General features: G+C 49.5%; 50 protein-coding genes and 1 tRNA gene (1 of these 51 running past the window's edge). 27 read left to right on the top strand and 24 right to left on the bottom strand.

Annotation, left to right across the window (positions count from 1 at the left end; genetic code table 11):
* On the top strand, positions 1–1,558 hold the 3' portion of the coding sequence (locus tag ACO0LF_RS28355) for a PAS domain S-box protein (protein WP_423020241.1). The gene continues 1,193 nt to the left of window position 1, outside the view; the window shows 1,558 of its 2,751 coding nt (coding positions 1,194–2,751); its start codon lies off the left edge, out of view; its stop codon occupies positions 1,556–1,558.
* 116 nt (positions 1,559–1,674) lie between these two features.
* On the opposite strand, the gene ACO0LF_RS28350 is transcribed toward ACO0LF_RS28355, so the two are convergent.
* Both ACO0LF_RS28350 and ACO0LF_RS28345 read right to left on the bottom strand, forming a co-directional pair.
* The gene (locus ACO0LF_RS28350) at positions 1,675–2,433 is read right to left on the bottom strand and encodes a spondin domain-containing protein (RefSeq protein ID WP_423020239.1); all 759 of its coding nucleotides are present in this window, start codon (positions 2,431–2,433) and stop codon (positions 1,675–1,677) included.
* A gap of 10 nt (positions 2,434–2,443) precedes the next feature.
* A complete protein-coding gene (locus tag ACO0LF_RS28345) occupies positions 2,444–3,214 on the bottom strand; it encodes a spondin domain-containing protein (RefSeq protein ID WP_423020237.1) in 771 nt (256 codons plus the stop codon).
* Positions 3,215–3,482: 268 nt separating this feature from the next.
* Here ACO0LF_RS28345 and ACO0LF_RS28340 point away from each other — a divergent pair, with 268 nt between their 5' ends.
* From ACO0LF_RS28340 to ACO0LF_RS28305, 8 genes are all read left to right on the top strand, one after another.
* Positions 3,483–4,055 (top strand): RNA polymerase sigma factor, encoded by a 573-nt coding sequence (locus tag ACO0LF_RS28340; RefSeq protein WP_423020235.1) that lies wholly within the window; start codon positions 3,483–3,485, stop codon positions 4,053–4,055.
* Positions 4,056–4,071: 16 nt separating this feature from the next.
* Entirely contained in the window at positions 4,072–4,416 is a 345-nt protein-coding gene (locus ACO0LF_RS28335) for a hypothetical protein (RefSeq protein WP_423020233.1), read from the top strand.
* 1 nt (position 4,417) lies between these two features.
* Positions 4,418–4,723, top strand: coding sequence for a 4Fe-4S dicluster domain-containing protein (locus ACO0LF_RS28330; protein ID WP_423020231.1), 306 nt, complete (start codon positions 4,418–4,420; stop codon positions 4,721–4,723).
* A gap of 96 nt (positions 4,724–4,819) precedes the next feature.
* Positions 4,820–5,299 carry a GNAT family N-acetyltransferase gene (locus ACO0LF_RS28325; RefSeq protein WP_423020229.1) on the top strand — a complete coding sequence of 160 codons (480 nt, stop codon included), beginning with the start codon at positions 4,820–4,822 and terminating at the stop codon, positions 5,297–5,299.
* Between the two features lie 3 nt (positions 5,300–5,302).
* The gene (locus ACO0LF_RS28320; RefSeq protein WP_423020227.1) at positions 5,303–6,277 is read left to right on the top strand and encodes an AraC family transcriptional regulator; all 975 of its coding nucleotides are present in this window, start codon (positions 5,303–5,305) and stop codon (positions 6,275–6,277) included.
* A gap of 88 nt (positions 6,278–6,365) precedes the next feature.
* A complete protein-coding gene (locus tag ACO0LF_RS28315; RefSeq protein ID WP_423020225.1) occupies positions 6,366–6,983 on the top strand; it encodes an alpha/beta hydrolase family protein in 618 nt (205 codons plus the stop codon).
* A 210-nt stretch (positions 6,984–7,193) separates the two neighbouring features.
* Positions 7,194–7,472, top strand: a complete 279-nt coding sequence (locus ACO0LF_RS28310) for a hypothetical protein (protein ID WP_423020223.1) — start codon at positions 7,194–7,196, stop codon at positions 7,470–7,472.
* A 52-nt stretch (positions 7,473–7,524) separates the two neighbouring features.
* Positions 7,525–7,953: a hypothetical protein gene (locus ACO0LF_RS28305; protein ID WP_423020221.1), complete on the top strand. Its 429-nt coding sequence runs from the start codon at positions 7,525–7,527 to the stop codon at positions 7,951–7,953.
* Positions 7,954–8,044: 91 nt separating this feature from the next.
* Here ACO0LF_RS28305 and ACO0LF_RS28300 read toward each other — a convergent pair whose 3' ends face one another.
* Entirely contained in the window at positions 8,045–8,989 is a 945-nt protein-coding gene (locus ACO0LF_RS28300) for an amino acid ABC transporter substrate-binding protein (RefSeq protein ID WP_423020219.1), read from the bottom strand.
* A gap of 144 nt (positions 8,990–9,133) precedes the next feature.
* On the opposite strand from ACO0LF_RS28300, the gene ACO0LF_RS28295 reads away from it, so the two are divergent.
* From ACO0LF_RS28295 to ACO0LF_RS28280, 4 genes are all read left to right on the top strand, one after another.
* Positions 9,134–9,778: a helix-turn-helix transcriptional regulator gene (locus ACO0LF_RS28295; RefSeq protein ID WP_423020217.1), complete on the top strand. Its 645-nt coding sequence runs from the start codon at positions 9,134–9,136 to the stop codon at positions 9,776–9,778.
* Entirely contained in the window at positions 9,775–10,740 is a 966-nt protein-coding gene (locus ACO0LF_RS28290) for a threo-3-hydroxy-L-aspartate ammonia-lyase (RefSeq protein WP_423020215.1), read from the top strand. Before ACO0LF_RS28295 ends, ACO0LF_RS28290 begins: the two co-directional genes overlap by 4 nt.
* 19 nt (positions 10,741–10,759) lie before the next feature.
* Complete coding sequence (locus ACO0LF_RS28285) at positions 10,760–11,272, top strand: NADAR family protein (RefSeq protein WP_423020213.1); 513 nt, start codon at positions 10,760–10,762, stop codon at positions 11,270–11,272.
* A gap of 446 nt (positions 11,273–11,718) precedes the next feature.
* The gene (locus ACO0LF_RS28280) at positions 11,719–13,695 is read left to right on the top strand and encodes a PAS domain S-box protein (protein ID WP_423020211.1); all 1,977 of its coding nucleotides are present in this window, start codon (positions 11,719–11,721) and stop codon (positions 13,693–13,695) included.
* Positions 13,696–13,787: 92 nt separating this feature from the next.
* Here the strand turns inward: ACO0LF_RS28280 and ACO0LF_RS28275 are convergent, their stop codons facing one another.
* On the bottom strand, positions 13,788–13,967 hold the full coding sequence (locus ACO0LF_RS28275) for a hypothetical protein (RefSeq protein ID WP_423020209.1): 180 nt from the start codon (positions 13,965–13,967) through the stop codon (positions 13,788–13,790).
* 823 nt (positions 13,968–14,790) lie between these two features.
* On the opposite strand from ACO0LF_RS28275, the gene ACO0LF_RS28270 reads away from it, so the two are divergent.
* From ACO0LF_RS28270 to ACO0LF_RS28260, 3 genes are all read left to right on the top strand, one after another.
* Entirely contained in the window at positions 14,791–15,207 is a 417-nt protein-coding gene (locus ACO0LF_RS28270) for a BON domain-containing protein (protein ID WP_423020207.1), read from the top strand.
* A 42-nt stretch (positions 15,208–15,249) separates the two neighbouring features.
* On the top strand, positions 15,250–15,768 hold the full coding sequence (locus ACO0LF_RS28265; RefSeq protein ID WP_423020205.1) for a hypothetical protein: 519 nt from the start codon (positions 15,250–15,252) through the stop codon (positions 15,766–15,768).
* A gap of 125 nt (positions 15,769–15,893) precedes the next feature.
* Entirely contained in the window at positions 15,894–17,999 is a 2,106-nt protein-coding gene (locus tag ACO0LF_RS28260; protein WP_423020203.1) for a catalase, read from the top strand.
* A gap of 82 nt (positions 18,000–18,081) precedes the next feature.
* Here ACO0LF_RS28260 and ACO0LF_RS28255 read toward each other — a convergent pair whose 3' ends face one another.
* Both ACO0LF_RS28255 and ACO0LF_RS28250 read right to left on the bottom strand, forming a co-directional pair.
* Complete coding sequence (locus ACO0LF_RS28255) at positions 18,082–19,329, bottom strand: alpha/beta hydrolase family esterase (RefSeq protein ID WP_423020201.1); 1,248 nt, start codon at positions 19,327–19,329, stop codon at positions 18,082–18,084.
* A gap of 75 nt (positions 19,330–19,404) precedes the next feature.
* Positions 19,405–19,818, bottom strand: a complete 414-nt coding sequence (locus tag ACO0LF_RS28250; protein ID WP_423020199.1) for a CopG family transcriptional regulator — start codon at positions 19,816–19,818, stop codon at positions 19,405–19,407.
* Between the two features lie 322 nt (positions 19,819–20,140).
* On the opposite strand from ACO0LF_RS28250, the gene ACO0LF_RS28245 reads away from it, so the two are divergent.
* The 4 genes from ACO0LF_RS28245 (at position 20,141) to ACO0LF_RS28230 (ending at position 25,312) form a co-directional block, all read left to right on the top strand.
* The gene (locus ACO0LF_RS28245; RefSeq protein ID WP_423020265.1) at positions 20,141–20,620 is read left to right on the top strand and encodes a hemerythrin domain-containing protein; all 480 of its coding nucleotides are present in this window, start codon (positions 20,141–20,143) and stop codon (positions 20,618–20,620) included.
* A gap of 194 nt (positions 20,621–20,814) precedes the next feature.
* Entirely contained in the window at positions 20,815–21,948 is a 1,134-nt protein-coding gene (locus ACO0LF_RS28240) for a mechanosensitive ion channel family protein (RefSeq protein ID WP_423020197.1), read from the top strand.
* Between the two features lie 273 nt (positions 21,949–22,221).
* The gene (locus ACO0LF_RS28235; protein ID WP_423020195.1) at positions 22,222–24,597 is read left to right on the top strand and encodes an ATP-binding protein; all 2,376 of its coding nucleotides are present in this window, start codon (positions 22,222–22,224) and stop codon (positions 24,595–24,597) included.
* Between the two features lie 295 nt (positions 24,598–24,892).
* Complete coding sequence (locus tag ACO0LF_RS28230) at positions 24,893–25,312, top strand: response regulator (protein ID WP_423020193.1); 420 nt, start codon at positions 24,893–24,895, stop codon at positions 25,310–25,312.
* Between the two features lie 97 nt (positions 25,313–25,409).
* Here ACO0LF_RS28230 and ACO0LF_RS28225 read toward each other — a convergent pair whose 3' ends face one another.
* Entirely contained in the window at positions 25,410–27,017 is a 1,608-nt protein-coding gene (locus ACO0LF_RS28225; protein WP_423020191.1) for a response regulator, read from the bottom strand.
* A 317-nt stretch (positions 27,018–27,334) separates the two neighbouring features.
* Here ACO0LF_RS28225 and ACO0LF_RS28220 point away from each other — a divergent pair, with 317 nt between their 5' ends.
* A complete protein-coding gene (locus ACO0LF_RS28220) occupies positions 27,335–33,616 on the top strand; it encodes a HAMP domain-containing protein (protein ID WP_423020189.1) in 6,282 nt (2,093 codons plus the stop codon).
* A 12-nt stretch (positions 33,617–33,628) separates the two neighbouring features.
* The gene (locus ACO0LF_RS28215; protein WP_423020187.1) at positions 33,629–34,465 is read left to right on the top strand and encodes a CheR family methyltransferase; all 837 of its coding nucleotides are present in this window, start codon (positions 33,629–33,631) and stop codon (positions 34,463–34,465) included.
* Between the two features lie 136 nt (positions 34,466–34,601).
* On the opposite strand, the gene ACO0LF_RS28210 is transcribed toward ACO0LF_RS28215, so the two are convergent.
* The 10 genes from ACO0LF_RS28210 to ACO0LF_RS28165 all read right to left on the bottom strand — a co-directional run bounded on the left by ACO0LF_RS28210 (position 34,602) and on the right by ACO0LF_RS28165 (position 44,271).
* A complete protein-coding gene (locus tag ACO0LF_RS28210; RefSeq protein ID WP_423020185.1) occupies positions 34,602–35,729 on the bottom strand; it encodes a DNA topoisomerase IB in 1,128 nt (375 codons plus the stop codon).
* A 355-nt stretch (positions 35,730–36,084) separates the two neighbouring features.
* Positions 36,085–36,282 (bottom strand): hypothetical protein, encoded by a 198-nt coding sequence (locus ACO0LF_RS28205; protein ID WP_423020183.1) that lies wholly within the window; start codon positions 36,280–36,282, stop codon positions 36,085–36,087.
* Positions 36,283–36,603: 321 nt separating this feature from the next.
* On the bottom strand, positions 36,604–38,310 hold the full coding sequence (locus ACO0LF_RS28200) for a cation:proton antiporter (protein ID WP_423020181.1): 1,707 nt from the start codon (positions 38,308–38,310) through the stop codon (positions 36,604–36,606).
* 385 nt (positions 38,311–38,695) lie between these two features.
* On the bottom strand, positions 38,696–39,169 hold the full coding sequence (locus ACO0LF_RS28195; protein ID WP_423020179.1) for a DUF2716 domain-containing protein: 474 nt from the start codon (positions 39,167–39,169) through the stop codon (positions 38,696–38,698).
* A gap of 250 nt (positions 39,170–39,419) precedes the next feature.
* Positions 39,420–39,944 carry a hypothetical protein gene (locus ACO0LF_RS28190; RefSeq protein WP_423020177.1) on the bottom strand — a complete coding sequence of 175 codons (525 nt, stop codon included), beginning with the start codon at positions 39,942–39,944 and terminating at the stop codon, positions 39,420–39,422.
* 111 nt (positions 39,945–40,055) lie between these two features.
* On the bottom strand, positions 40,056–40,586 hold the full coding sequence (locus tag ACO0LF_RS28185; RefSeq protein ID WP_423020175.1) for a hypothetical protein: 531 nt from the start codon (positions 40,584–40,586) through the stop codon (positions 40,056–40,058).
* Positions 40,587–40,764: 178 nt separating this feature from the next.
* Entirely contained in the window at positions 40,765–41,430 is a 666-nt protein-coding gene (locus ACO0LF_RS28180) for a hypothetical protein (RefSeq protein WP_423020173.1), read from the bottom strand.
* Positions 41,431–41,543: 113 nt separating this feature from the next.
* Positions 41,544–41,633 (bottom strand) — tRNA-Ser (locus tag ACO0LF_RS28175).
* A 108-nt stretch (positions 41,634–41,741) separates the two neighbouring features.
* Positions 41,742–42,206, bottom strand: coding sequence for a rhodanese-like domain-containing protein (locus ACO0LF_RS28170; protein WP_423020171.1), 465 nt, complete (start codon positions 42,204–42,206; stop codon positions 41,742–41,744).
* A 256-nt stretch (positions 42,207–42,462) separates the two neighbouring features.
* Positions 42,463–44,271, bottom strand: a complete 1,809-nt coding sequence (locus ACO0LF_RS28165; RefSeq protein ID WP_423020169.1) for a putative bifunctional diguanylate cyclase/phosphodiesterase — start codon at positions 44,269–44,271, stop codon at positions 42,463–42,465.
* A gap of 618 nt (positions 44,272–44,889) precedes the next feature.
* Between ACO0LF_RS28165 and glnA the strand changes: the two genes are divergently transcribed.
* The 4 genes from glnA to ntrC all read left to right on the top strand — a co-directional run bounded on the left by glnA (position 44,890) and on the right by ntrC (position 49,684).
* Positions 44,890–46,305: a type I glutamate--ammonia ligase gene (gene glnA, locus ACO0LF_RS28160; protein ID WP_110258329.1), complete on the top strand. Its 1,416-nt coding sequence runs from the start codon at positions 44,890–44,892 to the stop codon at positions 46,303–46,305.
* A 150-nt stretch (positions 46,306–46,455) separates the two neighbouring features.
* Complete coding sequence (locus ACO0LF_RS28155; protein WP_423020167.1) at positions 46,456–46,932, top strand: DUF4124 domain-containing protein; 477 nt, start codon at positions 46,456–46,458, stop codon at positions 46,930–46,932.
* Between the two features lie 86 nt (positions 46,933–47,018).
* Positions 47,019–48,092 carry a nitrogen regulation protein NR(II) gene (glnL, locus tag ACO0LF_RS28150; RefSeq protein ID WP_423020165.1) on the top strand — a complete coding sequence of 358 codons (1,074 nt, stop codon included), beginning with the start codon at positions 47,019–47,021 and terminating at the stop codon, positions 48,090–48,092.
* A 77-nt stretch (positions 48,093–48,169) separates the two neighbouring features.
* Positions 48,170–49,684, top strand: a complete 1,515-nt coding sequence (gene ntrC / locus ACO0LF_RS28145; protein ID WP_423020163.1) for a nitrogen regulation protein NR(I) — start codon at positions 48,170–48,172, stop codon at positions 49,682–49,684.
* A 56-nt stretch (positions 49,685–49,740) separates the two neighbouring features.
* On the opposite strand, the gene ACO0LF_RS28140 is transcribed toward ntrC, so the two are convergent.
* The 5 genes from ACO0LF_RS28140 to ACO0LF_RS28120 form a co-directional block, all read right to left on the bottom strand.
* Entirely contained in the window at positions 49,741–50,265 is a 525-nt protein-coding gene (locus ACO0LF_RS28140; RefSeq protein WP_423020161.1) for a phosphatidylglycerophosphatase A, read from the bottom strand.
* Positions 50,262–51,230 carry a thiamine-phosphate kinase gene (gene thiL / locus ACO0LF_RS28135; RefSeq protein ID WP_423020159.1) on the bottom strand — a complete coding sequence of 323 codons (969 nt, stop codon included), beginning with the start codon at positions 51,228–51,230 and terminating at the stop codon, positions 50,262–50,264. Before thiL ends, ACO0LF_RS28140 begins: the two co-directional genes overlap by 4 nt.
* A 70-nt stretch (positions 51,231–51,300) precedes the next feature.
* Positions 51,301–52,488 carry an FAD-dependent oxidoreductase gene (locus tag ACO0LF_RS28130; RefSeq protein WP_423020157.1) on the bottom strand — a complete coding sequence of 396 codons (1,188 nt, stop codon included), beginning with the start codon at positions 52,486–52,488 and terminating at the stop codon, positions 51,301–51,303.
* Between the two features lie 7 nt (positions 52,489–52,495).
* On the bottom strand, positions 52,496–52,660 hold the full coding sequence (locus ACO0LF_RS28125; RefSeq protein ID WP_423020155.1) for a rubredoxin: 165 nt from the start codon (positions 52,658–52,660) through the stop codon (positions 52,496–52,498).
* A 34-nt stretch (positions 52,661–52,694) separates the two neighbouring features.
* A complete protein-coding gene (locus tag ACO0LF_RS28120) occupies positions 52,695–53,174 on the bottom strand; it encodes a rubrerythrin family protein (protein WP_423020153.1) in 480 nt (159 codons plus the stop codon).
* A 280-nt stretch (positions 53,175–53,454) separates the two neighbouring features.
* Between ACO0LF_RS28120 and ACO0LF_RS28115 the strand changes: the two genes are divergently transcribed.
* On the top strand, positions 53,455–55,764 hold the full coding sequence (locus ACO0LF_RS28115; protein WP_423020151.1) for an NADP-dependent malic enzyme: 2,310 nt from the start codon (positions 53,455–53,457) through the stop codon (positions 55,762–55,764).
* Between the two features lie 65 nt (positions 55,765–55,829).
* Here ACO0LF_RS28115 and ACO0LF_RS28110 read toward each other — a convergent pair whose 3' ends face one another.
* Complete coding sequence (locus ACO0LF_RS28110; protein ID WP_423020149.1) at positions 55,830–56,735, bottom strand: 5'-nucleotidase; 906 nt, start codon at positions 56,733–56,735, stop codon at positions 55,830–55,832.
* Positions 56,736–56,786: 51 nt separating this feature from the next.
* On the bottom strand, positions 56,787–57,440 hold the full coding sequence (gene alkB, locus ACO0LF_RS28105; protein ID WP_423020147.1) for a DNA oxidative demethylase AlkB: 654 nt from the start codon (positions 57,438–57,440) through the stop codon (positions 56,787–56,789).
* Positions 57,441–57,671: the final 231 nt, after the last annotated feature.

Here is a 57,671-nt window from a genome sequence, read left to right as displayed (position 1 = left end):
TATTTCAGGTTATACCCGCGAAGAAGCCATAGGTCGCACTTCGAATGATATACAGCTATGGCATGAACCTGCGCAGCGTGATGAGTTGATCAGCCAGATACGCCAGCAAGGCGAAGTTCGCAATATGCAAATTGCATTCCGTCATAAGCAGGGTCATATCGCCCAATGTCGTGTGTCAGGATCACAGTTCGAAGCGGGCGGAGAAGCCTATCTGCTTCTGTCTTCGCATAATATAGATCAGGAGCTCAGCGCCGAGGCAGCACGCCTGCAAGTTGAGTCTTTATTGCGTGAAAATGAGCAGAAATATTCCACCTTGTTCCAATTATCGCCTATCCCACTGGGTCTGGTCGATGTACTGACTGATTGCATAGTCGAAGTCAATGATATCTGGCTCAAGGAATTCGACTACCAAAGAGAAGACATCATAGGCCGCACCACCATGGATATGGGCTTTGTCGCACAGGCGCAAGAGCGGGAAAAATTCAATGCAGATCTGGGGCGCGATAAAAAAGTCGATCAACTGGAAGTGCGTATCAAAAACCAGTTGCAGGAAGAAATGATCTTCCTCTTGTCGGCGCGTTTGATACGCATGCATGACAAGTCCATGTGCATATTCTCTTTATTGAATGTGACCAGGCAGGTGCAGATAGAGCAGGAAATTCGTGAAATGACGGCCCAACTGGAAGAGCGCGTCAGGCTGCGTACCCTGAATTTACAGCAAGCCAACGCAGAACTGGCTGCTGCCATGGAATCTTTGCGGCATACCCAGGATGAGTTGGTGCGCTCCGAAAAAATGGCTGCCCTGGGTTCTCTGGTTGCCGGTGTTGCCCATGAACTCAATACACCCATAGGCAATAGCGTTACCGTCGCCAGTACTTTGCAGGATAAAACGAATGAAATGCTACACGATGTCAGTGAAGGTAAGCTGAAACGCTCGACGCTGACCAATTACCTTGAAAATGCAGCGACTGGAACAGCCTTGCTGATGCGCACCCTGGGCATGGCGCGGGAACTGATACGCAGTTTCAAACAAGTGGCAGTTGATCAATCGAGTAGCCACAGACGGCAATTTGATTTGCAGATGGCGCTGGAAGAACTGATCGTGACTCTCACGCCCATGTACAAAAAAACGGCGCATACCCTGGTGACTGCGCTGGAGCCTGGCATCATGATGGATAGCTACCCAGGCCCACTTGGACAAATTATCACCAACTTCATGACCAATGCGCTGACGCACGCTTTTGAACATAGAGAGCATGGTGAAATGCGTTTGAGCACCTGTCTGGTGGGAGATGACAAGGTGCAAATCGTATTTGCCGACAATGGCATAGGCATGAGTGAACAAATCCAAAAACGGGTTTTTGATCCTTTTTTTACAACCAAGCTAGGGCAGGGTGGGTCGGGGCTGGGCATGAATATCGCGTATAACCTGGTGACAGGTGTGCTGGGTGGCGAGATACAGTTGCTGAGCAAGCCTGATGAAGGGGCAATATATACCATGACCTTGCCTTTGATTGCACCGCAATTGCGGATTGAGCAAGAGAAAAGGGAAGGGTAGTTGCGCCTTGCTTTTTTAATGCAGATAAGCTGGATCAGGCTTAAGCATCTCCGAGATCAAAAAACAGAAAATGACCTGCACTCATGCAAGCGCAGGCCATCTCAAAAAACAGTTTTTTATTGCGTACGTTTGATCGTCAATGTGGCGACGGGATTATCCCAGCGATGCATTTGCGTGAGTGCGGAAGTTGGCAAGCCATCATCCTTGCTGACTATACCTGGATGTATATGCACGACATTGATGACATCGTCGCGCACAGGATTAAATGCTTCCCGCTTGCCGCCAGAATTTGCAGTCGCAGGACCTGGTACTGTGTCAGCACTTTCTGTATTGCGCTCAGTACCTGCATCATATGCCAGCAATCTGAGCGTGGTACTGCCACCTGCAGCCAGTTGAGCCAGCGACTGGGCATTGACGCCAGTAAAACCGTCATTCGTATTGCCCATCATGCTTGCCAGTGACAAGCGTAAATTGGGCAAACTGGCTACCGGTACTGTCAGGTAGACGGTGGATTTATTTCCCGCCCCCGGCAATAGAGGGCCACCAGTACCGACTGCAGATGCAAATACAGATTTGGAGCTGCTGGCAAGCGCTACCAGGGGTGCAGTCTCTCCCCCTTCTGCCAGCCTTTCCAATTCCACGCTGGCGGATTCGCCGAGATTGAATAATTTAAAACCATCATCGTGGGCCACTGCAACCAGCGGCGTCAAAGGCTGGCCTGCAGTCAAATTCACCAGTGTCACCTCAAAGACTGCCGGTGTACTAATGGTGACGACCTCTGCTGGTGGTTTGCTATCGTGGCCACCGCAAGCGCTCAGCAAAGCGGTGGCAGCCAGCGAAATCAAGCTCGCTTTAAAGCCTAAGGAGTTGCGCATATGCTTCTCCTTATTTGACTGTGAGAACAACACGTGCCACCGGGTTCAACCAGCGATACACAGTATTGTCGAGGGCGCTGGGGCCACCATTGGCGCTACCGACAATACCACGGTGTATATGCACAAATCCTTCTTTGGTGGCATTGGTGAAACCTGTCGCATTTGGATTGATGTCTGCCGACAGCTTGCCTGTAGCGTCATTTAAAAATGCAGGGAAAATCATACCTGGCTGATTAATGCCACCGGCTGCTGCTTTCTTTTCATCATTGGCCTCAGTACCAGCGTCATAGGCAGTGACATTGTAAGTGTAGGTGCCTGGGGCAGTCGGAATATCAATGGCGTTCAGCGCCAGGAAGCCATCATTGGTAGGTACCAGCATGGCTAGCAGCGTGAGCTGGGAGTTGGCAGTGCCTGCGCCACCGGTAAAAGTGCCAGTCGTTGCACTGCCGCCTGGCTTTAAAGGGCCCTTGGCTGGATCGACCACCTTGACCGTACCTGCAGGCAGCAAGGCTTGCATGCCTGTTGTGTCACCTGCTTCGGCAATGCTTTGCAATTCCACGCTGGCGGCGGTGCCATCAGTGAATGCCTTGAAGTTTGCAGGATGTGCAGCGACCAACATAGGGGTGAACCAGGTTCCTCGTGTTAAATTAGTCACGGTCACCGTCAAATCTGCAGCAAAAATGGCAGGTGAAGCAGCTAAAACTGTGGAGGCAAGGAGGATTTTCTTAAAAAGAGAAGTATGGCTTTTGGGTGTCGATGCGCGATCGTTAGGGATGTACATATTGTCGTTTTCCTCGGTCTGGATTGGTTGAAATACATGCACTTGTTATGCAAGCTGCCACCTTCAGTCGTGGTAACGAGTACTTCCTTACAAAGATTTTTAAATTAAATTTCAGCCTTGTGTTGCTCAAATAAGTATTTTGAAATGGCATGTAAATAGTGAGATGATCAATTCTTTACTCCGGCATGAGGGCAAACCGGAGACATAGAAATTAAATGTTTTATGCAGATACCTACAATATTTCCGGTGATAGTACGTCTACACCGGTATGGACACGACACATAACCCAGATGAGCTGATGGCGGATCAGGATAATCACATCACCGAAACGGTCAGGCGCGAACGCGGGCGGCTGGGTAGTTTCATACGCAAACGCGTTGCCGATGCCAGCGAGGCGGAAGATATTCTGCAAGATGTGTTTTATGAGCTGGTGGAAGCTTATCGCTTGCCCGAGCCCATAGAACAGGTTGGTGCCTGGTTGTTCAGGGTGGCGCGCAATCGCATCATAGACCGCTTTCGCAAGAAAAAAGAAGTCGCTTTGCCGGATCTGGAAGAGGGGAGCGATGATGAAGCCTGGCTGGATCAGATTTTGCGCTCGGCCGATGGCGGGCCAGAGGCCGCTTATGCACGCAATCTCATGCTGGCCGAGTTGTATGAAGCTTTGGATGAATTACCTGAAGAGCAGCGTGATGCTTTCATAGGCCATGAAATAGAAGGGCTGAGCTTCAAGGAAATGTCCGCTGCAACTGGACTGGGTGTGAATACTCTGTTGGCGCGCAAACGATATGCAGTCTTGCACCTGCGGGTACGCTTGCAAGACTTATTGGAAGAATTTAATTGAAACTGGAGAAATTAATATGTGGAAGCTATTTAAAGTATTAAAAGTCATGACACTGATTATTGTTGGTGTCAGTGCCTTGGGCTGGGTCGTGATGATGCTATGGAACTGGCTCATGCCCGCCTTGTTTGTTGGTGCGCGCAACATAGACTTCTTGCAGGCACTTGGTTTGCTGGTGCTAAGTAAAATCCTGTTTGGTGGCATGCGTGGCCATGGTGGCTGGCACAAACACGGCGGTTTGCATGATCATCATCGCCGCTGGGAAAAGCTGACGCCGGAAGAGCGCGAGAAATTTCGCCACGGTATGTTTGGCCGCAGAAAACATAGGGATGAAGGGCGCGGCCACAATCACGAGCGAGTCTGAGATGCCAGCACATAAAGAAGTCAGTTGCAAACAGGAAGCAGGCATCATTGTCCCGATAGTGAACTTGAGTAAATGCGAAGGCAAGGCAGACTGCGTTCCTGTTTGCCCCGAGCATGTCTTTGAAGTTCGCCGTATTGCCGATACTGATTATCAGCAACTGGCCTGGCTGGCCAAACTCAAACAGCGTGTGCATGGCATGCAGGTTGCCTACACGCCCAATGCCGATGCTTGCCGCGCCTGTGGTCTCTGTGTATCCGCCTGTCCTGAAAAGGCGATCAGCTTGGAGCGCTCAGCGCAAAAAAAATAGTGGAGGAAATCGTACTTTTGCTTTTCTTGTCTGTAGTATGTTTTAAAATAGTCATTGCTAGGCATTTCGTTTTTAATATCCCGAATAGAGAAATCAATGACTATTTTGTTGCGTGTAGCTGAGCATAATGATCTTGACGCCATCGTGCAATTACGTATGCGCTTGTTTGATAAGCTTGTCGACTTCAACAAGGGCAAGGGCGTGGATGATGCATTGATGCAGGCAAGCCGGAATTATTTTGACGATGCATTTCAACATGGAAATTGCAAAACCTGGGTAGCGGAAGAGCAGGGGCAGATCGTTGCTTGCGGCTCGCTGGTCGTATTCGTGCGCCCACCTTATCCTGGCAATACGGCAGGCAAGGATGCCTATCTGCTTAATATGTATACCCTGGCAGAGTATCGCAAACTAGGCCTGGCCAGAAAAATTGTACGCCTGGCGATGCAGTACGCCCATGAGCAGGGATATGGCAAGGTTTGGCTGCATGCTACAGAGGATGGCCAGCCGCTATATGCATCAGAGGGATTCCTGGGTAGCAGTGATTACATGGAGTGGGAAGTCAAAGCCGGAGTGTAAAGCGTGAACGATCAAGTAAAGGCAGCGCAGCCACAAAGCCTGGCGCAACACCAGTCACATTCCCAGTCACACTACCAGGCGCGCATGCACAGAGTGCTGGAGCATATAGACCGCCATCTTGACCAACAACTGGATCTGGAGGTGCTGGCCGCAGTCGCGCATTTTTCTCCTTTTCATTTTCACCGCCTGTTTGCTGCCTGGATGGGCGAGCGCCTGGGTGATTATGTGCGCCGTCGTCGCCTGGAAGTTGCTGCTTTCCGTCTGTTTGCCCAGGCTGGCACGCCTGTGCTGGAAATTGCCTTGTCAGTCGGTTTTGGTTCGGCTGAAGCTTTTACCCGTGCTTTCAAGGACAAGTTTGCCTACACACCGGCGGCCTGGCGGCAACATCAGCTCCAACTGCACCGTGCAAATAGCAAGATTAATCAAGTCTTGAGCAAGAACGATCAATTGCAATCTTACGCCTCCTTCCATAATGGCATCTCTACCAATTTGAAAGAGGTGAGCAGCATGGATGTCAAATTAATACACAGGGCCGCAGTCAATATAGCCTACCTGCGGCACATAGGGCCTTACGGCGCGCCAGTAGGTCAATTCTGGGCGGACACTGTCGTACCATGGATGGCCATGCACAATCTGTTTGGCAAAGCGCGTTATGGCATCAGCCATGATGACCCCAGCATTACCGAGCCAGCACTGTGCCGTTACGATGCCGCGGTTGAATTGCAGGCAAATGCTGGTGCCGCTGGCAATGCCTTGCAAACCACGATACCAGTTGGTGACTATGCGGCCCTCAGTTTCGAAGGGACCAATGCCGAGATAGGGGATGCCTGGGCCGCCATCTTGCGCGACTGGCTGCCTTCCAGTGGCTATCAACTCGATGCCCGTCCATGCTTTGAATACTATCCGGTCGACGCTTCTTTTGATCCTGATACCGGCATCTTTGATTGCGATATCTGTATTCCTGTTGTACCCCTCTAAACTAATCCTTGCTGTTTTATAGGCAGGCGCTGACATCTTCAGCGTCATTGCCCGCTTGCGTCCATCATTTATAGAAAGCTGGTTTTTCATGATTTCATTTGCCCGCAATGTCATTGTCTCTTTGAGTTTGTTCGCCCTGGCAAACTGTGCTGCATCTGCTGAGTTTGCTGAAACAGCACCCAGGCCTCATCCGGTTGGAATGCAGACGCTACAATATGAAGATAGCAGCCGCCTGGATTGGACAGCCAGCAAACCACGTCCGCTGGCAACAACAATCTGGTATCCGGCGCAAGCGGGGGTAATAGAAAAAAACTGGGATGTGGCCATCTTCAAGGCAGGCCGCAATGCCATGGGGGCTGCCTTGTCTGCAGCACCGCAAAAACTGCCGCTGATTTTACTCTCCCATGGGACAGGTGGTTCAGCTGCTTCCATGGCCTGGCTGGCAGAGAGCCTGGCGGCGCATGGCTATATCGTGGCAGCAGTCAATCATCATGGTAACACCGGTTATGAAGACAAGACCCGCCTGGAGGGTTTTGTGGTCTGGTGGGACAGACCCAGGGATATCTCCATCCTGATAGACAAGCTGCTGGCCGATCCTGTCTTTGGCAACAGGATAGATGCGCAGCGTATTGCCGTAGCCGGGTTTTCCATTGGTGGTTATACAGCATTGGCCAGTGTAGGGGGCCGTATCAGTTATACGCAATAGCAAGAGTTTTGCGCAAAAAATGCCAGCAATCCAAATTGTAAATTACCACCAGAAGCCAAGTTCAGCGCGGCAGAATTACAAACCCTGCTCAAAGAAAACCAGCGCATCAAGGACGCCATCGCTGTATCTGACGCTTCGTATAGCGACGCGCGCATACGTGCTGCGTATTCCATTGCTCCTGTCATGGGCAGGGTAGTAACAAAAGACAGCATGGCCAACATCAAGGTGCCAGTACGTATCATCGTCGGTGCCGACGATGATCAGGCCATACCTGAGTTCAATGCCCAGGTATACGCTGCAAATATCGCTAACAGCACGATGCAGATACTGCCAGCAGTCACCCACTATAGCTTTCTGGCAGAGTGCACGATGATGGGTAAAATTGTCGCACGCCAGGTGTGCGTTGACCCCGCTGGAGTAGACCGTTCTGTCATCCACCAGCAAGTAGCGGCAGATGCGCTGAAATTCTTTGATGACAAACTGCACTGATTCATGTTCAATGAGAAGACATTTATCTTCTCATTGATAGCAATACCAAGGTATGTCAGCCAAATTTTATTTCAGTTTTGCAGATCATTGGCGTGCTGCGCCGCTGGCGTACTGGGTGCATTTGCCGGTTGCAGATCAGCCCGGTGACTGGCAAGCGCCATTGCCGCCCTGCATACCCCATAAAGGCTATGCCTATCTGCATGTAGAGTTTGAGAAGCATGAGTTAATCTTCAGTTCACCGGCACAGCTGGCTCACTTCATTGAGGCGTTGTCGAAAACTGCCTTGCCTACCACCTTACACTTGTCTTCATTGAGGGGCGCGCCAGTGGGGCCGAATGGACATTGGCTGAGTCGTTTGCCAGCCAGCTTGAAGGCACCACGCAAGCGCGCCAAGCTGGTGATCGCCATGCGGGCGGTGCAAACGGTGGTCGTGAATGCTGAGCTGCCACATCAGTTTGCATGGGAAAAACACTTGATGTAATGGGTCTGGCATTTGCCTTGTTCAGACAAATGCCAGACTTTTGGCGCATGCATGGTCGCATGCAAAAAGTCCAGAACTTACTTCTTAGAACTTACTTTTTTTTAATCAGATTTTTCTGCGCGTCTGGCACCTCGGCATACACTGCCGGATCACCTGAATCCGTTGGCTTGGTAAAGGCAACTTGCAATTGTGGAGAAACCGGAAAACGCAGGTTGATACCCTTGGGTGCTATCGTACTGGTAAACCATTTCGCATAAATGCCATTGATTTCACCCGATGTATAGATCGTGCTGATCGTTGCATCCACCAGTTTTTTGAAGGCGACATCATCACGGCGCAACATGATGCCATAGGGCTCCAGTGACAAAGGCTCTCTACTCATTTCATAATCGGCAGGGTTTTTTGCGCCGGCTGCCAAGCTGGCCATCAGTATGTCATCCAGGGCAAAGGCGGTAGCACGGCCGGTGTCCAGCATTAAAAATGCCTCTGCATGGTCAGCGGCAGCGACGATATTGAGGCCCAGGTTTTGTTCGCCATTCATGATCGTCAATTGCTTGATATTGGCTGTACCTGCTGTGGAGACTACGGTTTTCCCGCGCAAATCTGCCAGGCTATGGATGCCAGATGATTTTTTATACATCAAACGGCCAGCTGCCAAAAACATGGTAGGTGCAAAAGCCACTTGTTTTTGACGCTCCAGATTATTCGTCGTCGAGCCACATTCCAGGTCTATCGTGCCATTCGCCATCAAAGGCAGCCTGCTGGCCGAAGTGACCGGGTTGAATTCAGTTTTCAGATTCGCCAGACCCAGATGCTTTTGCACCGCACTGACGATTTTTTTGCACAGTTCTACAGAGTAACCCTGATAAAGCTGTTTATCGTCGATGAAAGAAAAGGGCACAGATGAATCACGTACCCCTAGCGTAATCACGCCACTCTCCTTGATTTTCTTTAAAGTACCTGTCAATTCTTCTGCCTGCGCATTGCTCATGATAAAGCCGCCTAGCAGCCATGCTGTTGCTACAAATAATTTCACGTCATCTCCTTGGAGTGTTCTAGTGTTTAAAAATTTCAAAAATTGTCGAAACCTAAAAATGATGCAGGTTTTTGAAAAAGAGCGCCATTCTAACCATAAATGTCAATTGTTGACAACTTGTTGTAATCTGACATAATGTCAGTCATGAAGATCACTGAAAATCAATTACTGTTGCGAGAAGGCAAAAAAATCGTTGATGCGCTAGGGAAGACTTTCTTTCCCCTAGTGGAGGTCGTGCTGCACGATCTCACCGTGGATGAACATCATGTGGTTGCCATTTCTAATAATTTGTCTGGCCGCAGCATAGGTGCCTGTACGACTGAAATCGGCCTGGCGCGTATTAGCGACCCTAGTTTCCCTGAGGTTTTGCAAAGCTATCCGAATCAGTTTCCAGATGGCCGTCCTGCCAAGAGCACCTCGATAGGCATCAAGAATAGTGAAGGTGAATATGTCATGGCGATTTGCCTCAATATCGATGTCTCTTTGCTGAGTGCAGCGGCATCAAGCCTGCAGCAACTGGTACAAACCGAATCGCCACCGGTGGACATCAAGGAAAATCTGGTGTCGCCCAGCCTGGATGTCATACGCAGCACCCTGGAGCACTATGCTACCAGCCTCAATACCACCCCACGCATGATGACCCCGGCGCACAGGCGTGCCGCCATACAGCAATTGTCACAGGCAGGATTAATGGATTTAAAGAATGCCCAGAGCATCGTCGCTAATACCCTGGGCATAGCCCGCTCCACGGTGTACACCTATCTGCCGCAGAAGGGGAGTGCCACATGAGCCAGTTACCTATCAGTTTTGAAGATATCGCCGCCGCCCATGGTCGCATCTCTGCCGTTGCACAACGTACGCCGGTACTGACTTCACGCATGGCGAATGTATTGACAGGTGCACAGGTTTTTTTTAAATGCGAAAACTTCCAGCGCTCAGGTTCCTTCAAGTTCCGTGGTGCCTACAATGCCTTGCTGCAGTTCACTGCCGAGCAACGTCAGCGCGGTGTCGTCACTTTTTCTTCTGGTAACCATGCGCAAGGCATTGCCCTGTCAGCCTCTTTGCTGAATATGCCTTCCGTGGTTGTCATGCCGCATGACGCGCCTGCTGTCAAAATATCTGCAACCCGCGCCTATGGGGCAGAAGTCATTCTGTATGACCGCTACAAGGAAGACCGCGCCGCCATAGGCCGAAAACTGAGCGAAGAACGTGGCCTGACCTTCATCCCGCCTTTTGATCACCCTCATGTCATGGCAGGGCAGGGGACGCTGGCCAAGGAAATGATAGAAGAAGTCGGTAATCTTGATGTTTTGCTGGTGCCACTGGGCGGTGGTGGCCTGCTATCCGGTTGCGTCACTGCTACCAAGGCCATGCAGCCAAATTGCCGCGTGTATGGCGTAGAACCTCAGGCAGGTAATGACGGACAGCAAAGCTTGCGCTCTGGCGAAATCGTGCATATTGCCACGCCCGACACCATCGCCGATGGCGCGCAATCCCAGTATCTCGGTGTGCAACCATTTGCTGTCATCAAAGACAAGGTGGACGATATTCTTGCCGTCGAAGACGAGCAATTGATAGATGCTATGAAATTCTATGCCAACCGCATGAAACTGGTCGTAGAACCTACTGCCTGCCTGAGTGCGGCAGCATTGTTTAGCGGTCAGCTTAATTTGCAGGGCAAAAAGGTCGGTGTTGTTATCTCTGGTGGCAATGTCGACCTGGCGCGCTTTGCCTCACTGATCAGTATGTAATAATCAACGGTATCAATTCATGGCAAAAATAATATTCTTCTTTGATCGCGATGATCAGTATTATGAGCTATCAAATTTTGCTGGATTTGGTTTCGAACTGGACGGGCAGCATTGGCGCACGATGGAGCATTATTTCCAGGCAAAGAAATTTGAGGGCACGCCTCATTTCGAAAAGATTCTGAATTGCGGTTCGCCCAAACAAGCCAAAGATCTTGGGCAAAACCGAGAAATCCCCATACGCAGAGACTGGGACGAAGTCAAAGAATCCATCATGCTCGCTGGCTTGCGCGCAAAGTTTGAAAATCAGGAATTGAAACAATTACTGCTGGGCACAGGCAAGAAGCGCCTGGTAGAAAATTCTCCTTACGACAGCTACTGGGGTATAGGCCCCAACGGCAAGGGCAAGAATCGCCTCGGGCATTTGCTGATGCAGGTAAGGGATGAGATGCTTTTTAAACCCCATGATTTACAGACTAATTGCTTGCAAGAATACCATGATAGTCTTTTATGGTTAGACGCCCGCACACTTTAAAGCAATGGAATTTATCAGCGTAATATACAAGGATATTTGAAATATCGTCCTTACTTGTAACTACAAATCATCCGCACCCGTGTTTGGATATTTTGCCGCCTGTCCCAGCATTTATTGTGATTGATGGCAGGCTGGCAGCGAATAGTTGGTTTGACTCTCCTTGGCGCAAACGCGAGAATCGCTCAAGCTGATTATTCCTTGGAGGCGGGGTATGAAACCCTGTAATCAAACGAACATCTGCTATTTTCAGCCCCTTACCGCACAACTGATCTCTTCCCACAAGCTTATAGTGGTATTAATCATAAATTAGAATATTATGCGGATGCCAATGCCACAATCCTGTATCCTCTGGTTTAGCGCTTCATGGACTTACTCTGTCTTATCCGCCATAGGCAGATGCGGTTGATGCGCTAGCCTGCCAAGTTGTGTGACCGTGGAAATAGCCGATGTCCAGCCGAAATTTACCTGATGATAAAAAACTGATTGAGCTCCAGCGTTTCCAGTTGCTGGTCGACGCCATTACCGACTATGCGATCTATATGCTGGACATTGACGGTCAGGTGGTAAGCTGGAACGCCGGTGCGCAGAAATTCAAAGGCTACACCGCTGACGAAATCATAGGCCAGCATTTTTCCCGCTTCCATACGCCTGAAGACCAGGGGAATGGGCTTCCTCGGCTTTCGCTACAGATCGCTGAGACTGAAGGACGCTACGAGACTGAAGGCTGGCGTGTGCGCAAAGACGGCTCTTATTTTTGGGCGAGCGTCATTATAGATGCCATTCGGGAAAATGATCGATTGCTGGGTTTCGCAAAAATTACCCGTGACATCACGGATCGCAAGAAAGCGGAAGAAGCCTTACGTCTGAGCGAGCAGCAATTTCGTTTGCTGGTGCAGGGTGTAACCGATTATGCGATCTATATGCTGGACAAAGATGGCCGTGTCAGCAACTGGAATGCTGGTGCCCAGCGCATCAAGGGATATCGGCAGGAAGAGGTTGTTGGTACGCATTTTTCCCGCTTCTATACAGACGAGGATCAACTGAGCGGAGTACCGCAACGGGCACTCTTGACGGCCAGGACCGAGGGCCGTTTTGAGCAGGAGGGCTGGCGTGTCAGGAAGGATGGAAGTAAATTCCGGGCTCACGTCGTGATCGACCCTATTTACAATGCCTTCAATGAATTCGTTGGTTATGCCAAGGTTACCAAGGATATTACCGAAAAACATGAAGCTGCTATTGCTTTGAAAAAGACCGAACAGGCATTGCAGCAGGCGCAGAAGATGGAAACGATAGGGAAGTTGACTGGTGGCATAGCCCATGATTTCAATAACCTGTTGCAAATCATTTCAGGCAATCTTCAACTATTATCTGCCGAGATCGCCGGTAACCCACATGCAGAAAGACGTGTCACCAATGCGCTGGCTGGTGTCCGGCGAGGTGCCAAACTGGCCAGTTATTTATTATCTTTTGGAAGACGCCAGGCACTCGATCCCAAAGTCGTGAACATCGGTCGTTTTGTGATTGATATGGAAGATATGTTGCAGCGCAGCCTGGGTGAGACTATAGAAGTCGACACTATTCTGGCAGATAATTTGTGGAATACCTTTGTTGATGTTGCGCAAGTTGAAAATGCCCTGCTTAATCTCGCTGTCAACGCACGCGATGCCATGGAGTCAGTTGGTAAGCTCACCATAGAAATTGCTAACGCTGTTCTGGATGTTGATTATGCGAGCACGCATGTGGAGGTCACTTCTGGCGAATATGTGATGCTGGCAGTGTCAGATAATGGTTCAGGCATGTCGCCGGAAGTCGTGGCCCAGGCATTTGAGCCCTTTTTCTCGACCAAACCAGAAGGTAAGGGGACGGGATTGGGCCTATCCATGGTGTATGGCTTCGTCAAGCAGTCAGGTGGCCATGTGAATATTTATAGTGAACTTGGCTATGGTACTACCGTTAAACTGTATCTTCCCCGTTCGACAGAGCAGGAAGAGCGTTTGACGATGCAGAAGGCAGAAAAAATTATTGGCGGGACTGAGACTATTCTGGTTGCAGAAGACGATGAGCAAGTTCGTACTACTGCAATTGAGATACTGACGGGCTTGGGGTATACGGTTTTACATGCCGCGGATGCAGAGAGTGCACTGGCTATTATTGAAGGCGGTGCCAAAATTGATGTGCTGTTTACGGATGTTGTCATGCCTGGGGCTATGCGTAGCCCTGAACTGGCACGCAAGGCACGTGAGTATTTGCCAGACATCGCTGTATTATTTACATCAGGCTATACGCAAAATGCCATCGTGCATGGAGGGCGGCTTGATAAAGGCGTGGAATTGCTCGGTAAGCCATATAGCCGTGAAGCACTGGCGCGTAAGGTCAGGGCTGTGATTGCACATGGCAAGCGGCATAAAACAACAACGCCCTGATACGCCAATACATCACCATCTAATGCCGCCTTCCTTAACGGGACACTTCGGGCCTGCGGCATTACATAAAACATATCGTCATCGTATTTATGCTATGAGGATGGGCTGGTCAGCGCAAGATCGATTTTTCGCAAAAATTGATCTTTGGCGGCACTTATTTCTATATCTGACATAGACGGCAGGCGACTGATCAATTTATCGAGCTCATCTTTAAAATCTGCACTTGAACTATGGCTAAGATGCTTGGCATCTTCCGTGATTTTTTTGGCCATGAACGTTTCCTCTATCAAGACATGTTGGATGTTGCCTGCCATTCCATTTAACTGGAAAAATACATAGTTCGTAAATGTCGGCTGCGTTCTTCCATTTTCTTCAGATGCAACTGCTGTTTAGCAGGAGGTAAATGCCTGGATTTCGTAGCGCGGCTAGTGTCTGTCGCCGTAGTATTGGGCGCAACTAGCTGTTCATTAAGCACAGAAAGGTTTTGATTTTTTGTGGAAAAATGGAAACCGAAAAAACTTCTCATGATGATTCCCCTGTATTAGATACTGTAATAGATAGATAGTCTGTGCAATTTGCCTACCGCGTTAGCATCAACAACCCTCAGGATTGATAACAGCCACACTGCGATGGAGCAGCCATGATAATGAAAATCCTGCCTATTAAATACCGGACAATAGCGAGCTGATTTGTAGGATAAGTCTTACTTTTTAAGACTTGCGCAAAACCGCCACAGTTGCCTTGCAGCTCCTGGCCTTACTATAGGACAGTATGGTCTTCATAGTTAGCGCCTTGCTGAGCCAATTTTACCTAAGTCCTATTTTTATCGACGTCTCATCTACGATTGATTTCACCCTGAATTTCACCCTCATTCAGCATGTTCAGACCGGAAACATTTCCGTACATCCAGAAACAATGTGTTAAGCAATTACTCATCAATACCTATCTAGCTTTGATGCGACATCATTTGCTTTGGTGACCGTCTGCAGGCGCACTTCTGGTTCTGGTCAGGTGTGAGCTAGCGCACAGATGGAATGGATTAATTTTCTTAATCTATCGCTACTTGTCCATCACGGACTCAATCAGGAGAAATGAATGGGACGAATCTTAAACCAGTTAGGTATAGCCTCACTGTTGTGCTCTGCCGCATTGCCAGGTACAGGCTTTGCTGCGGATCCAGCTCCTCCTGTTATTACAGAGGGTAAAACTGCGTCGAACGTAGACAATACCGCGATCAATAAGCGTGACAACTATGCTGGAAATAAAACGCCAGAAGATCAATTCAATAGCGCAGCAGATCGCAATCTGCTGGCTGAAGTCAGGCGCGCAGTGGTACACGATAAATCGCTGTCTGTAATGGCACATAACATCAAGATTATGGTGGATGCGGGAAACCTTACCTTGCGTGGTCCAGTAAAAACTGCAGATGAAAAATTGAAAGTCGAAAAAATTGTCCAGGCAGTTAAAGGTGTCAAGTCCATCAATAATTCACTGGATGTCAAAACCAATTAATGCATGCAATTACATGCAATTCAATTCTCTAAAGGAGTGCATATGAAAACCGCAATCTACTGTATCGCAACAAATCGTATTCAAGCAGAAAACATCGTTGATAATCTGAAACTGGCAGGGTTTCCTAGTGGCGATATCTCTGTCCTGTTTCCTGACCAGACTGGTACCCGTGATTTTGCACACGAGCAAAATACCAAATTGCCTGAGGGCGCTGCGACGGGGGGAGTTGCTGGCATGGGACTGGGCGCAATACTGGGTTGGCTGACAGGCATAGGCACGCTGGCAATCCCTGGCGTTGGTCCCTTCATTGCTGCCGGGCCTATCATGGCAGCATTGAGTGGCGCTGCATTGGTGGGGGCAGCTGGCGGGATTATAGGCGCTTTGGTGGGATTGGGCATTCCTGAATATGAAGCGAAATTGTATGACGGAAAAATCCGTGGCGGCAACATCCTGATCTCTGTTCATACCGACAATTCTGATCAAGCTGGTTCGGCAAAAGACATTTACAAAAAAGCTGGTGCTGAAGATATCAATTCAACGGCTGAAGCCAGCGTGTCTTAGCATATACCAGCAAAAAATACTGAGATCGAAAATACTGAAATCATGAAGACGGATTGCTCACTTGCCTGGAGTAATCCGTTTTTATTTTTATCGTGCGCAGATGAACCTTTTGTAGATTGCCTATCATGCCAAAAACCATAGCGACATCATCCAAAACAAAAAACAAAGAGACAGAAAAACCTGTTCAGACCTCCATAGGCACGGGAGGCGAACTGCACCAGCTTGCTGGAAAGACACATCCAGAATTGACGACCAATCAAGGTGTTGTCATCGCAGATGATCAGAATTCTCTGAAGGTGGGCGGCAGAGGGCCGACCTTGCTAGAAGATTTCATCTTGAGAGAGAAAATTACGCATTTTGATCATGAGCGTATTCCTGAGCGTATTGTCCATGCCCGTGGAACTGCTGCGCATGGGTATTTTGAATTGACCCTTACCCTGGAGAAATTTACTACAGCCAAAATCCTGACTGAAGTAGGAAAGCAAACACCAGTGTTTACCAGGATTTCTACCGTTGCTGGCGGCTCAGGTTCTGTGGATACCCCCAGGGATGTGCGCGGCTTTGCAGTCAAATTTTATACATCCGAGGGCAACTGGGATTTGGTAGGTAATAACGTACCGGTCTTTTTCATTCAGGACGCCATTAAATTTCCTGATCTTATTCATGCGGCAAAAATGGAACCTGATCGCGGTTTTCCGCAAGCGGCGACGGCGCACGATACGTTTTGGGATTTTATTTCGCTGACGCCAGAAGCCATGCACATGGTGATGTGGATCATGTCGGACCGTACACTGCCAAGATCATTACGCATGATAGAAGGTTTCGGTGTGCACAGCTTCCGTCTGATTAATAAGGATGGTGAGTCGACTTTTGTGAAGTTTCACTGGCGTCCCAAAGCAGGGCTGCAATCCACCATTTGGGATGAGACAGTCAAAATTGCCGGTGCGGACCCAGATTTTCACAGGCGCGATTTTTTTGAAGCTATCACCACTGGCGATTTCCCGGAATGGGAATTGGCTGTGCAATTATTTACGCAAGAAGAGGCAGATGCATTTCCCTTCGATCATCTTGATGCCACCAAGCTTATCCCTGAAGAACTGGTGCCGCTGACCGTCATAGGTCGCATGGTACTGGACCGTTGGCCAGATAATTTTTTTGCCGAGACTGAGCAAGTGGCATTTTGCCCATCACATATTGTTCCTGGCATAGATTTCTCGAATGACCCGCTGCTGCAGGGGCGTCTGTTTTCTTATCTGGATACCCAACTGTCCAGGCTGGGTTCTGCCAATTTTCATCAGATTCCTGTCAATGCGCCCAAGTGCCCGTTTGCCAATCATCAGCGTGATGGTCATATGCAAATGGCGCGCCCTACAGGCAGGGTAGCTTACGAGCCAAATTCCCTGGCAAAAGAGGCGCCACGTGAACAGCCTGCGACTGGTTTCAACAGCATGGCCGAGCCTGTTGCCGGTAATAAAGGCAGGATACGCCCGGAAAGTTTTGCCGATCATTATAGCCAGGCGCGCCAATTCTATGCCAGCCAGAACGAGACTGAGCAAGCGCATATCGTCGCGGCGCTGGTCTTTGAGCTGTCAAAAGTTGAGCATCCGCATATACGTCTGGCCATGGTCGGTCATATGCTGCATATCAATGAAGAGCTGGCAAAACGTGTTGCCGATGGCCTGGGCATCAAGGACTTGCCAGCGGCACCGGCTATTCACATTGAGATACAGGATTTGCCTGCATCACCTGCCCTGGGCTTGATAGACAAGATGAAAGACACCCTGGCAGGCCGCGTCGTTGGGATTCTCATTGCAGATGGTTCAGATGCCAAAGCGCTAGAAAAGCTCAAAGCGGCTATTACTGCTGCAGAGGCCAAATGCAAAATCATTGCTCCTCGCATCAATGGCGTACACCTGTCCGACGGAAAAGAAGCCGCTGTAGATGGGCAACTGGCAGGCAACCCTTCCGTGTTATTTGATGCAATTGTTCTTGTCCTCTCTACTGGGTCGGCAAAAAAACTTACACGGGATATGGCAGCTAAAGGCTTTGTCAGCGATGCATACAGCCATTTGAAAGCGATTGCCTATGATGCAGGTGGCGACATATTGTTAACTGCGGCAGGCATAGATAAAGATGCTGCCGTCATATCGACGGATAAATTGAAAGACTTCATCGCCGCCGCAAAGACACGTCTATGGGCTCGCGAGGAATTTGTGCGTCCACCACTATAAAGGTGTAGTACTGTTGAATGAGGCCTTATGCATTCCTATGCATAAGGCTTTTTCAGTTCAATTTCAGCTACATTATTTAGTTTTACACCTGCTTGGTACTTACTTGCGATAAAAAGAAACGCAGCATCTCGCGGCTGGCATCTGGCCCTGAGGCATCAGTGAAACTGCCTTGACTGTTGCCGCCGGACCAGGCATGACCGGCACCATGGATTACCCATTGTTCGGCAGGGACTGGCTGGTGGGCAGTTGATTGAGATGCGACAGCTTCAGCGTAGCGTGTACGTGTATAGCGACGACCAAGCTTGCCGCTGCCGTCTTCTTTTTGCGCTGTTAAGGCTCGTGACTGGCTACTGAGCAGATAACGTTCCATGATGCGGTCGGCATTTTTGCTATTAACCGTATGATCCTGGTCTCCGTGGAAGACGATGATGGGTACGGCGCTACCAGTAGATGATTTTCTACTTTGTTTTGCTACACCACGCATAGCCGCCAGTGCAGACGGTAAATCGCTTGCTGCACCAAATGGCAAACCAGAATGTATGCCAACTGCGGCATAGAGATCAGGATAAGCATCTGCCATGATGGCGGCCATCGCACCACCGGCAGACATCCCCGCAATGAAGACGCGGCGATCGTCTATATGATAGTCAGCCATGACTTTACGGGTAATACCGGCAATCAGGGCGGGTTCACCCTGGTCGCGCTTTTGGTCGATTGCCTGGAACCAGTTCCAGCATTTTGAACTGTTGGCCCCCTGGTCCTGGCAAGGGTAGACAACCATGCATTGCTGTTGTTCAGCGATCAGATTCATTCCTGTACCAGTGGCAAAATCATCCGGCCCCTGTGTGCAGCCGTGCAGCATGACGATCAATGGCAGTGTCTGTCCCGTATAGCCAGAAGGAATGTATAGCTTATAAGCGCGCTTGCCATGTGCATTGGCATAGCTGCCGTTGATGAAGCGAGCTGCATCGTTTTTATCTGTTGGCTTTGCCTGGGGCGTGTGCGCGTCAATGATATCTGCGGCATGCCGGGCATCAGCTTGCGGCTGGCTATCGCGCTTATTTTCCGGGCGAGGGTTAATATCATGCAGTGCCTGTTCTCGTGGCTGCTCATATAGTTCCGCATCTTCAGTTGCGGCATGAGTGCTTGTCTTTGCCATCCCAGGCAGGTGTTTGTTCAGGGTGCGTTGTATCAATTCTGTGACGTCAGTCAGTTTTTTTAATTGCTCTGGCTGCAGGTTGCCCTGGACTGGCACAGCAAAGGCCTTGCTATCGCGCCAGGATTTAATTGCCATGCGCATGCGCGCCAGCAGGTCTTGATTAAAATTCATAATGTGCTTTCGATGTGATGCATATGCTACATATTTTGCCTATGGTGCATAGGCTTGTCGGACTGTTCTGCTTTTTCAATGAATCCGGCCAGCCAGTGCTGCTTTTACTGCATTGCTGGCCTGGAATGCTCCTAAGACAGAAATAGATTCGATACTGGCCAGCGCTAATTCTGGGCTGACATCAGCAGCTATGCTGGCCAGGCCCAATACTTGTATTTGCAGGCGCTGCCCGGCATCCCGCACAGCTTCAAGATCAGCACGGGTGTAATGCTGCAAGCCCAATACCAGGCTCTTGCGTATAACGGTCTGGCGTATGACTTCAGCATGCGTCAGCAACTGATTGCGTATGGCAGTGCGTATCAGGTCGGTACGGTTTGAATAAAAGCCTTCCTGTACCAGCAGGTCTACCTGGCCAAGGTCGATCAGGCCAAGATTGATGGTGATTTTTTCTGTATCGCTGGCTTTGGCGCGTATGTCGGTGACAGTCATTGCTTTCCTTTAATTTACAAATACCATCCATATGGATGGTTTAGAGATGTTTAATGGAGTATATCGATGATGCTTTTAAAGTAAAGCATTGATTTGTATCAAAACTTCCCTGCTGTTTGTCCTACATCGCTTCAGGGTACAGGCTTACCAGTATTTAGCTGCTCAAGTTTTAAGATGGCCCTACCTGCACTTTCAGTCATGTGATGCTGTACAGGCAGGCAGTTTATTACTCATCTTTCATCAATGTCTTAAAGGAACTACCATGCGCACAGCCACATCTACAAAAGCCAAGCCTGCAAAAATTTCTGCTGTTTCTGCTGTTATGGGCGGGAAGCTCAAAGGAGCTAAAGTGCCAGACGCTGTCACCCTGTTGAAACAAGACCATAAAAATGTTAAGGCACTTTTCAGTAAGTTTGAAAGCCTGGGCGACGCTGCTTTAGTCAGCAAGAAGAAAATCGCCCACCAGATTTGCCTGGAACTGACCAAGCACACTATTGCCGAGGAAGAGATTTTTTATACCGCCATGCGCAAAGCTGGTGAAGACACCAAGGATATGCTGGATGAAGCCACCGTTGAACATGCCGCTGCCAAGGATTTGATTGCCCAGATCTTGAAGATGGAACCAGATGAAGATCTCTATGATGCAAAAGTCAAGGTCTTATCTGAACAAATTGAGCATCATGTCAAGGAAGAAGAAGGGGAGATGTTTCCCAAGGCAAAAAAAGCAAAACTCGATCTGGTCGCCCTGGGTGTAGCGATACAGGAACGTAAAGATGAAATCAGCCTGCCTTCCCTGCAATGAGACGTGCAATAAAGAAGAATGACAGGAAAGACGAGCACCTCAGGCTGGAAAGCGCATTTCCGGCCTGACAGCGCAAAGTATTCGTTGGCGATTTGATTCCGCCGCAAGCTTGTCACCAACATACAAATACTCAGCCTCAGGTTTATCCATGCAAAGTCATCAGCATGGGGTAAGCCAACCAAGACCTGGAAACAATGATGGATTTTCAATTGCTTATTCATAGTCACTTTCTTGATATTCCACTCCTTAGCTGGATCACTGCTTGCGGTGTCGCTGTGGTGGCTTACTTCGTCATGCATGCCTTTATTGGCCTCTTCAAGCGCAGACTGGCGGCGGACAGTGACCTGGGGGCAGCCCATGTCGCCAAATTGATACCTCAAATTCTGGGTAGCACCAGCAACATCACCCTGATCATCACCTCGGTTTTGATAGGTGTTGCGGTGCTGGACTTGCCAGCGCGCTGGAGTGAGCGCGTCAACCATTTATGGTTCCTGGCATTTGGTTTGCAATTAGCCTTATGGATCAACAAAACCATCAAGGTCTTGAGCAAGCGTTACTTTACAGCCGTGGCTACTGACGGTGCGCCAGTCAGCCGGGTGTCGCACACCATCATCGTCTGGGCTTTGCAATTTGTATTATGGGTAGTTTTTGCCCTGGCGATGCTGTCGAATGTGGGTATCAATGTATCGGCTTTCATTGCCAGTCTTGGCATAGGGGGCATTGCCATAGCACTGGCGGTGCAGAATGTTTTGGGTGATTTGTTTGCCTCGCTGGCGATTGCCGTCGACAAACCTTTTGAAGTTGGTGATGCGATCAATATCAACGGCATTTCAGGCACAGTAGAACATGTGGGCTTGAAGACCACTCGCCTGCGCGCTGACAGCGGTGAGCAGATCGTGATTGCCAATGCTGACTTGTTGAAAAACACCATACGCAACTTCAAGCGTATGAAAGACAGGCGGGTGCAATTACTGGTCAAGGTCGCGTCGGATACGCCGCCTGATGTCCTGGAACAGGTGCCGCCCATGTTAAGAAGCATCGTTGAAGAGCAAGCGGACGTACGTTTCGATCGCGCCCATCTGAAATTATTTGATCGCGATTCGATAGAGTTTGAAGTGATTTATTATGTGCTTAAGCCAGAATACGGCCTGTACATGGACACACAGCAGGCCGTGAATCTGAAGATCATGAGAGAACTGCTGGCCAGAGATATTTCATTTTCCGACCCTATACAGAAAATAAAATACCTCGATATAGCCGGAGTAGAAGCCAGGGAAGCGCGCAGACCGCAGCAAACCGGCCAGGTAAAGCTGTCGCGGCAGTTTTGATCGACGCCGCCTCTTTGATGGCTGTCGTGAGTATTGCAGAGACTTCCGGCTCCCCATACATCTCAATTTTTGATCGCCTGCGCGGCATTTCATGAAAGCTTCATTGATCAGCTATCCTATCCCCATGCTTGTTGCCAATACTGCAAAATGGCGTTAACCTTATCATTTAGAACAAGTTAAATGCTTGCAGCCAATTACTCATGTCCAAAGATGCGCATCTTATCTGCTAAGGTTAGCGCTACAATGTTGCTGCTTACCCACTCAGGACCGAGTATGCCCCCGATACAGAATGACAATGCAGATGCTTTTGAATCTCCTGTAACCCCCCATCCCGAATGGGCGTTCATAGGGCGCGGCACGCCCATGCGTGATGCCGTCAGGAGTTTCGACTGGTCTACAACTGCGCTTGGCCCCATCCATGCCTGGCCGCCAGCCTTGAAGGCTGTTGTCGGTATCGTCATGAATTCTGTGCACCCCATGTTTCTCTGGTGGGGACCAACACTGACACAGATATACAACGATGCCTATGTTCCCAGCTTTGGTGCCGGAAAACACCCAGCGGCTCTAGGGCAGAATGGCGCTGACTGCTGGCAGGAAATCTGGCCTATCATCTGGCCGCAGATAGCCCATGTCATGAATGGTGGTGCAGCCAACTGGTATGAAGACAATCTGGTTCCCATCTGGCGTAATTCACGGGTAGAAGACGTCTACTGGACTTATACCTATACACCTGTTTATGGTGACGATGACCGCATTGCCGGCACACTGGTCGTCTGTACTGAAACCACCTCGCGTATCCTGGCAGAGCGCAGGCAAGGTATTCTCACCTTATTGACAGAGCAATTGATGTTTTGTAAAAGCCGCGAGGAAATTTATCAAACGGTAAAGACAGTTGCTGCGGAAAATACGGCAGATATTGTAGCCGTGGCCGTCAATCATGAAGATGCGGCCGGACTGAGCAAGGATACCCATTTCAGCATGCATGCGGTAGAACTGCATTTTCACCACGATTGCTCGCTGACATTTGAATTGTCGCAGCGCCTGCCGTTCGACGAAGCCTATCGCCTGTTTCTACATGAATTTACTGCGGTAGTCTGTCGTGCACTCAGTCATCTCGAAAGTGTGCTGGCGCGTGATTTCGCCGCGGCTGAAAGAGATCGCCTGTTATCCGACGCCCCCGTTGGCGCTGCAATCTTGCTAGGTGAAGACCTGGTATTTCAGTTGGCCAATCCTATCTATTGCCACATCATTGGCCGCCAGGAAGAGCAGGTAGTGGGCCATGCTTTTGACGAGGTCTTCCCGGAATTACTGGATTCTCCGGTACGTGCTAAATTCAGGGAGGTATACAGTGAGGGTATCCCCTTTGTTTCTGAAGAAACAAAGGTGCGTCTCAGTCTGCATGGTGGCGATCCTGAAGACCGCTACTATATTTATAATCTGGCACCGATACGGCGCGTAGACGGCCAGGTAAGTGGCTTGATGGCGATAGGGATTGATATCACGACGCAGGTGCTGGCACGCACCGAGATTGAAAGGCTGAATGATAATTTGAACGTCACCTCTCGTGCAAAAGATGAATTCCTGGCGATGCTGGGTCACGAGCTGCGCAATCCGCTGGCACCGATAGTGACTGCGCTGGAGTTGATGAAGATGCGCAACCCTAACCCTACGATCAGCAAGGAGCAGGCCGTTATCCAGCGCCAGGTTGATCATCTGGTGCGCCTGGTTGATGACCTCATGGATGTCTCAAGGATAACCAGCGGCAAGGTGCAGCTCAGAATAGTCGCCAGCAACTTGCGGGATGTGATGAACAAGGCGCTGGAGATGGCCAGTCATTTGCTGGAAAAGAAAAAACACCATCTGACACTGGATGTCGCCCCGATCACCTGGGTAGGTGACCCTGCACGCTTGGCGCAAGTCGTTGCTAACCTGCTCACCAATGCCGCAAAATATACGCCCGATGGTGGTGAAATTTCATTAGTGACTTATCACAAGGACGATGAAGTCAAGATATGTGTCAGTGATAATGGTGTCGGCATTTCGAGCAGCCTGATGCCAAATATCTTTGACCTGTTTGTACAAGGGGGCAGAAGCGCAGACAGATCCGACGGCGGTCTGGGCATAGGCCTAGCACTGGTCCGCAATCTGGTGCAATTGCATCATGGCAGCGTGCGTGCCGAAAGCCCGGGTGAAGGCATGGGAAGCAGTTTTACCATTAGCTTGCCACATAAACTGGCCTTGGCAGCAACGGAAGAGCGAGAGAGCCAGGCTCATACACCCTCCAGCACCAGGGCTCGCATTCTTGTCGTCGATGATAATCGCGATGCTGCCGATTCCCTGTTTGAATTATTGTCGGCCATGGGGCATGAGGTCAGGGCCGTATATGATCCTATCCAGGCATTGAATGAGGTACAAGGCCTGATGCCGGAGTTTGCCATTCTAGATATAGGCTTGCCAGGGATGGATGGATATGAACTGGCCAAAGCCATACGTGACTTGCCGGGCGGTGAAGAGATCCGGCTCATCGCACTGACTGGCTATGGGCAGCAACACGACAAGGAGCGTAGTCACAATGCTGGTTTTAATGCCCATATGATCAAGCCTATAGAGCTTGGGTATCTTGAGAAGCTGATTGCCGGAACTGCATAAAGCACAGTTGAATGCGTGTAGGTATAGTCTTACCTTATTTTGGGATTGCGCTGCTAGGCATTGATTTGTTTTACGGATAGGATGATTGCTATGTACATCGCCAGTTTTAAGAATAGATAAAATTAGAAAAATAAACACTATAAAATTTCTTGCCGAACAAGCTGAAAATGACTGCATTATTTCGACATCTTGAAATAATCAGACATAGTTCACACCGAATAATGACAGACATATTGTTCTGACTTAGATACATAAGTGATGTACTGGCGGAACGGTATAGACTAGATAGATAATAATGATAAATCCAACTTCTGAAAATGACCACGGAACCTCGCCCGTTAATGAACCTGGCAGCACTGTCGATACGGGTTTGCATATTCTCGTGGTCGAAGACAATCAGGATTTACTCGAAATGCTCTGCGAAATGCTGGACTTGATCGGTCATCATCCGACTCCAGCTGGAACTGGTGAAAAAGCGCTGGAATTGCTGCAGCAAAGACGTTTTGATGTACTACTGACAGATATCAATTTACCCAAGATGTCAGGCATCGCGCTTGGCAAGCAAGCAGTAGAAGATGCACCGGACATGCATATTGTTTTTTCATCCGGTCATGGAGCACATATCCAGACCTATGTGAATTTTCCCTGCCATATGCTGACCAAACCTTTTGAGTTAAGCCAGATTCAACAAATCCTGGATGGGTTTGCCAAATAAATCTAAGAATCCTGAGAATCAGTGATAGCTTCTTGCCTGTCTAGCCGACTGTGAGCGTCGAGCTCATCGCGGCCTCAGGCTTTTTGTCCAGGGTACTTCAGGTGACTTGCAATGTTTCCATCACCAGGATGAGCTGCTGTAGTTTTAAAGGCTTTACAAAGTGAGTGTCAAACCCGGCTTCTGCAGTCAGGCGATGGTCTTCCCTGAGACCATAACCTGTCAGCGCGATCAAGTGCATGTTCTGGGTGTCTTTGTCGGCTCGCAAGCGCCTTGCCACTTCATACCCATCCATGCCGGGCAAACCAATATCAATTAGGGCGATGCAAGGTTTTTCTTCCTTGGCCAGAATAATTCCTTCCGCTCCAGTGGCGGCCTCCAGCACCTGGAAACCGTGTGCCTTCAGTAATTGCGAAGTCATTTCGCGGGCATCTTCATTATCTTCAATCAGCAGCAGCTTTCTGCTGGTTTCCAGTGTTCGAATCTCGTTATGCTCAGGCAAGGGCTTGCCCTGTTTTGCCTGGGGTAAGACGATAGAAAAAGTGCTGCCCAGATTTTCGCCTTCGCTGAAGGCGAGAATATCGCCGCCATGTAATTCGATTAATTGCTTCACCAGAGCGAGACCGATGCCGAGTCCACCTTTAGCCCGGTCCAGGGAATGTTCACCTTGAACAAAAACATTAAAAATGCGGGGTAATAAGTCTTTTTTAATGCCTATGCCTGAGTCTGAAATCATCAGGCTTACTTTACCTTCTGAAAGTGCATTTTTGATCGTAATGGTCCCGCCAGCGGGGGTATATTTGATGGCATTGTCCAGCAAGTTAGTAATAATTTGCTCTGCGCGAGTGGGGTCTGCATCTATCCATGTATCGATAGGATCAATACGCCATTCATAACTGTCAACAGGGCGACTGGCTTTGAGGCTATCCAGACAAGACAAGATGACTTCGTTGAGATTGACGGCAGCTCTGTCGAGCACAATTTTCCCCGACATCACTCTACCCAAATCCAGCAAATCATCGACTATGCGTGTCAAATGCTGTGATTGCCTGGAGAGGATCTTTTTTGCGCGCTCCACGGTATCTGCTTTGGCACCTGGAAATCCTATGATGGATGCGGCGCTGGTGATGGCACTTAAGGGATTGCGCAATTCGTGACCAAGCATGGCCAGAAATTTATCTTTCGCTTCATTTTGTTCAACCGCTATTTTTCTTTCCCTTATTTCACGCTGAAGCTTGTCATTGGCGGCTTGCAAATCCAGTGTCTTCAGACTGAGCGCTTCAGCCTGTGCTTTCAATTCCAGATTTTTTTTTGCCAGCGACACAAACACTGATACCTTGGCTTGCAATACCTGGGGAATGATAGGCGTGAAAAGGTAATCGACGGCACCTTGCTGGTAGGCTCTTAATTTATTCAGGTCGTCGGCCAGGAAAGCAGTAATGAAAATAATTGGTATGGAAGCAGAGCGGCCGCGTTGATGAATAGCTTCAGCAGTTTCAAATCCATCCATGCCCGGCATGTTGACGTCCAGCAGTATCACGGCAAAATCATCTTGCAAAACATGGCGCAGCGCATCTTCACCAGATTTGGCGGTGACGACGGAACATTGGTTTTCATCTGCCCAAGCCGTGAGCAGCCCGCTTAAGGCAAATAAGCTCGCCGCATCATCATTCACTACCAGAATCTTGGGTCTATGTTTTGCTTGCACTGATTTCCTCGCCCACAGCGTTTACGGTTGGAGACACATTGCTCATTATATAAATGCCGAATTGTCACAAATCCTTAAATTTGCAGTAAATTATGTCACCGTATCTCATTTCACGGAAAGAAAAAATACGCGAATATCGTTGAATAGTTGTTTGCAGCTTTTCAATACTGCTCTCATCATATACCGTACTGAAAATATAGGTGTCATTTTGATACTTTCAGGCAGACTCTGCATCAGTGCCAGTCAAATACCTGCGAAGATACTCAGAGACAGTATCTTGTTCATGTGTTACCAATCTCATCGCTTAAAAGGCCAGAATGAATACGCTTACTGACATTTCAGAAACACTCGATCCCAAGCTCTTGCTCGCTGCACTGACTGCGCTCAAGAAGGGTGATTTCTCGGTCAAAATGCCCTCTGACCTGACTGGCCTCAATGGCAAGATCGCCGATACTCTGAATGAGATCATAGAAAACAGCTCGCATATGACGCAGGGTATCCTGAATGTCAGTCAATTGGTCGGGCAGGAAGGGCGCTTGCTGCAGCGTGCTTCTTCTGTCCGTGCCGAGGGCGACTGGGGCACCATCGTCAATTCTGTCAATTCCCTCATTGATGATCTGGTGCGACCAACAACAGAAATGGCCAGGGTCATAGGCGCGGTGGCAAAAGGTGACCTGTCCCAAAGCATGGCGCTGGAAGTGGATGGGCGTGCTTTGCAAGGGCAATTCCTCAGTGCGGCAACGACCGCGAATACCATGGTGAGCCAGCTCAGCTCTTTCGCATCAGAAGTAACCCGGGTAGCGCGTGAAGTTGGCACTGAAGGCAAACTCGGTGGACAGGCAAATGTGCCAAGCGTAGCGGGTATCTGGAAAGATTTGACGGACTCAGTCAACTCCATGGCGGGTAACCTGACATCCCAGGTGCGTAATATCGCCGATGTGACGACGGCGGTGGCCAATGGCGACTTGTCCAAGAAAATCACGGTCGATGTGCGTGGTGAAATTTTGCAACTCAAAGACACCATCAACACCATGGTCGATCAGTTACGCTCGTTTGCATCCGAGGTTACACGGGTAGCGCGTGAAGTGGGTACTGAAGGCAAACTTGGTGGTCAGGCATATGTGCCTGGCGTAGGTGGGACCTGGAAGGATTTGACGGACAACGTCAACTTCATGGCGTCGAATCTGACCGGCCAGGTAAGGAATATTGCTGAGGTCACCACGGCAGTGGCAAATGGTGATTTGTCCAAGAAAATTGCGGCTGATGCCAAAGGCGAGATTCTACAATTGAAAGACACCATCAACGTCATGGTGGACCAGCTCAGCTCGTTCGCATCTGAAGTAACGCGGGTGGCGCGTGAAGTCGGTACAGAGGGCAAGCTCGGTGGCCAGGCACAGGTAAAAGGCGTAGGTGGCACCTGGAAGGATTTGACGGATTCCGTGAATTCCATGGCGGGTAACCTGACCGATCAGGTACGTAATATCGCGGAAGTGACGACAGCGGTGGCGAACGGTGACTTGTCCAAGAAAATCACGGTGGACGTCAAAGGCGAGATTCTGGAACTCAAAAACACCATCAACGTCATGGTGGATCAACTGAACTCATTTGCGTCTGAAGTAACCCGCGTAGCGCGTGAAGTGGGCACTGAGGGTAAATTGGGCGGGCAGGCTAACGTGCCAGGTGTGGCAGGTACCTGGAAGGATCTGACTGACTCGGTCAACTCCATGGCGGGTAACCTGACGGGGCAGGTGAGGAATATTGCTGACGTCACCACGGCGGTAGCGAACGGTGACTTGTCGAAAAAGATTACCGCCGATGCCAAGGGTGAGATTCTGGAGCTCAAAAACACCATCAACGTCATGGTGGACCAGCTCAGCTCGTTCGCATCAGAAGTGACGCGGGTGGCGCGTGAAGTGGGTACTGAGGGTGAACTCGGTGGGCAGGCGAATGTACCGGGCGTGGCAGGTACCTGGAAAGATCTGACCGACTCAGTCAACTCCATGGCGGGTAACCTGACGGGGCAGGTCAGGAATATTGCGGATGTGACGACGGCGGTGGCGAATGGCGACTTATCGAAAAAGATTACCGCCGATGCCAAGGGCGAGATTCTGGAACTCAAAAACACCATCAATGTCATGGTCGATCAGCTCAGCTCGTTCGCCTCCGAAGTAACGCGGGTGGCACGTGAAGTTGGTACCGAGGGTGTATTGGGCGGCCAGGCGAATGTGCCGGGCGTCGCCGGTACCTGGAAGGATTTGACAGATAACGTCAACTTCATGGCATCCAACCTGACAGGGCAGGTACGTAACATCGCCGATGTGACGACGGCGGTGGCAAAAGGTGATTTGTCCAAAAAAATCACGGTGGACGTTAAAGGCGAAATTCTGGAATTGAAGAATACCATCAACGTCATGGTGGATCAACTGAGTTCGTTCGCTTCTGAAGTAACGCGAGTCGCGCGTGAAGTGGGTACTGAAGGCAAGCTCGGTGGCCAGGCCTTCGTCAAAGGAGTGGGTGGTACCTGGAAGGATTTGACCGATAACGTCAACTTCATGGCTTCCAACCTGACCGGGCAGGTACGTAATATCGCCGAGGTGACGACAGCGGTGGCGAATGGTGACCTGTCCAAGAAAATCACGGCTGACGTCAAGGGTGAAATTCTGCAATTGAAAAATACCATCAACGTCATGGTGGATCAGCTCAGCTCATTTGCTTCTGAAGTAACCCGCGTAGCGCGTGAGGTGGGCACGGAAGGCAAGCTCGGCGGCCAGGCCAACGTGCCCGGCGTGGCCGGTACCTGGAAGGATTTGACGGATTCTGTAAATTCCATGGCAGGTAACCTGACATCTCAGGTGCGTAATATTGCCGATGTGACGACGGCGGTGGCGAATGGTGACTTGTCCAAGAAAATTACGGTGGACGTACGCGGTGAGATTTTACAGTTGAAAGACACCATCAACACCATGGTGGATCAGCTTAATTCCTTCGCGTCTGAAGTGACACGGGTAGCCCGTGAAGTGGGTACCGAGGGACGCTTGGGCGGCCAGGCCAATGTGCCCGGTGCTTCCGGCACCTGGAAAGATTTGACGGATAATGTCAACTTCATGGCATCCAATCTGACTGGTCAGGTGCGCAATATTGCTGATGTGACGACGGCGGTGGCCAATGGTGACTTGTCCAAGAAAATCACCGTGGACGTCAAAGGCGAGATTCTGGAATTAAAAGACACCATCAACGTCATGGTGGATCAGCTCAGCTCATTTGCATCAGAAGTGACGCGGGTGGCGCGTGAAGTGGGTACTGAAGGCAAGCTCGGCGGGCAAGCGCAAGTGAAAGGCGTGGGCGGTACCTGGAAAGATTTGACGGAGAACGTCAATTTCATGGCAGCCAACCTGACGGAGCAGGTGCGTGGTATCGCCGGGGTGGTGACAGCTGTGGCGAATGGTGACCTTAAAAAGAAACTGACGGTGGCAGCACAGGGTGAAATTGCTTCGCTGGCCAATACCATCAATGAGATGACGGATACGCTGGCCGTGTTTGCCGACCAGGTAACAACCGTAGCGCGTGAAGTGGGTGTAGAGGGCAAGCTCGGTGGACAGGCCAGCGTGCCGGGTGCATCAGGTACCTGGAAAGACTTGACTGAAAACGTCAACCAGCTTGCCGCCAACTTGTCTACCCAGGTACGGGCGATTGCAGAAGTGGCGACAGCGGTGACACGGGGTGACTTGTCGCGTTCGATTCAAGTGAAAGCACGCGGTGAGGTGTCTGATCTTAAAGATAATATCAATGAGATGATACGCAACCTCAAAGAGACAACGCAAAAGAATGCTGAGCAGGATTGGCTCAAGACCAATCTGGCGCGCTTCACCCGTTTGCTGCAAGGCCAGCGTGATCTGAGTACGGTTACCAAGCTCATCTTGTCGGAACTGGCACCGCTGGTCTCTGCCCATCATGGCGTGTTCTATATGATGGACTCGAATAATGATGCCCCACTGCTGGAAATGATTGCCAGCTATGGTTACCGTTCCAGCAGCAAGTTGCCGACTTCTTTCTTGCCGGGTGAGGGCCTGGTTGGGCAGTGCGCTCTGGAAAAAAGCCGGGTATGGCTGACCAATGTGCCGCGTGACTATATCAAGGTGTCTTCCGGCCTTGGCTCGGCGCCGCCCACCAATATCGTGGTCTTGCCTATCCTGTTTGAACAGCAGGTCAAGGCAGTGATTGAGATTGCTTCGCTGGACAAGTTTACGCAAACGCACATGGGTTTCCTCGATCAGTTGATGGAATCCATAGGCGTGGTCTTGCACACTATTGAAGCGAATAGCCGTACTGAGAGCCTATTGACGCAATCCCAGTCGCTGGCGCAGAAGCTGCAACAGACGAATCAGGAACTGGCAGAAAAAGCCAGCCTGCTGTCCGATCAGAATATCGAGGTGGAGCGTAAGAACCGTGAGGTAGAGCAAGCCAAACTGGCACTCGAAGAAAAAGCAACGCAACTGGCTTTGTCTTCCAAATACAAGTCTGAATTCCTGGCCAATATGTCGCACGAATTGCGTACGCCACTGAACAGTTTATTAATCCTGGCCCAGCAACTCAGTGATAATCCCCAGGGTAATTTGTCTGGCAACCAGGTGGAATACGCCAAGACGATATTTGGCTCCGGCAGTGATTTGCTGACGCTGATCAACGATATTCTTGATTTGTCTAAAATTGAATCTGGCACCGTCACGCTGGAGCTCAGTGAATCACGTTTGTCGATACTGGCCTCGTATGTCGAGCGTACTTTCCGCCATATGGCAGAAGCCAAGAACATCAATTTCTCCATCACCCTTGATCACGGCTTGCCAGCTGCAATAAAAACCGATACGACACGTTTGCAGCAGATACTTAAAAACCTCTTGTCCAACGCCTTCAAATTTACTTCGCGTGGTGAAGTGCGGCTCAGTATAGGCGTAGTGCAATCCGGCTGGACAGCTGACCTGCCTCAATTGAGTCATGCTGATGCCGTACTGGCATTTTCGGTGGCGGACACGGGCGTCGGTATCGCCAGCGACAAGCTGCAATTGATCTTTGAAGCATTCCAGCAGGCAGATGGCAGTACAGCCCGTAAATACGGTGGTACGGGGCTGGGCCTTTCCATTAGTCGCGAACTGGCACGATTGTTGGGTGGGGAAATTCGCGTAACCAGTATCGTTGGCAGTGGCAGTACCTTTACCCTGTTCCTGCCGTATAGCGGAGGAGGCTTGATCAGCCATATGTCACCACCAGAGCTTGCCACGACACCACCAGCACTTACCAGCGTGCTGGAAAGACCTGCTGGGATTTTAGATGGGCTGACCAGGTCACTACCTGGTGCAAGCGCTACCATGAGTTTGAACTACGCTGAAAGTGAAACCGCATTCGATGATAGAAACATGATCGCGACTGGCGACCCGGCGCTGTTGATCGTCGAGGATGACGCACGCTTCTCTGCTATTTTGCTGGCTTTTGCGAGGGAAAAAGGCTTCAAGGGCATTATCAGCCAAAGTGGTGATGCTGCATTGACACTGGCGCGAGATTACAGCCCAACCGCTATCCTGCTTGATATAGATTTGCCAGACTGCGATGGCTTTACCGTGCTCGATCGCTTGAAGCGCGATCCTGGTACGCGACATATTCCTGTCCATATCATGTCGAATTCGAATGAAAGAGAGCGCGGCCTGCAGCATGGCGCTATTTCTTATCTGACCAAGCCCATCAAGCGCGAAAGACTGGAAGAAGAATTCAATCGCATACAACAATTTTTGATACGGGATAAGCGCAGCTTGCTGGTGGTCGAAGATGAAGAATTGCAACGTGCCCGTATCGTAGAGCTGATAGGTGAGCATGATGTGCAGATTACTGCCGTGGCAAGTGGCCAGAAAGCGCTGGAAGCACTCAGGAGTATGCATTTCGACTGTATGGTACTGGACCTCACCTTGCCCGATATTGATGGTTTTGAATTGCTGGAAACCATCAGCAAGGATAAAAAACTCAGGGACTTGCCTGTGATCATCTATACCGCCAAAGAGCTGTCACGCAAAGAGGTTACCAAGATACGCAAGGTCGCAAAAACCATCGTCGTCAAGGATGCCCGTTCGCCAGAGCGCCTGCTGGATGAAACAGCGCTATTTCTGCATCGCTCACCGGCTGATTTGCCTGAGCTGCAAAGGCGCATGCTCGAAGACATGCATGCATCTGACGGTACTTTGGCAGGGCGCAAAGTCCTGGTCGTGGATGATGACTTGCGTAACATCTTTGCCCTGACGACAGTGCTGGAAAGACAGGATATGAAGGTCGTCTTTGCAGAAAATGGCAGGGATGGCATAGAACTGCTGGAACAAGACCCCGATATCGAGATCGTCTTGATGGACATTATGATGCCGGAGATGGATGGCTACGACACCATGCGCGCCATCAGGAAAATACCCAAGTTCAAGAGCATGCCCATCATCACCCTGACTGCCAAGGCCATGAAAGGTGACCGCGACAAGTGCTTTGAGGCTGGGGCATCAGATTATATTACCAAGCCTGTAGACAGCGCGCAGTTGCTGTCACTGATGCGTGTCTGGCTGACGGAATAAAGCAGGCATCTGATGAACGCATTAAAAGTCGAGGAGATAGAACTCGATATACTGCTGGAAGCCATCTACCGTTACCACGGAGATGACTTCCGCGGTTTTGATCGTCTGGTCTTGATAGAAAAACTCAGCGCCATGATGACGCAGTCTGAGATCAAAACCTATTCGGCATTGCAAGACAGCATATTGCATGACAAAGAACAGTGGGATGCATTATTGCGTAAGCTGTTGCTCAACCCATCCCCATTGTTTGGCGAGCCACAGCGCATGCAATTCTTGCGCAAGCAATTATCGCCATGGCTGCGTTCACATGCACATACCCGAATATGGATGGCAGATTGTTCCAGCATTGAAGAAATCTACACGCTCGTCATCCTGCTTCAGGAAGAGCAGTTGTATGAAAAAACCAGCATTTACATCACTGCTTCCAATGCGGCGCTGCTGCAGGAAATGGCGGATACGGGCTACCCTGTCGAGAAATTTCCTGAGTATGAAAGAAACTATCTTGCAAGTGGCGGGAATGGTAGCTTGGGCGACTACTTCCATGAAGAAAATGGCAGGCTGATATTAAAGCATGATTTTCAAAAAAATCTCATCTGGTCGCAGTTCAGCCTGGTCACAGATACCTCATTTAATGAGTTTGAATTAATCAGCTGTCGCAATGCGCTCGCCAGTTTTGGTGTGGCCTTGCGTAACAGGGCATTGCGCTTGTTCGCCGCCAGCCTGACACCCTTTGGCATGCTGGATGCAGATTTAGCCAGCAGCAATGGTAATAATGGCAGCAAGATCAATATGGCCTGGCATTACCAGGCTATTTCGCATGAATATGGATTGTATCGCCACCATCCTTAATAAAGACGGTGACTTTGATTTTGCAGGAGCGGCTTTAGCCGCGAATAATTTACCGCGCTGATTATTTTCAGATTGTACAGATTTAGCGGCTGAAGCCGCTCCTACAGGGCGCGCAGGTACTTGGATATTTACCAAATTATCTCTGCCATTTTTCCAGAAGCCTGGTCAATATTGCCTCATCTTCCCCCAGCTTGGCTTTCGCTTTCTTTGCGGCGCGGCTACAGGCCCGCCATTCTTCTGCCAATGTCCCCTGCATATATGAAATCGCCACTTGCGGATGAATATAGCATTTACGGCAAACTGCCTGGGTATTACCCAGTTTCCTGGCGACTTGGCTAATTGCCTCGACCAGGTTTTTACGCGCTTCTGCCTGCGTTTCTGCTACGCCTATTTCCAATAAAGCTTGCACGGCAAATGTCGTACCTGCCCAGGTCCTGAAGTCCTTGGCGGTGAAATCGCCATTGGCTGCACTGCGTATGTAATCGTTGACATCGGTAGAATTGACGGCATGTGGATGACCATCTTCATCCAGATATTGAAAGACAGTCTGGCCAGGAAGATCCATCATTGATTTGATGATACGGCATAGTCTTGGTGCCCGCAGGGTGATGGCATGCTGCACACCGCTCTTGCCACGAAAATCAAACTGCAATTGTGTGCCGCTCAGATGTACATGCTTGTCTCTCAGTGTCGTGATGCCGTATGACTGGTTGGTGCGCGCATATTCATCATTGCCTATGCGCATGCAGGTATTTTCTATCAATGAGACCACAGTGGCGATGACTTTTTCGCGTGGCAATCCCTTCATTGCCAGCGAGTGGCTGACTTTTTCCCGTATCAAGGGCAAGGCTGATGCAAACTGCAGCATATTGTCATATTTGGCCTCATCCCTGATGCTGCGCCAATTCTTGTGGTAGCGGTATTGTTTGCGTTGTCGCGCATCTCTTGCCGTCGCCTGTATATGGCCATCTTCTTGCGCACATATCCATACATCAGTCCATGCTGGTGGGATGGCAAGTGACTTGATGCGTGAGAGTATCTGGTCATTCTTGACGGGCTTGCCTTGCGGGTTCAGATATTTGAATGCTGTTTTCCCACTTCTTTTGATGGGCAATCTGCGGATTCCCGGCGTCTGATCGCTGACATAAGACAAGCCTGCTTTTTTTGCAGCAAATTGCACGTCACTTTTTATCAATGCAACAGTTTGCTGGCTCTTGATTGCAGAGCTGGTGGACCGTCCATTTGCAGATGTCAGGGATGTCATGTCTCAAACTATTTTTTAGATTTAGATTGAGTGTCAGAGTAATGCAGAGCTGGGTAAGCCTGTATCAGACTATTTGATATGGCAGAGTAGGAGAATGGCTAATCAGTGAACTGCAACGATTTCGGTAACACTATCCAGAAGCGCAAGAAGACAGGGACAGGAATGCCTGGGGTGCATTGGCAGAAGTAATCGATGCCATGCAATGAATTTAACAGGTTTGGAAATAGTAAAATATCCTGACGCATGCCATGCATACATCAACTCCATATTTCCAAACCTGTTCTTTCCTTATGCGGCCATAGCAATTACTCACGTAATGACACAGTCGCTGCTATGAGTACATAGCAATAAGGAGTTAACGATTTTTGGAATCGGAAGCGGATTTGGAATCGTTACGTTGAGAATTGCCATTGCTGTTATTGCCACTGGCAGATTTGGAGCCTTGGGCATCATTTTTGTTACTTTGCTGACCGGATTTCACATGTTGCTCGTGAGTGCCGCCTTGAGAGTTACCAGATTTTTGAGATTGGTTGTTGTTTGCTTGAGTAGGCATACTTTAACTCCTTAAAGTTTTCCGCTGAGTGCCGCGGTCGCATTTCACTGATCGCTTGCAATCAGTAAGGCAATGATAGTTGCAAAAAATTATAGAGGGAGTAGGACAGACGTAGGAGAACACGCTCTATGCATGTCGGATGATGCAAGCGCTCTGACTTTTAATACGGCTAGGGGCTGCAACGCAACAAGGGCGGTTTTGCGTGATTTCTGGACAGTAAAGTCTCCCGGCCCCATGTTAAGTCATCATGGTTGTATGCTGCGCATGAACCGCTTATTGCGCTGCTTATTACTCTGCTTATTACTCTACTTATTACGCTATTTAATGCCCGGCATCGCCCGGCTTGAAGCGATTTAATACATGTGTCGCCATGCCTTTTGCCAGTTCTTCTTCACCATAAAAGACTACACCTATCTCTTCCTTGCGCAAGAGTAGGGATTCGTCTTCGCTATGCGTGCGCAACAAAACTTCAATGCCGGGGTTAAGGGTGCGGGCAGTTTTTGCCATTTGTCGCACATTCAAGGTATCTGGTGTTGCCACCACCAGCATTGCGGCATTGGTGATGTGCGCCTGTATCAATACTGCCGGGTCGGCAGCATTACCTGAGACAGCAGCGATGCCTTTCTTGCGCAAATCCTCTACCACCTCCCGATTCTGCTCTGCCACCACATAAGGGATGCCGCGTTCATCCATGGCAAGCGCAATACGACGACCAACTCTGCCATAACCCACTAACACAACCTGGCCTTCCAGATATTTTCGTTCGGTCGTCATTGGTAGTTCAGCGTAGGGGTCTTGTCTTTGATCGAGTTCACGCGCCAGGTCAGAGTGCGACAAAGCCCATTTCCTGATTGGCCCTATCAATGTAAACAAGAAAGAATTCAAGCCTATAGAAATCAGCACGCCCGCCAGTATCAGGCTCATACCCTCTTGCGGCAACAGGCCCAGCGACAAACCCAAACCAGCCAGGATGATGGAGAACTCACCAATCTGCCCCAGGCTCGCACCTATCGCCAGCGCTGTATTGAGCGGGTAACGTAACAAGATCACCAGCACAGAAGAAGTAAAGAAGTTGCCCAGTATGACTATCGCCACCACGCACAGCACACTCAATGGTTGCGTCGTCAAAATCGCAGGGTCAAACACCATGCCCACTGACACAAAAAATAAAACTGAAAACGCATCACGCAAAGGCAATGATTCTTCCGCCGCACGATGACTGAACTCTGATTCCCGCATGACAGTGCCAGCAAAGAATGCACCCAGCGCAAACGACACGCTGAATACGACAGAGGCACCATAAGCAATGCCAATTGCAGATGCCACCACTGACAGCGTGAACAATTCACGCGAACCAGTACGTGCCACCTGCCACAACAACCAGGGCAAAGCACGGCGACCAACCACCAGCATCAATGCTATAAAGGCCGAAACCTGCAGTAAGGTTTTAACTATTGTGATCCACAGTGGCGTCGTACTCTCGACCACTGCCGTTGTGCTGCCCAGCACGCCCGCCAAAGGTGGTAGCAACACCAGTACCAGCACCGTCACTAAATCCTGCACCACCAGCCAGCCCACTGCAATGCGGCCATTCATGGTGTTCAACAGATTGCGTGTTTCCAGTGACTTCAACAACACCACCGTACTGGCACAAGCCAGCGATAAACCAAAAATCAATGATCCACCCACACTCCAGGTCCACCATGACGCAATCGCCATGCCCACAGCCGTGGTGATCCCCATCTGCAATACCGCTCCGGGAATAGCAATGCGCCGCACTGCCAGCAAATCAGCAGGTGAGAAATGCAAGCCCACCCCAAACATCAGCAGCATCACACCTATCTCCGACAATTGCGAAGCAATATGTACATCCGCCACAAAGCCTGGCGTGGCAGGGCCAATCACGATCCCCGCCAGTAAATAGCCAACCAGGGCAGGCACCTTGATTTTTTCGGCAATAAAGCCAAGTACAAGTGCCCCGGCAAAAGCGGCAGCGACGGTAGTGATCAACGAAATGCTGTGGTCCATTCGGCTCCTTGAATGTCATCACCCGCTTCGTAGCGCGTGATCGAGTTTGAAGTGATTGAGTATTCGGACGCCATCATTTGCATGTGGCTTGCGGTAGGTATTGCTGTATTTCGAGTAGCCAAGTATCAAGTACTTCAAACTACTTGAAGGAGAGCATACTTGGCTTTGTTGGTGCAGTGGGAAATACTAGAGTTAATATTGCTGTTGGTCAAGAAATTTGGTTTGGCCTTAGGCTGAGATATGCTTATTGGAAAAGATACTTTTGAGCATTTTAAGTCTCACATTGCAAGAGAAGCTTAAAATTGTAGTAGTTCTGCGTAATACTATTTGCAGTATGCTTGCGAATCGATGACGGGAGGGTTGCATATACGCAGCTTATGTGGGTTTAGGTTATATCATAGCCACCAGCGTTTCGAATGACCTTCGCAAGCATTACAGGTTTTTGTTTGATGATGGCGCGTGCAAAAGCTTCACCAAAAATACAAATACTATATTCCCATGGGTGTCCAAAAGTGCCAATGCGCATGTCTTTCGATAGAAATATGGCGTAGTCCCCGTCAGGAAAACCATTTACCCAGAAATCAGTCGCTGTCTTATTATTGAGTGCAAAGCATTCGTGCTGCCAATCAAGATAATAGAATTCTTGGGATTCAGGGATGCACTCTGCAAAAGCGCTGAAAATAGCGTTCCTGAGTTCATCAATCATGTCGTCATCATAGTCCCGAGCCAGTAAGAACGTGATGGCATCATCAGGTTCTTTTATCGCAGGGAATGGCCCTTTGACCGATGGGCGAAATGCGAAATTTTTCTGAAAATTGTCCCACACTTCGGAATATTCGTTATCGACAAGACGTCGCATAGTTTTTTCTCTAATGAATGGTAATGCCAATTAAGGCATATAGGTGGGTTAGTTATTCGTACCTATTGGGGCTTGGGTTCAGAGTATTTTTCTACTTTTAGGCGTAGGTTTTAGTCTAGAAGAGCGCAGTAGATTATCTCTCGTAGGTGCGACTAGTGCAATGTAATCGCCCGCATGTCGAGCCTAAAAAATATCAATGAGATTAAGAAATTATGCGCGCGAATACACAGAGTTTTCGCACCTACGTGGGTTAATTGTTTGGTTTCATATCATCGACAATTTCAAGCCGCGCGATATCGTTGCCGCAGTGATGTATGCGGACATACAGGCCTTCTTTCATGGGGCCGCCAGCAATAGAAGACGTATTAAAACCTGCGGAGACATAGTGATTTGCGTAATAGAAATGCTCGCCTCTGACATCGAATGATTCGTCGGATTTCCTTTTTTCTTTTGGAGCTATCTTAAAATTTTCGACCCTGCCTTCTACACGCTTGCATTGACCCTGTTCGTAGGCGCTGCGCAACTCCGTATAATCAGAGTAAGTGCTGTGGAATGAGGTAATAGTCCATATGCAGGAAAACCCAAAAAAGAAATAAAAAAACCAAGGACTTTGCCCCCAAAGCCTGGCTTTCGAGCCTGGTGGGTTCTGGCGCTTGTGGATGAAATGAAAAAACAGCATCACCGCGCCAATAGTGACAACGATTAGCCCGGATGCCGGAAAAGTATAGGATTTATATCCGGCCTGTGTAATGTCGAAAACGATAGTTGAAGTCATGTTTATCCTGATGTGAGCAATTTCGCTGGCGCTACGTCACACCAGCAGCAGACACAGGTTTTGTCTGTGTCTGGCAGGCGCATTGCATCAATCATATTCGCGCCTGCATGGCTAATTATTTGGCTTCACGTCGTCAATAATTTCAATTCGGGCGATGTCACCCTCGCAGCGATCAATGCGCACATGCAAGCCATTTTTCATTTGCCCACCATAGGCAGCTGTTGTCTTATAGCCCGCAGTGTTGCCCGGGCTTGGATAAGCGAAGTGCCTGGTGCCAATCTCGAAAGATTCTACCGATTCACTTGTCACATCTTTACCAGGTACGAAATGCTCGATTGTTCCATCGGTTATTTCACATTGCCCTTTTTCATAGGCAGAACGAAGCACGGTGTAATCCGCATGGGCCTTCCTGGCATAGATTGCAGCGACTACCAAACCTAAGGCAAGTATCAGAAATGGCAGGGCGCGGCTTAGTTTGTCATAGAACCAACTAAAGCCGTGCGCCGTTGATGCTTTTTTCTTGTACAGCCTTTTCATGACAAGTTGAATACTGCCTATTGCTATATAGAAGGCAACAGGTGTCCAATTTATACTAGATTGCCAGCTGATTTGCGTGATGTCGAAAACGATGGTTGAAGTCATGTTTATCCTGATGTAGTGGCCATTAAAAATAATGCATGCGAATATGCAAGCTATTCGCACCTACACGGCAAGAGCAAGTAGAAGCAATATTGATCGCATCTTTTCCGTCAGATGTCTTGAAATTGAATTGGGTAGATTGGTTTGGGTTGTCTCTGATTGAATTTATATTAATCTTGGTTTATTTTGATGCCATCATGGAGCTCACATAAATCTCAATATCAGGGATAAGTTTTTCAAGCAGCAGCCCAACCGCCTTGGCTTTTCCTTGATAGGCGTTGGTATTCATTTTTTCCCAAATCGAGTCTTTTTCATCTGAAGAAAAGTGATATGTTTTTGCGAAAGGCTTTTCACCTCCGCTCAGTTGCATTTCTACATCAAGCGTATATATCTGCATGCCCGGGTTGTAATATGTTTTTGGAAAAACAATCTCAATCTTTAGATCAGGTGGGATATCTGATGTATTTATCCTGGCTATTTGCAAGCGGGAGAGTTCAGACTTTAATACGATGCCACAGGTTTGCTGATCCTTTTCAGTAAACTGTAGTTCCTTGAAGGAAGGTACTTCAATTGGTATATATACGCCTGGCGCTGTTGTGACGGTGATATACGAGGAGCCAGCCTTAGCTGAGCCTGAGCTTATATTCACGGCTGCAGTTTTCGTTGAAATAATATTGGCTTTATTTGGATAGGTGACAGTTTCCAAAGGGATAGGGGTAATGCATCCCGTAAGGAGGCTAGTCAATAAAATAAGTAGCAAGAACGAGGTGCGCATAATAAATGATTTGTTTAGTTTTTTTAGTTGGGTGTGAGATTGCAAAAATAATGACGCGATATAAGCAGACATACAAAATTTGGTCTTGTTCAGCCAAGCAATCTTGCTCAAGGTAAATTGAGCTGAATATTATTTTTGCATAAAAACAAAAAGCCCTTGGAATCATCCAAGGGCTTTTATATTCATGGCGGAGAAGGGGGGATTCGAACCCCCGGTAGGGATAAACCTACGCACGCTTTCCAGGCGTGTGACTTAAACCACTCATCCACCTCTCCTGCATTCGCTAGTAACTTGCCGTAACAGCGAAGTCCGCTATTCTAGCAAAGCAAACTTCAATATGGAAGCTTTTTCTTGTTTTTTGTAAATCTTGTTTATGCATCAAGTTAAGCACCCAGCCATGGCAGGCCCTGCTGGCACCAGCCGCCCAGGGTTTTTCTGTGGCCTTGTTCGTCCTTGTCGCCTTCAAAGCCTTGCCGGATGTCAAAGCAATTGGTGTAGCCGTTTTCTGTTGCCAGCTTGGCGCCGTGGCGGGAGCGTACGCCGGAGCGGCAGAGGAAGAGGATGATGCTCCCCTTGTCTGCTGCGCTGGTTTGCAGTTGCGCCAGGAAGTCTGGGTTGGGTGTGCCGCCGGGGTAGAGGCTCCATTGTACGGCCAGGTGTTGCTCTGGATGGATGTTGACCCTGCCTACCCAGTCGCGTTCGGCATTGGTGCGCACGTCGATGAGTAATACCTTGCTGTCACTTTGCAGCAGGGCATAGGCTTCTTGCGGGGTGACTGCGCCAGCATAGGGCAGGGCTTGTTCCTGGCCGCGCTGGCGGGCGGTTTGCAGGGTTTGATCTGTGGACATGGTGGTTCCCTTGATGAAATGGCGATTGCAAAAAAGTACTTCTGATGTGTCCGCTAGTTTATATCAGGGCTTGCGCAAAATTGTCCCAGCAAGGCTATCGCCTTAGGAAACCTCTCTTGCAAGAGAGGTTCGTTCCGTCGGCAGTCAACATGTTGTCTGAAACCCCGACTACACCGTAGCGACGAAGACAGTACTTTAGTACCGAATTTACTAAATGCGGGAGCTGCAACGCAGCTCGGGCGGTTTTGCATAAGTCCTATATTAAATCTAAATCGGCGCTGGGTTTGCCGTACAGGTAACCCTGATAGGAAAGGCAGCCTTGCTGTTGCAGGAAATCGCGCTGGCCTATGGTTTCCACGCCTTCAGCAATCACGGCCAGGCCCAGGCTCTGGCCCAGGGCAATGATGGTCCTGGTGATGACGGCGTCATTGGTATTGCTGAGGATATCGCGGACGAAGGATTGGTCTATCTTGAGTTGATCCAGCGGCAGGCGCTTGAGATAGGAGAGTGAAGAGTAACCGGTGCCAAAGTCATCCAGTGAAAATCCCACGCCTGTGGTTTTTAGTTGGTTCATCTTTTCTATGGTGGCTTCGACATTGTCGACCAGCAGGCTTTCGGTCAATTCCAGTTTGAGTTTGCTGGCATCGATCTGGTGGCGGGCGATGTTATCCAGTATTTGTGCGACAAAATCGTTTTGCCTGAATTGACGGGCGCTGACATTCACAGCCAGTGTGCGTTTTTTTGTATCTTCGCTGTTTTGCCATTCTGCCAGTTTGGCGCAGGCGTTATCCAGTATCCAGGCACCCAGGCTGAGGATGAGGCCGGATTCTTCTGCCAGGGGGATGAAGTCAGATGGTGGCACCAGGCCCTTTTGTGGATGCTGCCAGCGCACCAGGGCTTCTGCGCCTGTGATCTGGCCTGCGCTGTTGACCTGTGCCTGGTAATATAAAACGAATTGTCCTTGTTGCAGCCCATGGCGCATATCGGCTTCGAGGGCGGCGCGGGTGTTGACGATGTCGAGCATGTCTTTGTCAAAGAAACGGAAGCTGTTGCCGCCGCTGGCCTTAGCTTCATACATGGCGACTTCAACCTGTTTCAACAATTCTTCTGCCGAGCTATTTTGTTTGTCAAACAGGGTGATGCCTATGCTGGCGCTGCTGTGGTATTCGATGTGTTCAAGCTCATAGGATGCACGCAGGTCGGCCTGTATCTTGGTAGCGATCATTTGGGTTTCTATCGCGGTTTCCCGTATGTTGTCGCTGAGTTCTTCGAGTAACAAGACAAATTCATCGCCTCCATAGCGGGCCAGGGTGTCGCCTTTGCGTATGCTGTGTTCCAGGCGTTTCGCGACCACTTGCAAGAGCATGTCACCTCTGCCATGGCCACTGCTGTCATTGATGGTTTTGAAATTATCCAGATCAAGGAAGAGCACTGCGCCATACAGATTGCTGCGGCTCTTTGCCAGCAGGCTGTGTTGCAGACGGTCTATTAATAGTCTGCGGTTGGCCAGCCCGGTCAGCGGGTCGTGATAGGCCAGGTGCTCGAGTTTGGCCTCTGCTGCTTTTCTCTGAGTAATGTCCAGCATGGTGGCGACATAGTTGATGACCTGGTCGCGCTGGTTTTTGACGGCAGTAATGGTCAGCCATTCTGGATAGACTTCACCATTTTTCCTGCGGTTCCAGATTTCGCCTTGCCAATAGGCATTGGCGTCCAGTTGCTTGCCCATGTCTTCATAATAGCCAGCACCATGCAGCCCTGATTTGAGTAGACTGGTTTGTTTGCCCAGTGCTTCTTCGCGGCTATAGCCAGTGATGCGGGTGAAAGCATTGTTGACGCGCAAAATGGTGCGGTGCTGGTCGGTGATGACCATGCCTTCCTGGGCCTCAAAGGCAATGGCGGCGATGCGCAAGTCTTCTTCTATGTGTTTGCGCTTTGCCCGCTGTTTGCAAATGATTTTTTTGAGCCGTTTTTTTTGCTCACCTGCTTCTTGCCGCAGTCTGATCAGTTTCAGTGTCACGGAGGTGCTTGCCAGCAAGGACAGGACAAAGCTCAGGGCGGCAAGCAAAAATGGCTTTCGCCGGCTGGGGTGGGGCAACATAATATATAAGCTGAAAAAAACACTGCCAGCGAAGCGGCAGTTCTGTGCTGGATCTTTGTGACTGGCACGCGGTCAGACTGGTAAAGATGGTGACAGTCTAAATGAGTGTCGATTTCACATACGTCTATGCAAAGAAAAGTTGATTTTGATCAAGCTTGCTTATTTTTTATGAAATATTTTGCACGAGCTGACACTATAAAATGGAGTCGTTTTTGATAAACTTAAAAACGCACCAAAAAAATGCGCGGCAGCAGCTTTAAATTAATAATGCACCAAAATTGATCTTTTTATTTTCGGCGCATTGTTTTGGTGCAATCTGTGTTTTGCCTGTTTGTTAAGCTGTTTTACTTTTGCTCAGGAAAACGCCACAAAAACAAGCATTTAACAAATTTCGTATTTATATATACACGATCTGGATGATGGCATGGTTTCTGCTATTATCCCCGGTGAGTTGAGCCGCCAGGTGGATGTTGTTGGTAGGGGCAGTAAGATAAGGTTTGTCTATTGTTTCATATCGCACAAAACTGGCAGGCGCAGCACTCAGCAATTTCCGAATTTATTTTTTAGCTCTCAGAGGAGTTTCACATGGCAATGACAGCCGCAGAAGTCTTGAAAATGGCGAAAGATAACGAAGTCAAATTCGTTGATTTTCGTTTTGCTGATACCCGAGGCAAAGAACAGCACGTAACTGTTCCAATTTCCCAGTTCGACATCGATAAATTCGAATCTGGCCACGCATTTGACGGCTCGTCTATCGCTGGCTGGAAAGGTATTGAAGCATCTGACATGTTGCTGATGCCTGATCCATCTACTGCCAATATTGATCCATTCTTTGAAGAAACCACATTGTTCATGCAATGTGACGTGATCGAGCCATCTGATGGCAAGGGCTATGACCGCGATCCACGTTCCATCGCGAAACGTGCTGAAGCTTATTTGAAATCCTCTGGCATTGGTGACACCGCTTACTTTGGCCCAGAACCAGAATTCTTCATTTTCGACAGCGTACGCTGGAAAGTGGATATGTCTGGCTGTTTCGTCAAGATTGATTCTGACGAAGCTTCCTGGACGACAGGCGAGAAACTGGAAGGCGGCAATACTGGCCACCGTCCTACGGTCAAAGGCGGTTACTTCCCGGTTCCTCCAGTCGACAGCTTTCAGGACATGCGTTCTGAAATGTGTTTGATCCTGGAATCCCTGGGTATCCCGGTTGAAGTGCATCACCATGAAGTGGCTGGCGCTGGTCAAAATGAAATCGGCACCAAGTTCTCTACTCTGGTAGAGCGCGCTGACTGGACACAAAACCTGAAATACGTAGTCTGGAATGTTGCCCACACTTATGGCAAGACAGCGACTTTCATGCCTAAGCCTATCGTTGGCGACAACGGTTCTGGCATGCACGTGCATCAATCCATCTGGAAAGATGGCAAAAACCTGTTCGCTGGCGACGGCTATGCTGGTTTGTCTGATTTCGCCCTGTACTACATCGGCGGTATCATCAAGCATGCAAAAGCATTGAATGCGATCACTAATCCAGGTACCAATTCTTACAAACGTCTGGTGCCAGGCTATGAAGCTCCAGTGAAACTGGCTTACTCTGCCCGCAACCGTTCTGCTTCCATCCGTATTCCTTACGTTGCCAATCCTAAGGGCCGCCGTATCGAAACACGTTTCCCTGATCCACTGGCTAACCCATACCTGTGCTTTGCTGCATTGATGATGGCGGGTCTGGATGGCGTACAGAACAAGATTCATCCTGGTGAAGCAGCCAGCAAAGATCTCTACCATTTGCCACCAGAAGAAGATGCATTGATCCCAACAGTGTGTGCATCTCTGGAAGAAGCACTGGAAGCATTGAATAAAGACCGCGAGTTCCTGACACGCGGTGGTGTATTCAGTGACAGCATGATCGATGCCTACATTGATTTGAAAATGCAAGAAGTACAACGCTTCCGCATGACAACTCATCCTGTTGAATTCGACATGTATTACTCTCTGTAATTTGAGTAAAGTCTGAGTAAATAGACAAAAAAGCGAGGGTAACCTCGCTTTTTTTGTTACAAATGCTAATTTCTCAGTAATTGTGTTGCAGCGCTGCATGACATACACTATCAGTCTGTTAATGATTATTGCTTTCCTATGAATCGACTTTTGTCAGGCCTTATTCTCTTTATTGGTGTGCAGGCGTTTGCCTATGCGCAGGGTGATGTGTACCTGTGCGTGGATGATAATGGTAAAAAAGAATACAAAAATACAGGCGCAGTCAAAGGTTGCAAGAAGGTGGATTTGCAGGGTATCACCGTTGTTCCGGCGCCAACATTGCCTGCGCCGGGTAAGAAACCGCAAGGCAAACCGGCCAGCAGCCCTAATGACTTCCCTAAAGTGGATGAAGGCACACAAAAAGCCAGAGATTCAGACCGTAAACAGATTTTGATGGATGAATTGAAGAACGAAGAGCAAAAACTCGCCAATCTGAAGAAAGAATACAATAATGGTGAGCCTGAGCGCCGCGGTGATGAAAGAAATTTTGCCAAATACCAGGAACGCACCAATTTGATGAAAGAAGACGTCAGCCGCACCGAAAAGAACATAGAAGCACTGAAACGTGAAATTGCCAATGCGAAATAAGTTGCCAGTGTAAAAGAGTAAATTGCTGTTCGGGCATGATGCTTGCGTAAAGGTCGCTCTGTGCGGCCTTTTTTTATGGACAATTTTTGAAAACTCCACTTACCTCATTTGCTGGCCTGGATTTGCTGACTTCAGCCGTGATTGTGCTGGATGCTGAGGGCAGTATTTTATTTGCCAATGCGGCTGCTGAAAACCTGCTCGATTCTTCTTTCAAGTCGCTGACGCATCTGAATCTGACGGACCTGTTCCTGAATGGCCAGGAATTGACTACCGTTTTCCATCAGGCGGTCGCCCACCAGTTTGCTGACAAACGCCAGGATCTGACGCTGGAGCGGGCAGGGCGCGATCCCTTGCATGTACACAGTATCGTGACGGCCCTCGATAATCCTGAGACACCGGTCTTGATAGAGTTGCGTGAAAACGTGCAGCAGCTCAAGCTCGACAGAGAAGAGCGCATGCTGGACCAGAGCAAGGCCAATAAGGAGCTGATCCGTAATCTGGCCCATGAAATCAAGAATCCCTTGGGTGGCATACGTGGTGCAGCACAATTGCTGGAGCTGGAATTGCCCGAGCGGCACTTGCGTGAATTGCGTGAATATACCCAGGTCATCATCAAGGAGGCCGACAGGCTGCAGACGCTGGTAGATCGTTTGCTGGCACCGCATCGCCTGCCTCATATTGTCGGTGACGTCAATATCCATGAAGTCTGTGAGCGTGTGCGCAGCCTGATTGTTGCGGAATTTCCGCACGGTTTAAGCATCAAGCGTGACTATGATTTATCCATACCTGAATTTCGAGGCGACAAAGAACAGCTGATACAGACAGTCTTGAACATTGCCCACAATGCCGCGCAAGCCCTGAATGAGCGTATAAGGCAGGGCGATGCCGTGCTGACTTTCAAGTCGCGCGTGGTGCGCCAGATCACCTTGGCCAAAGTACGCTACAGGCTGGCATTAGACTTGCATATCATTGATAACGGTCCGGGCATCCCGCCTGAGATACGCAACCGTATTTTCTATCCCCTGGTGTCGGGCAAGGAAGGCGGTAGCGGTCTGGGCTTGACGCTGGCACAAACTTTCGTTGAACAACACATGGGTGTCATCGAATGCGAGAGCCGGCCGGGATGTACGGATTTCCGGATACTGATACCACTACCTTGACTAGGGCTGTGGCAAAGTGGCGGCACCAAAAGTGCTCCTTCTATCGATATGCTTAACACAGACTGCAAAACGACAATATGAAACCAATCTGGATAGTGGACGACGATGATTCAATTCGCTGGGTGCTGGAAAAAGCCCTGGCGAGAGAAAACCTGGCAACTCGCAGCTTCACCAATGCCAGAGATGCGATGAATGCCTTGCAAAGCGATACGCCGCAGGTACTGGTGTCGGATATACGCATGCATGGCGCCTCCGGTCTTGAACTCTTGCAAACTGTCAAAGCCAAATACCCAGGTTTGCCAGTGATTATCATGACAGCGTTTTCTGATCTGGAATCGGCAGTGGCGGCTTTTCAGGGTGGGGCTTTTGAATACATGGCCAAGCCTTTCGATCTCGACAAGGCAGTTGAGTTGATACGCCGCGCACTGGATGAAAGCCTGCGCGAATCCAGTGTAGAACAAAGCATCTCTGAAACACCGGAGATACTGGGCCAGGCACCTGCCATGCAAGATGTGTTTCGTGCCATTGGTCGTTTATCGCAATCGAACGTGACAGTAATGATTACGGGCGAGTCTGGCAGTGGTAAAGAATTGGTGGCGCGTGCCTTGCACAAGCATAGCCCACGCGCATCCCAACCTTTTATCGCCCTGAATACGGCAGCGATCCCCAAAGATTTGCTGGAGTCGGAATTATTTGGTCATGAACGCGGCGCTTTTACTGGTGCACAAACTACACGCCGCGGTCGCTTCGAACAGGCTGAAGGTGGCACCTTGTTCCTCGATGAAATCGGTGACATGCCTTTTGATTTGCAAACGCGTTTGTTGCGGGTGCTGTCGGATGGGCATTTTTATCGCGTAGGTGGACACCAGCCCATGAAGGCAAATGTGCGCGTCATCGCCGCAACCCACCAGAATCTGGAAACCCGCGTCAAAGATGGCTTGTTCCGCGAAGACTTGTATCACCGCCTGAACGTCATCCGCCTGCGCCTGCCCAGTTTGCGCGAACGCCGTGAAGATATTCCGTTGTTGACCAAGTACTTCTTGAATCAGAGCGCCAAGCAATTGGGTGTGGATGTCAAGCGCATGTCTGAACCTGCCTTGCAATTTCTGTCCAGCCTGGATTTTCCGGGCAATGTCAGGCAGTTGGAAAACCTGTGTAACTGGATTACCGTCATGGCACCCGGGCAGACTGTCGAGGTCCCTGACTTGCCACAAGATCTGGTGCCGATTGCTGCAGTTTCAACTCAGGTGCCAATAGCGCATGGTGTCAATGATGCGGCTGTCAGGAGTAACGAATACCAGTCAGGTGTTCCAGCACCAATCAATGGCAGCAGTCTTCCTGACAAAGCGGCATATAGAAGTGGCGAGAGCTGGGTTTCCTTGCTTGAGGCAGAGGCAACAGCCATGCTGGCAGAAGGTCAGTCAGAAGTGATCGATAAGCTGGGTCGCTGTTTTGAATCCGTCGTCATCAAGGCAGCATTGCGCCATACTCATGGTCGCAAGAATGATGCAGCGATACGCCTGGGCATAGGCAGGAATACCATTACCCGCAAGATTCAGGAGCTGGGGATAGATGGGGTGAAGGATGAATAAGTATTCTTCAATATGAAACAGTAAAAATAATGGCTGCAAATTGCAGCCATTATTTTTTAGAAACAGCGCCAGAGTGCAAAGCTCAGCAGGCAAAAGAAAGCTGCCACAATATCATCCCACATCACACCAAAACCGCCTTTGAAACGGCGGTCAAAATACCCTATAGGCGGTGGCTTGACCATGTCAAAAAACCGGAAGCCAATAAACGCCCACAGCTGGGTTTGCCAATCGGCAGGGACGATGAATAGCAACACCAGCCAAAAAGCAATGATCTCATCCCACACCATGCTGCCATGATCGGCGACACCCATGTTCTTGCCCGTGACATGGCAAGCCCATACACCAACGGTGAAACCAATGACAATGATGGCAAGCCAGTTAAGGGTGGTAAATACCTCAGGCCAGCGGCTGGATAATACGTAAAAACTTAACCACGCAAACAGAGTGCCTGATGTGCCGGGCATAATGGGTGATAAGCCGCTGCCAAAACCCTGGGCCAGAATATGGGCAGGGTGACGCAGCATGAAGCGCCAGCCTGGGTGGGTGACGATGGCTGTCTGGCCGTTTTCTAAAGTGCTCATGGATTGACGAAATGATCGAAGGATTTATATTGCAGATGCACTGGTTTGCCATCGTCATCAACTAAGCGCAAGCCCGCATCTGCTTCTATCTGGCCTATGCGGGTGACAGTAGTTTGGGATTTTGCGGCAGCAGCGATGACTTGTTCTCTACTGCTTGCTGGCGCAGTAAAGCACAGTTCATAATCATCGCCACCGTTCAGTGTAAATTGCCTGCGCAGCTCCTGTGGCTGGGTTTGTAAGACCGGACCAGCGGGCATTTGATCTATAAACAGGCTGGCACCCACTTGTGACTTTTCCAGGATATGACCCAGATCACCAGCGAGGCCATCAGAAATATCCAGTGCCGCATGGGCTATGCCGCGCAAGGCCATGCCCAGTGCTATACGCGGGCTGGGCTGGTGCATGCGTGTTGCCGCCAGTTGGTGATCAGGTTCGCTGAGAGTGACTTCTTTCCAGTAGCCCGCTAAAGCCAGGCGGGCATCACCCAGTGTGCCGGATACCCAGATATCATCGCCAACTTTGGCAGCATCACGGCGCAGGGCGGTACCGGGAGGCAGTTCACCGAAGATAGTGATACAGATATTCAGTGGGCCCTTGGTAGTGTCACCACCTATCAGGTGACAATGATGTTCATCCGCCAGTGCCAGCAAGCCGCGAGAAAACTCTGCCAGCCAATCCTGATTTGCTTCAGGCAGGGATAAGGCCAGGGTAAACCCCAGTGGCTCAGCACCCATGGCAGCCAGGTCAGATAAATTCACCGCCAGACATTTATGGCCCAGCCTGTACGGGTCAGCATCCGGGAAAAAGTGACGGCCAGATACCAGCATGTCACTGGAAATAGCCATCTGTTTACCGGGGCTGGGGTTGAGCAGGGCGCAATCATCCCCTATGCCGAGGGCGATGCGGCTGTCTTGGGTACTGTGCTGCGCAAAGTAGCGCTTGATGAGATCAAATTCGGAAAGCATGCGCGCATTGTACCTAAGCTGCTTCAGGATTCAAGATAAACCCCCGACACCCTCGGTACTGCGCGCTTGTTCAGTTCAGCCGGGTTGCTTGTGCTTCTGTTAATTCTGCAATCAGCGCATTTCTGGACTTGGCATCTTGCGGGGCGACTGCAAATCCATGCAATTTTTTGCTTTTATCAAAGTAGCGGCTGATAGTGACACCTTCAGTATGGTTTGATTCCCACAAGCCTGATTTACTGACCGCAAGCGCAGGTGGGATCAGTGCAACCGGGTAGCTGGGTGTCTTTACCAGTACTGCAGACGGTTTCATGTCTATGGCAGTCAATTGACCTGTCAGGCTTAGTGCAATTGCCCTGGCTGCTGTCATGATAGGTGCAACATAGGGCATCAGACTGTAGCTGCCATCGGCTTGTCTGTACTGCGCGCAATCTCCAAGCGCGAATATCCCGGGCACGCTGGTCTGGCCATACTCATTGATGACAATGCCGCGATCAGTCTGCAATTGTGCTGCCTGCGCCAGACGTATATCAGCCCGTAAGCCGACTGCCGACAAGACGGCATCGGTGTTAAAACTCTCGCCATTGGATAGCCTTACTTGCAAGGCATTATCCAGTACATCAATCTGGGTGGCAGTGGTGCCCAGTTTGAGTTGTACACCTTTAGCGCTCAAGGCAGCATGCAAGCCTTGTGAAATAGCTGTCGGTGCCAGCGCAGCGAGCGGCAGGGTGTTTGGGTCTATCAAGGTCACTTCATGTCCTGCACTGGCCAGGTCATCACTGAATTCACAGCCTATCAAACCTGCTCCCAGTATGGTGACCCTGGCCTTGTCACCGGCTTGTGCCAACTTGTCGCGGAACACGGCATAATCGGCCAGATTATTGACCGATAAAACCTGGTCTGCCGCGTTACCAGCGATAGGCAGTCGTATAGCTTGCGCACCAAGCGCCAGTACTAGTTGCGCATAGCCAAATTCTCCCACCTTGGTTTGCAGGGTCTGCGCCTTTGTATCAATGCTGCTCGCCAGAGTTTTGGTCAGGATAGTGGCAGTCAGTTCGGCTGCCATCTGATCTACCGTTTTGCTTTGCAATTGCTGCGGCTGCTTGCCCATGGCAAAAGCATTCGACAGCATGGGCTTGGAATAAAAACCGCCATCATCGCCAGTGATGATCAGCAAGGGTGTGGTCTTATCAAGCTTGCGGAATTCTCTGGCGACTGTATAGCCAGCCAGGCCGGAACCGATGATGGCGATGGGTTTCATGATTACCTCAGATTTCTATCATGTCAAAATCAGCTTTGGCGACGCCGCAATCAGGGCATGCCCAGTCAGCCGGAATATCATCCCAGCGTGTGCCAGCGGCGATGCCTTCTTCTGGCAAGCCTTTGGATTCTTCATAGATAAAACCGCATACGATGCATTGGTAAGTTTTCATGGTGTCCTCTGTGTTTGATGAAATGTTTTGTGGCTCAGGCTGGATTGGCTTCCAGTACGGCGCGGTAGTGATTGGCGTGGCGCTCTTCTACCTTGGCCAGAGCAGCAAAACGTTTTGCCGCAATTTCTAAAGTCCGCTTAAAGTTTTCAGCGTGTTCCTTAGATTCTGCGATTTGCTCATCGTATTCAGCGACAGCAGCCTGGTTGCCTTCTTCCACAGCGAGGTGGCGGAATTTTGGGTACATTTCTGTGTATTCATAAGTCTCACCTTCGATAGCAATTTCCAGGGCACGCTGTGGTGTCAACTGGGTTTTGGGATAGAGCAAATCCAGATGACCAAAAGCATGCATGACTTCTTGATCAGCGGTTGCTTCAAATGCTTCTGCAATGTCTATCGCACCTGCTTCACGTGCCAGTTTGGCGAAATAGCGATATTTGATATGGGCCATGGATTCGCCAGCAAAGGCGGATTCAAGGTTCTGGATGGTGACGGATGGGTTTGCCTGGGTGCTCATAATGCTCTCCTTGGTTATTAACGGTGCTTTAGGGTGTTGTTTGCATTTGCTATCAACATGAGATGCATAATAGATTTTAATAATCAATATTCAAAGATAATTGATTTTATTGATTCAATAGTCAGTGACTATGGATTCTTGCCTAGCAGAATAAATTGCATTTGGTTATGCCAGAAAAGCATAAGAGTCGTACAAATACGTATAAAGTTAGAGGGTTCCCTCTGCTAGAATCTCTACCAGTAAGATTTCCGTAAGCAAAAATAGAAAGAAGGCCAAGGACATGGATTCGTCAGATCAAAAAGAACAAATACGTCAACAATTGCGCCAGGCAGCGCTGGAATATCATGAATTTCCGACTCCTGGCAAAATCAGTGTCACTGCTACCAAGCAATTGACAAATCAACGTGATCTGGCTTTGGCGTATTCCCCCGGCGTGGCTGCCCCTTGTGAAGAGATCGTCGCCGATCCAACTGCAGCATTTAAATACACTGCCCGTGGCAACCTGGTGGGTGTCATTACTAACGGTACTGCGGTACTGGGTCTGGGTAATATCGGCCCATTGGCATCCAAGCCGGTGATGGAAGGTAAGGGCGTACTGTTCAAGAAATTCGCTGGTATTGATGTATTTGATATCGAAATCAGTGAGTCTGACCCTGATAAGCTGGTCGATATCATTGCCTCTCTGGAGCCTACATTTGGCGGTATCAATCTCGAAGATATCAAAGCACCTGAATGCTTCTATATAGAACGCAAACTGCGTGAACGTATGAAGATACCGGTCTTCCATGATGACCAGCACGGTACGGCAATCATCGTTGGTGCAGCAATCCTGAATGGCTTGAAAGTCGTAGGTAAAACCATCAGAAACACCAAGCTGGTTGTTTCTGGTGCTGGTGCTGCGGCCTTGGCCTGCCTGGATTTGATCGTCGATCTGGGTTTCCCGCTCGAAAATATCTTTGTCACCGATCTGGCTGGCGTGGTTTATAAAGGCCGCGTCGAATTAATGGACCCGGACAAAGAGCGTTTTGCCCAAGAAACCTCAGCCCGTAGCCTGCGTGATGTCATGCCTGACGCGGATATTTTCCTCGGCTTGTCAGCTGCTGGTGTGCTCAAGCAGGATATGGTCAAGCTGATGGCGCCAAATCCCTTGATCCTGGCTTTGGCTAACCCTACGCCAGAAATCCTGCCTGAAGAAGTCAAGGCTGTGCGTGATGATGCCATTATGGCGACTGGTCGCTCTGACTTCCCGAATCAAGTCAATAATGTCCTGTGTTTCCCGTATATTTTCCGTGGCGCTCTGGATTGCGGTGCAACCACCATCACACGTGAAATGGAAATCGCGGTTGTGCATGCGATTGCTGAACTGGCACAGGCAGAGCAATCAGACGTAGTGGCTTCTGCATATGGCATTAGCAATCTGTCCTTTGGGCCTGAATACCTGATACCTAAACCTTTTGATCCTCGTCTGATGATCAAGATTGCCCCAGCAGTGGCAAGAGCGGCAGAGCAGTGCGGTGTGGCTGTTCGTCCTATTCAGGATATGCAGGCTTATGTAGAAAAGCTGCAGCAATTCGTCTACCACAGTGGTACTTTTATGAAGCCACTGTTCCAGATCGCCAAAAAAGCACCTGCTGACCGCAAGCGTATCGTCTATGCAGAGGGTGAGGAAGAAAAAGTCTTGCGCGCAGTGCAGGTCATCGTTGATGAAAAGCTGGCTGCGCCTATCCTCGTGGGTCGTCCACACATCCTCGATCAGCGCATAGAAAAATTTGGTTTGCGTCTCAAAGCAGGCGTTGATTTTGAAGTCATCAATCCAGAACAGGACGACCGTTATCGCGATTACTGGCAGACTTATCACCAGATGACTGCCCGCAAAGGCGTGACCGAGCAATATGCCAAACTGGAAATGCGCCGCCGTCATTCCCTGATCGGTGCCATGATGATCCATAAAGGTGATGCAGACGGCATGATCTGCGGCACTTTTGGCACAACTGGCCTGCATTTGAATTACATCAATCAGGTATTGGGCAAGCGCGAAGGTGTGAATGTCTATGCCGCCATGAATGGCCTGGTCTTGCCAGATCGTCAGTTGGTCCTGGTTGATACGCATGTCAATGAAAATCCGACGGCAGAGCAAATTGCCGAGATCACGATTCTGGCAGCAGAAGAAATGCGTCGCTTTGGCTTGTTGCCCAAAGCAGCCTTGTTATCCCATTCAAATTTTGGTTCCAGCAATAGCGAATCCGCACAAAAAATGCGTGCAGCACTGGCGATTATTCAGCGTGATGCACCAGACCTTGAAGTCGATGGTGAAATGCATGGTGACACTGCGCTCGATACCAGCTATCGCAAAAAAATGATGCCTGATTCAACATTGAAGAGCGATGCCAATTTGCTCGTCATGCCAAATATCGATGCAGCAAATATTGCCTATAACTTGTTGAAAACAACCGCAGGTAATAATGTCGCGATTGGCCCTATCTTGCTGGGTTGTGCCAAGCCCGTGCACATATTGACGCCATCGGCAACGGTGCGCCGCATCGTCAACATGACAGCTTTGTGTGTGGTGGACGTACTCGCACAACGTTAATCTGCCGTCAGATGTAAAAAAGCCAGCCTGATAAATTAGGCTGGCTTTTTTTGTTTTGCGGCGATTTATTTTCCTTGTTTGACTGGCACCCGGCCAGTCGGCACGACATTCGACGCATGCAGACAATGGCCATGCTGATCATCAAAAAACATATGCGGCTTGAAGGCTGCCAGTACGGCAGATTTGTTAACGCCACCCATGAAGAAGGTTTCATCAATCGCGATATTCCAGGCGCGCAACGTACGTATGACGCGCTCATGTGCTGGTGATGCACGTGCAGTGACCAGAGCAGTACGTAGTGGGAAGGCACGCCCATCCGGCGTTTTGAAATTATTCTGCAAGTAGGATAAGGCCAGCAGCAGTCTGGCGAAAGGCCCTTCAGGCAAGGGCTTCAAGGCATTTTCTCTTTCATGCTGTTCAAAGGCTTCCACACCACGCTCCTGATAAATACGTTCTGATTCATCCGAGAAAATAACTGCATCGCCATCAAAGGCAATGCGTATTTGCTCGGGGTCGGCGGCGTTTTCCGGTAAGCGATATAACATTGCCGATGCCACGCCAGAATTGATGGCGGCTTGCACATCATCTTCATGCAGGGATAAAAACAGGCTGACATTAAAAGCCAGCAAATAGGGCGCCAGTGGCGATCCGCCAGACAGGGCCGCGCGCGTAATATCCAGACCATAGTGAGCAATGGAATTAAATATACGCAAAGACGTCTCGGATGAATTGCGCGACATGATGACAACTTCCACCAGTCTGTGGCCAGGCGTCAGTGCATTAAGTTTCAACAAGGCTTTGACCAGGGCAAAAGCTGCCCCTGGTTTTAATATACTGTTTTCTTCCTTGAGTTGATGCTGGCGATAGGCATCCAGACCTTGTTCCTGAAAAATGGCTTCTTCCGCCTCCAGATCGAACAGGGCGCGCGAAGAAATTCCTATGACTAAAAGATTGTCTAACGAAAATGGCATATGGGATTATTCGTCTTGTTATTTGGTGATGAGATAAAAGCGGTATTCTATCTATATAGCCTGGCGAAATGTCAGATTGATTCTTTGTGTCCCCAATAGAGGATGTGCTGCCTCTTTAATTGGAGCGACGCCATGGTAACGTAATCTGGCTGGGCCGCCCCAGACCACCACATCACCATGTGCCAGATGGTAACGCTGGACGGGGTCAGTGCGTTGCATGCCACCAAAAAGAAATGTCGCCGGTATCCCTAGTGAGAAAGACACGATAGGTGCACCAAATTTCTTTTCGTCTTTATCCTGATGGAGACTAAGGCGTGATCCCACCTGATATTGATTGATCAGGCAGCTGTCTGGTGTAAAGCCAGAAAAACCAGCTTCTTGTGCTGCTTGCACTGCAAGCGAAGAAAAACTGTCAGGCATAGCAGGCCAGTGCTCGCCATTTTCCGGATCATATGCGCTATAGCGATAACCATCACTATCAGATACCCAGCCCACTTTGCCACAGCAAGTCATCGCGACTGACATGCGATGGCCGTTGGGAGTGCGCAAGTGCCGGAAAGGGTGTTTGCTTGATATTTGCTGTATGCCATCCAGCAATGCAGTTTCGTGAGGTACTGAAAAATGCCTGAGTATCAGTGCGCCTTCACAGATGGATTCCGTCCAGGGCTGTATGTCACTTACGTCGTCAAAGAGTGAATAGTTCATTGCTTGGCTTTTGCTTGCGCATCTTCATTTCATGGGTTCATGATTCATATATATACATAAGCCTAATTCATTTTTTATAAGTTTGGCGGCTTAAGTAAATTTCTCTTGCAAAGCCTGCGATAAATTTGCTATAGTCCGCCTCCCGCTGAAGAGCGGGCGAAGATAGGAGTAGTGATGGGGTTTGAGCGAAAGAAATGACGCAGAAAACCTGGAGCTGTAAATAGCCTGAAG

The sequence above is a fragment of the Undibacterium sp. Di27W genome (assembly GCF_049340345.1).
Classification (GTDB): domain Bacteria; phylum Pseudomonadota; class Gammaproteobacteria; order Burkholderiales; family Burkholderiaceae_D; genus Undibacterium.
The sequence above is the reverse complement of the archived record's forward strand: the minus strand, read 5'-3'. Positions and strand labels throughout refer to the sequence as shown.

What these genes read in the sequence shown, in the direction of transcription:
- ACO0LF_RS28240 (WP_423020197.1), top strand. Translation starts at nt 20,815, where the DNA reads ATGATGGATTTTCAATTGCTTATTCATAGTCACTTTCTTGATATTCCA.
- ACO0LF_RS28115 (WP_423020151.1), top strand. Translation starts at nt 53,455, where the DNA reads ATGGATTCGTCAGATCAAAAAGAACAAATACGTCAACAATTGCGCCAG.
- ACO0LF_RS28255 (WP_423020201.1), bottom strand. Translation starts at nt 19,329, where the DNA reads ATGAATTTTAATCAAGACCTGCTGGCGCGCATGCGCATGGCAATTAAA.
- ACO0LF_RS28180 (WP_423020173.1), bottom strand. Translation starts at nt 41,430, where the DNA reads ATGTCTGCTTATATCGCGTCATTATTTTTGCAATCTCACACCCAACTA.
- ACO0LF_RS28190 (WP_423020177.1), bottom strand. Translation starts at nt 39,944, where the DNA reads ATGACTTCAACTATCGTTTTCGACATTACACAGGCCGGATATAAATCC.
- ACO0LF_RS28290 (WP_423020215.1), top strand. Translation starts at nt 9,775, where the DNA reads ATGAGCCAGTTACCTATCAGTTTTGAAGATATCGCCGCCGCCCATGGT.
- ACO0LF_RS28220 (WP_423020189.1), top strand. Translation starts at nt 27,335, where the DNA reads ATGAATACGCTTACTGACATTTCAGAAACACTCGATCCCAAGCTCTTG.
- ACO0LF_RS28270 (WP_423020207.1), top strand. Translation starts at nt 14,791, where the DNA reads ATGGGACGAATCTTAAACCAGTTAGGTATAGCCTCACTGTTGTGCTCT.
- ACO0LF_RS28350 (WP_423020239.1), bottom strand. Translation starts at nt 2,433, where the DNA reads ATGCGCAACTCCTTAGGCTTTAAAGCGAGCTTGATTTCGCTGGCTGCC.
- alkB (WP_423020147.1), bottom strand. Translation starts at nt 57,440, where the DNA reads ATGAACTATTCACTCTTTGACGACGTAAGTGACATACAGCCCTGGACG.
- ACO0LF_RS28260 (WP_423020203.1), top strand. Translation starts at nt 15,894, where the DNA reads ATGCCAAAAACCATAGCGACATCATCCAAAACAAAAAACAAAGAGACA.
- ACO0LF_RS28325 (WP_423020229.1), top strand. Translation starts at nt 4,820, where the DNA reads ATGACTATTTTGTTGCGTGTAGCTGAGCATAATGATCTTGACGCCATC.
- ACO0LF_RS28340 (WP_423020235.1), top strand. Translation starts at nt 3,483, where the DNA reads ATGGACACGACACATAACCCAGATGAGCTGATGGCGGATCAGGATAAT.
- ACO0LF_RS28245 (WP_423020265.1), top strand. Translation starts at nt 20,141, where the DNA reads ATGGGCGGGAAGCTCAAAGGAGCTAAAGTGCCAGACGCTGTCACCCTG.
- ACO0LF_RS28215 (WP_423020187.1), top strand. Translation starts at nt 33,629, where the DNA reads ATGAACGCATTAAAAGTCGAGGAGATAGAACTCGATATACTGCTGGAA.
- ACO0LF_RS28330 (WP_423020231.1), top strand. Translation starts at nt 4,418, where the DNA reads ATGCCAGCACATAAAGAAGTCAGTTGCAAACAGGAAGCAGGCATCATT.
- ntrC (WP_423020163.1), top strand. Translation starts at nt 48,170, where the DNA reads ATGAAACCAATCTGGATAGTGGACGACGATGATTCAATTCGCTGGGTG.
- ACO0LF_RS28280 (WP_423020211.1), top strand. Translation starts at nt 11,719, where the DNA reads ATGTCCAGCCGAAATTTACCTGATGATAAAAAACTGATTGAGCTCCAG.
- thiL (WP_423020159.1), bottom strand. Translation starts at nt 51,230, where the DNA reads ATGCTTTCCGAATTTGATCTCATCAAGCGCTACTTTGCGCAGCACAGT.
- ACO0LF_RS28125 (WP_423020155.1), bottom strand. Translation starts at nt 52,660, where the DNA reads ATGAAAACTTACCAATGCATCGTATGCGGTTTTATCTATGAAGAATCC.
- ACO0LF_RS28210 (WP_423020185.1), bottom strand. Translation starts at nt 35,729, where the DNA reads ATGACATCCCTGACATCTGCAAATGGACGGTCCACCAGCTCTGCAATC.
- ACO0LF_RS28205 (WP_423020183.1), bottom strand. Translation starts at nt 36,282, where the DNA reads ATGCCTACTCAAGCAAACAACAACCAATCTCAAAAATCTGGTAACTCT.
- ACO0LF_RS28275 (WP_423020209.1), bottom strand. Translation starts at nt 13,967, where the DNA reads ATGGCCAAAAAAATCACGGAAGATGCCAAGCATCTTAGCCATAGTTCA.
- ACO0LF_RS28130 (WP_423020157.1), bottom strand. Translation starts at nt 52,488, where the DNA reads ATGAAACCCATCGCCATCATCGGTTCCGGCCTGGCTGGCTATACAGTC.
- ACO0LF_RS28285 (WP_423020213.1), top strand. Translation starts at nt 10,760, where the DNA reads ATGGCAAAAATAATATTCTTCTTTGATCGCGATGATCAGTATTATGAG.
- ACO0LF_RS28170 (WP_423020171.1), bottom strand. Translation starts at nt 42,206, where the DNA reads ATGTCCACAGATCAAACCCTGCAAACCGCCCGCCAGCGCGGCCAGGAA.
- ACO0LF_RS28345 (WP_423020237.1), bottom strand. Translation starts at nt 3,214, where the DNA reads ATGTACATCCCTAACGATCGCGCATCGACACCCAAAAGCCATACTTCT.
- ACO0LF_RS28195 (WP_423020179.1), bottom strand. Translation starts at nt 39,169, where the DNA reads ATGCGACGTCTTGTCGATAACGAATATTCCGAAGTGTGGGACAATTTT.
- ACO0LF_RS28305 (WP_423020221.1), top strand. Translation starts at nt 7,525, where the DNA reads ATGTCAGCCAAATTTTATTTCAGTTTTGCAGATCATTGGCGTGCTGCG.
- ACO0LF_RS28315 (WP_423020225.1), top strand. Translation starts at nt 6,366, where the DNA reads ATGATTTCATTTGCCCGCAATGTCATTGTCTCTTTGAGTTTGTTCGCC.
- ACO0LF_RS28235 (WP_423020195.1), top strand. Translation starts at nt 22,222, where the DNA reads ATGCCCCCGATACAGAATGACAATGCAGATGCTTTTGAATCTCCTGTA.
- glnA (WP_110258329.1), top strand. Translation starts at nt 44,890, where the DNA reads ATGGCAATGACAGCCGCAGAAGTCTTGAAAATGGCGAAAGATAACGAA.
- ACO0LF_RS28230 (WP_423020193.1), top strand. Translation starts at nt 24,893, where the DNA reads ATGATAAATCCAACTTCTGAAAATGACCACGGAACCTCGCCCGTTAAT.
- ACO0LF_RS28185 (WP_423020175.1), bottom strand. Translation starts at nt 40,586, where the DNA reads ATGACTTCAACCATCGTTTTCGACATCACGCAAATCAGCTGGCAATCT.
- ACO0LF_RS28200 (WP_423020181.1), bottom strand. Translation starts at nt 38,310, where the DNA reads ATGGACCACAGCATTTCGTTGATCACTACCGTCGCTGCCGCTTTTGCC.
- ACO0LF_RS28140 (WP_423020161.1), bottom strand. Translation starts at nt 50,265, where the DNA reads ATGAGCACTTTAGAAAACGGCCAGACAGCCATCGTCACCCACCCAGGC.
- ACO0LF_RS28335 (WP_423020233.1), top strand. Translation starts at nt 4,072, where the DNA reads ATGTGGAAGCTATTTAAAGTATTAAAAGTCATGACACTGATTATTGTT.
- ACO0LF_RS28310 (WP_423020223.1), top strand. Translation starts at nt 7,194, where the DNA reads ATGGCCAACATCAAGGTGCCAGTACGTATCATCGTCGGTGCCGACGAT.
- ACO0LF_RS28250 (WP_423020199.1), bottom strand. Translation starts at nt 19,818, where the DNA reads ATGACTGTCACCGACATACGCGCCAAAGCCAGCGATACAGAAAAAATC.
- ACO0LF_RS28295 (WP_423020217.1), top strand. Translation starts at nt 9,134, where the DNA reads ATGAAGATCACTGAAAATCAATTACTGTTGCGAGAAGGCAAAAAAATC.
- ACO0LF_RS28265 (WP_423020205.1), top strand. Translation starts at nt 15,250, where the DNA reads ATGAAAACCGCAATCTACTGTATCGCAACAAATCGTATTCAAGCAGAA.
- ACO0LF_RS28110 (WP_423020149.1), bottom strand. Translation starts at nt 56,735, where the DNA reads ATGCCATTTTCGTTAGACAATCTTTTAGTCATAGGAATTTCTTCGCGC.
- ACO0LF_RS28120 (WP_423020153.1), bottom strand. Translation starts at nt 53,174, where the DNA reads ATGAGCACCCAGGCAAACCCATCCGTCACCATCCAGAACCTTGAATCC.